We start from the raw sequence: 57671 nt of genomic DNA on the forward strand, positions 1-57671 counted from the left end.
TGAAGTTCACGTGCAAGTTACGGAGTCCCCGCCAAAGGGTTTCACGGCCGCGCTCGCCGCGTCACACCCCGGCCAAAACGGCATTCGACAGATGAAATCTTGGTAAGGCGGCAGCCGGAGGCCCGTGGCCCTGCCTGCACGAAACTCCGCTGATTTACGGGAGATTCGTCGATTCGGTGGACTTTATCGGCACCATCGCTGCTGGGGCGACGGGGGGCTGCAGGGCTGTCCGCCGCCGTGGGCTGCGGCTAGAATGATTCCCAAGACTACAGGGAAGCATCACGCCAGTGTCCATCGTGCCGATCGCCGTCGACGAGCCTTGCCGCGCGTCCGCTGACCCGCGGATCGTCGCCGGGATGCGGGAGCGCCGTGTGCCGGCTACCCTGCGGCGATTTGTCCACTGGCTGGCGGCGATCGGATTGGCGGCGAACTCGGCCGGCTGCCTGCTGACCCAGGATATTCCCGATCCGGCCCTCGACTTGCCCCAGCGCTACAAGGCGGCGTCCGGTTCCGATATGGCGGCGCCGCCGCCGCTGGATTGGTGGCGCGGCTTCGGATCACGCGAGCTGACCCAGCTGATGGAGGAGGCGCAGAGCGTCAACCTCGACATTGCCGCTGCTGTGGCAAGGTTCCGGCAGGCCGATGCGCTGGCGCGGCAGGCCGGCGCGGCGCTGCTGCCAAGCCTGTCGAGCACGGGGCAGGAGACCTATTCGCGCACGTCCGGGTCGAGCTCCAGCGGGCTCACCAATGGCGGCCGCGAGGTCGTCAATTACCAAGCCTCGCTCTCTGCGAGCTACCAGCTCGACTTCTTCGGCCAGAATCGCGACGCGCTGCAGGCGGCCGAGGAAACCGCGGTAGCCAACCGCTTCGACCGCGACGTCACGCAGTTGACGACGCTTGCCACCGTCGCCAATGCCTATTTCCAGGTGCTGGCCGCGCAGGATCGGATTCGGACGGCTGAGCGCAACATCGCCAGCGCCACGCGTGTGCTCGATGCCATCCGCGAGCGGCAGAAGGCTGGCACCGGCAACGATCTCGACGTCGCGCAGCAGGAGAGCGTGCTCGCCAATCAGAAGGCGGCGGTGCCGCCGCTGCGCCAGACGCTCGATCAGAACGTCAATGCCCTGGCCGTGCTGGTCGCGCGATCGCCCGAAGGCATTCGGGTCATTGGCGGCTCGCTCGATCAGATCAGGACTCCGCGGGTCACGCCTGGTCTGCCGTCGGAGATCCTGACGCAGCGTCCGGACATCCGCCGGCAGGAGGCCCAATTGGCATCGGCAACGGCCAATGTCGGCAGCGCGCGGGCGCAGTTCTTTCCGAGCATCCAGCTCACGGGCAACGGCGGCTACCAGAGCGCGGCACTGGTGTCGCTGTTTCAGCCGCATGCGGCGTTCTTCAGCCTCGCCGGCAGCCTGACCCAGCCGATCTTCGACGGCGGCCGGATTCTGGGCAACTTCGAGAACGCCAAGGCGCGGCAGGATGAACTGCTGCAGACCTACCGCAAGACCGTGATCCAGGCCTTCACCGACGTCGACAATGCGCTGTTCTCGATCAAGCAGACCACGATCCGACTGCAATTGCAGCGCCAGGTCGTCGCCGCCTCGCGGCGTGCGTTCGAATTGTCAGAGCAGCAGTTGCGCGCGGGAACTGCCGACATCGTGACCGTCTTGAATACGCAATTGACGCTGTTCCAGGCCGAGGACGCGCTATCGCAGGCGCAACTGGCGCGCCTGCAGGCGTTTGTGAGCCTCTACCAGGCGCTCGGCGGCGGCTGGGAGCCGCGCATGGAGAAGTCGGCCGATGCTCTTTAAACCGGACGAGAAGGGAGCAGCGGCAGTGAAGCGCGCGCGGTCCAGCGTGGCACGGCGACTGGTGTCGATCGCGATCACGCTGCTGATCCTCGGCGGCCTCGGCTATATCGGCTGGTCGGCGATGCAGCAGAAGCAGCAGGCCAATAACCGCTTCGCGCGGCCCGACCTTCCCGTTCCGGTCCTGGCTGCCTCGCCTGCCATCAAGGACGTGCCGGTCTATCTCGACGGCGTCGGCGCGGTGCGCGCGCTGAACACGGTCACGGTGCGCTCGCAGGTCGACGGCAAGCTGATCGCGGTCAATTTCGTCGAAGGGCAGGACGTCAAGAAGGGCGACGTGCTCGCGGAGATCGATCCGGCGATCTATCAGGCGCAGTACGATCAGGCCGTTGCCAAGAAGGCGCAGGACGAGGCGCAACTCGCCAACCAGAAGCTCGACCTCGCCCGCTACGAGCAGCTCGCCGCCAGCAATGCCGGCTCCAAGCAGCAGGCCGACACGCAGCGCGCGGTGGTGGCGCAGCAGCAGGCGCTGATCAAGGCGGATCAGGCCGCGATCGACAATGCGGCGACGACCTTGAGCTACACCAAGATCGTGGCGCCGCTCTCCGGCCGCGCCGGCCTGCGCCAGGTCGACCAGGGCAACATCGTTCATGCCTCTGACGCGACCGGCCTCGTCGTCATCACGCAGCTGCAGCCGATTGCGGTTCAGTTCAGCCTGCCCCAGCAGCAGATCATGCGCGTCAATGCGGCCGCCGCCAAGGGACCGCTCGCCGTCGACGTGTTCGGCAATGACGGCGTCACCGTCATTGACACCGGCACGTTGCGGGGCATCGACAACCAGGTCGATCAGACGACGGGCACGCTGAAGCTGAAAGCAGAATTCCCCAACGGCAGATTTCAGCTCTGGCCGGGACAGTTCGTCAATGTCCGCCTCAAGGTCGAGACCCTGTCGCAGGCGATCACGGTGCCGACGTCGGCCGTACAGCGCGGGCCGGCAGGTACGTTCAGCTACGTGATCGGCGAGGGCGACATCGTCTCTGCGCATCCGGTGGCGGTCGTGCAGCAGAATGAGAGCGAGGCCGTGATCGCGAGCGGCTTGAGCCCCTCGGACCGTGTGGTGACGACAGGCTTTGCCAACCTCGCCGAGGGCGTCAAAGTGGTGGTCGGGCGCGCCGAGCAGACGCCGCAGGCCGATCTGGCGCCACGCAAACGCGGCCGCAATCCGCAAGCAAAGGATCAAGGCAAGGACCAGGCCAAGGAGGGCGGAGCTCCGCCTGACGGCGCGCCGAAGGACGGCGAGCTGCGTCGCAGGCCTCAGGCCGCGGGCCAGACCGATGCCGGTGCAGCGCCCCAGGGAGGGAGTGAAGCAGGTCGCGGCGCGAAGGCGCAGCCATGACGCGACCGCAAGAGTGACGAGCAGTCGCGATGAGCGTCTCCGAACCCTTCATCCGCCGTCCTATCGCGACCTCGCTGCTCGGCGTCGCGCTGCTGATCGGCGGGCTGCTCGGCTATCTCGCGCTGCCGGTCTCGGCGCTGCCGCAGGTCGACTTCCCGACCGTCCAGGTGACGACGCAACTGCCGGGCGCCAGCCCCGATGTGATCGCCTCGCTGATCACGGCGCCGCTGGAGCGCCAGCTTGGCCAGATCCCGTCGCTCTCGGCGATGAACTCGACGAGCTCGTTCGGCGTCAGCCAGATCTCGCTGCAGTTCGATCTCGGACGCGACATCGATGGCGCCACGCAGGACGTCCAGGCGGCGATCAATGCCGCCGCCGGCGTCTTGCCGAAGTCGCTGCCCTATCCGCCGACCTACGCCAAGGTCAATCCGGCCGACGCACCGGTCATGACGCTCGCGCTGACCTCGGACACGATCTCTTTGCGCGCGATGAGCGACATGGCCGACACGATCCTGGCGCAGCGGCTGAGCCAGGTCTCCGGCGTCGGCCGCGTCTCGGTGCTCGGCGGACTCAAGCCCGCGGTGCGCGTGCAGGCCGACCTGGCGCGGCTCGCCGCCTATGGCATCTCGATGGAGGACCTGCGCGCCGCCATCGCAGGCGCCAACGTCTCCGGTCCCAAGGGGTCGCTCGACGGTGCCCAGCAGGCCTATCTGATCACGGCCAACGACCAGATCGGAGCCGCCGACGCCTACAAGCCGATCATCATCGCCTACCGCAACGGCTCGCCGGTCACGATCGGCGATGTCGCAACGATTATCGATGGTCTGGAGAACGATCGGACCGGCGGCTGGTACCAGGGTGTCCCTGCGGTCATCCTCGACATCCAGCGCCAGCCGGGTGCCAACGTCATCGAGGTCGTCAAGCAGATCCGTGCCGAGATCCCGAAGCTGCAGCGCACGCTTCCCGCCGGCGTGAAGCTCGCCATCGTCAGCGATCGCACCGTGACCATCCGCGCCTCGGTGCACGACGTGCAGTTCACGCTGGTGCTCAGCGTGGTGCTGGTGACGCTGGTTGTGCTGCTGTTTCTGCGCTCGCTGCGCGCCACGATCATCGCCGGCGTTGCGCTGCCGCTGTCGCTGATCACGAGCTTCGGCGTGATGTACTTCGCCGGTTTCAGTCTCGACAATCTCTCGTTGATGGCACTCACCATCGGCACCGGCTTCGTCGTCGACGACGCCATCGTGATGATCGAGAACATCGTGCGCCACATGGAAAATGGCGAGAGTGCGATGAACGCCTCGCTGCGCGGCGCGCGCGAGATCGGCTTCACCGTGATCTCGCTGACCGTATCGCTGATCGCGGTGTTCATTCCGCTGCTGTTCATGTCCGGGCTTGTCGGTCGCATGTTCCGCGAGTTCGCGTTGACCTTGACGATCGCAGTCGTGACGTCGGCGGTGGTCTCGCTGACCCTGACGCCGATGATGTGCTCGCGGCTGTTGAAGCATGCCAGCGAGGAATGGGTGCTGCCGGGGCTGAACGCCATCAGCCGCTTCATCGACCGCACGGTGGCGGTCTATCACCGCAGCCTGCTCTGGGTGCTCGACCGCCAGACCGAGACGCTCGTCGTGACCTTCGCGACCTTGGCGGCGACCTTGGCGCTCTACGTCGTCGCGCCCAAGGGCTTCCTGCCGCTGCAGGATACCGGCTCGATCACGGCGGTGACCGAAGCCGGCCCTGACGTGTCGTTCGCCGAAATGAAGAAGCGCCAGGCGGACGTCGCCGCCGCGATCCAGGCTGACCCCGACGTCGTCGGCGTCGTCTCGGTGATCGGCGCCGGATCGGTCAACCCGACCACCAATGTCGGCCGTCTCGTCATGACCTTGAAGCCACTCGGCGAGCGGCAGGACGGGGTCGCCGAGGTGATCGACCGGCTGAAGCAGAAAACCTCGGGCGTGCCCGGCATGACCGTGTACTTCCAGCCGGTCCAGGACGTGCAGATCTCGACCCAGGCGAGCCGCTCGCAGTACCAGTACACGCTGACCGGTGCCGATGCCGCCGAGGTGTCGAAATGGGCGAGGCAGCTTGTCGGAGAAATGCGCCGCGACCCTCTATTCCGCGACGTCTCCTCCGAAGCCCAGGAGGGCGGCCTGCGCGCGGAGCTGACCATCGACCGCCAGCGCGCCGGCCAGCTCGGCGTCAGCCTGCAGGGCGTCACCGACACGCTCAATGACGCCTTCGCGCAGCGGCAGATCTCGACGATCTACGGCCAGGCCAACCAGTACCGCGTGGTGCTGGAAGCGCTGCCGATGTATCAGCGCGACCCGTCGGTCCTGTCGAAGCTCTATCTGCCCGGCGCCGGCGGCCAGGTACCGCTCTCGGCGGTGGCAAGCCTCAAGCGCACCACGGCGCCGCTGGCGATCTCGCATCAGGCGCAGTTTCCGGCGGTGTCGCTGAGCTTCAACCTCGCGCCCGGCGCGGCGCTCAGCGAGGCGGTCGACGCGCTTCATGCGACCGAGAACCGCATCGGCATGCCCGGCAGCATCATCGGCGTCTATTCGGGCGATGCCGCCGAGTTCGCCAAGTCGCTGGCCGGCCAACCCTGGCTGCTGCTCGCGGCCGTGGTTACGATCTATATCGTGCTCGGCGTGCTCTATGAGAGCTACATCCATCCGATCACGATCCTGTCGACGTTGCCGTCGGCGGGCGTCGGCGCCATCCTGGCCCTGATGCTGTTCGGCCAGGATCTCTCGGTGATCGGCCTGATCGGCATCATCCTCCTGATGGGCATCGTCAAGAAGAACGCGATCATGATGATCGACTTCGCGCTCGAGGCGGAGCGTCACGAGAACCGCCCCCCCTACGACGCCATCGTGCAGGCGTGTCTCCTGCGCTTCCGCCCGATCATGATGACGACCCTGGCCGCTCTGTTCGGCGCGCTCCCGCTGGCGATCGAGAGCGGCACCGGCTCGGAGCTGCGCTTTCCGCTCGGCATCTCCATCATCGGCGGCCTGCTGCTCAGCCAATTGCTGACGTTGTACACGACGCCGGTCATCTATCTCGCGCTCGACCGCATCAATCGTCGCTTCAAGCGCGCGCTGCCGTCGGCGCCGGACCTGCCGTCGCCGCCGATCGCAGGTGCGACCGAAGGCATCCAGTGATGGCCTCGATCTCCGAGCCGTTCATCCGCCGGCCGGTCGGCACCACGCTGCTCTCGATCGGCCTGTTCCTGGTCGGGATCGTCGCCTATATCTTCCTTCCCGTCGCACCGGTGCCGAACGTCGACTTCCCCGCGATCTTCGTCAGCGCGTCGCGCCCGGGTGCGGACCCGTCCGTCATGGCGGGGACGGTCGCGGCGCCGCTGGAGCGGCGACTCGGCGAGATTGCTGGCGTCAACCAGATCACCTCGACGAGCTCGCTCGGCACCACCAACATCCAGATCCAATTCTCGATCGGCCGCGACATCGACAAGGCGGCGCGCGACGTGCAGGCAGCCATCAATGCCTCGCTGTCGGACCTTCCGAGCGACCTTCCGGCGCTGCCGCGGTTCCGCAAGGCGAACACGGCCGCGGCTCCCGTATTCGTTCTGGCGCTGACCTCGAAGACGATGACGACGAGCGCGATGTACGACGTCGCCGACACCGTGCTGGCGCAGCGGCTGTTCCAGGTGCCCGGCGTCGGTAACGTCACTGTCAGCGGCGCCGATCAACCCGCCGTGCGCATCGCGCTCAATCCGGTCTCGCTCGCCAATGCCGGCATTTCGACCGACGATGTCCGGACGGCGATCATCAATGCCAATCCGATCGGACCTGTCGGCATCTTCGAGGGCGGCCGCCAGAGCGAGACCATCGCCATCAACCGGCAGATGCGCAGCGCGGCCGAATTCCGCGACATCCTGATCAAGAGCAGCAATGGCAGCTTCGTGCGGCTGTCGGATGTCGCCGACGTCGAGGATTCCGTACGCAACGTGCGTTCGATCGCCTGGTTCAACAAGCAGCCAGCGGTGCTGATCCAGATCGCCAAGCAGGGCGATGCCAACGTGATCGAGACGGTCGACCGTGTGAAGGCGCTGATCCCGGAGCTCAAGCAATGGCTGCCGGCGGGCATCGAGATCTCCACTCTGGTTGACCGCACCGGGACCATTCGCGCCTCGGTCGACGACATGCAGTGGACGTTGCTCGCGACCGCCGTGCTGGTGATGGTCGTCGTGTTCCTGTTCCTTCGCCGTCTGGTGCCGACGGTCGCGGCCGGCGTCTCGGTGCCGCTGGCGCTCGCCGGCACCTGCGCGGCGATGTGGCTCGCAGGCTTCTCGATCGACAATCTGTCACTGATGGCGCTCGCGATCTCCGTCGGCTTCGTCGTCGACGACGCCATCGTCATGATCGAGAACATGTACCGCAATCTCGAGCATGGCCTGTCGCCGATGCGCGCCGCGCTCGACGGCGCCCGCCAGATCGGCTTTACCGTGTTGTCGATCAGCCTTTCCTTGATTGCGGCCTTCGTGCCGTTGATCTTCATGGACGGCGTCGTTGGCCGTCTCCTGCGTGAGTTCTCGCTGACGCTGACCTTCGCAATCGTCGTGTCGACATTGGTGTCGCTGACGGTGACGCCGATGATCTGCGCGCATTACATCAAGGAGACGCTGTCCGATCGTGCCACCTGGTTCGACCGTATCGTCGAAGGCGCGCTGTCCGGCATGGTCCGCTTCTATGCCTGGACGCTGCGCGGCGTGCTGGTTTATCCGTTTCTCACCCTGATCGTGTTCTTCGCCACCATCGCGCTCACGGTGACGCTCTACATCAAGGTGCCCAAGGGCTATTTCCCGACCGACGATTCCGGCTTCGTCATCGGTGCGACGCGCGCCTCGGCCGACATCTCGTTCCAGTCCATGCTTGGTCTGCAGCAGCGGCTCGCCGACATCGTGATGGCCGATCCCGCCGTGGCCGGTATCGGCTCGACGATCGGGGGCGGCGGCGGGCCGGGTGGCGCGACGTCCAACCGCGGCACCATGTTCATCAATCTCAAGCCCCCGGCGGAGCGCGAGGGCGTCTCCACTGAGCTCGTGATCAACCGCCTCAGGCGGAGCCTCGCGACGGTCCCCGGCATTCGGCTCTTCATGTTCGCCGCGCAGGACGTGCGCACCGGCGGCCGTCAGAGCGATTCCGACTATCAGTACACGTTGAGCAGCCCCGATCTCGACCTTCTGCAGAAATGGGCGCCGATTGTCGCCAAGCGCCTGGAGACGGTTGACGGCATCACCGACATTTCCAGCGACCGCGATCCCGGTGGCCTGCAGCTCGCGCTGCGGATCGACCGACAAAAGGCGGCGAGCCTCGGCGTCCGCGTCCAGGATATCGACAACGCGCTCAACAACGCCTTCGCGCAACGCCAGATCTCGATCGTCTACAGCCAGCGCAACCAGTACATGGTCGTGCTGGAGATCGACCCGAAATTCCAGACCGATCCCTCCAATCTCGACCGCATCTATGTGGCCGGGGCAGGGGACGCGCAGGTGCCGTTGTCGGCGCTGGTCAAGGCCGAGCGTGGCCTGTCACCGCTGGCGGTGTATCACTCGCAATCGTTCCCTTCGACCACCGTGTCGTTCAACCTGCTGCCGGACGTGCCCTTGCAGACCGCGACCGCCAACATCCAGCGCGCCGTCGACGAGCTGCACATGCCGGAGGGCATCCGCGGCAGCTTCGACGGCAATGCCGGGGACTTCAACAAGAGCAGCGGCCGCCAGCCGCTCTTGATCCTGTTCGCCCTGGCCGCGATGTATATCGTGCTCGGCGTGCTCTATGAGAGCCTGGCGCATCCGCTGACCATCATCTCGACCCTGCCGTCGGCCGGGCTCGGCGCGCTGCTCGCTTTGCAGGTCACCAACACACCGCTGACAGTGATCGCCTTCGTCGGCATCATCCTGTTGATCGGCATCGTCAAGAAGAACGGCATCATGCTCGTCGATTTCGCGCTCGAGGCCGAGCGCCAGCGCGGCATGTCCTCGGCCGATGCGATCTTCGAGGCCTGCCGGGTGCGCTTTCGCCCAATCCTGATGACGACCCTCGCCGCGCTGTTCGCCGGCCTGCCGCTGGTGATCGCGACCGGTCCGGGCACCGAGCTGCGCCGCCCGCTCGGCATCACCATCATCGGCGGGCTGCTGGTGTCGCAGATCCTCACCCTCTACACCACGCCGGTGATCTACCTGCTGATCGACCGGCTGCGCCGCCGCTCGACCCCGGAGCCGCTCGCCGCGCCCGCTGAATGAGCCGTTGTGGCCCTGTCCGCGGGCGCGTATAGCCGCCGCATGCCAGAACCACACGACCATCCGCCGCTCGCCACCGAGGCGCCGCCCGATTGCCCGCGTTGCCAGAAACCGCTGCCGCTGTGCATCTGCGACAGCGTCACACCGCTGGAGAGCCGGCTGAGGCTCCTGATCCTGCAGCATCCGCAGGAGCAGGATCGCGCGCTCGGCACCGCGCGGCTCGCCGCCCTGCATTTCAAGAACGCGGTGGTCAAGGTCGGGCTATCCTGGCCAAGCCTCGCCAAGGCACTGGGACGGCCGGTCGCCGATCCCGCGCGCTGGGCCATTCTCTATCTCGGCTCGGCGAAGGCGGCCGAGCTCGATCCCGAGAGCGAGGTGGTCGCGGTGACCCGCAAGGGTGAGGTCGCCGACAACCAGCGCGCCATCCTCAAGTCGATCGAGGGCGTGATCCTGCTCGACGGCACCTGGAGCCAGGCCAAAGCGCTGTGGTGGCGCAATCCGTGGATGCTGAAATGCCAGCGCGTGATCCTCGGGCCGCGGCAGCCGTCGCGCTACGGCCGGCTGCGGCGCGAACCGCGCCGCGACGGGCTGTCGACCATCGAGGCTGCGGGGATGCTGATGGCCGCGCTGGAACGGCGGCCGGAGATCGCCACGGCCCTCGACGCGAGCTTCGAGCGCATGCTGGCGCGGTATCGGGAGGTGGAAAAAGCGCAGCCGGAGCTCACGCCCCGCCCAAAGGCCCGCAAGCCGGATTGGCGCAACCGTAAACGGCGGGTTTAGGAACCGGAGGTACGCTTCTTGCATTGCCGCATGGAACGAGGATGAGAGCCATGCCGGAAGCAGAAAAGTCCAATGTGGTGCAGTTTCGGGATTACGCGCCCCGGCTGGCCGGCAGATCCGGCTCGGATCGGACGGGCGTCTCGGCCGGTGAACGAGGGGCAATTCTGACTTGGCCGCGCGCGCAGGTCAGCTATCCCGGCGGCATCGACGATCTGCCCATCTAGCGCCGGTTCGCGGCCCCAGTGGGTAGTCCAACCGCTTGATTTTGATTGAGTGGAGGCCACGACCAGAATTGAACTGGTGTAAACGGTTTTGCAGACCGCTGCGTAACCACTCCGCCACGTGGCCCCAACGCGGTGGATCGATACAGGAGATCAACGGGTTGGGCAACCGCCCTGTTTCGTTCTGTGCACCTGTTCTGAAACTCTTGGCCCGCGTCAGTTCTGAAACTACTGATGCCGTTCTGTTCCTCCCGACCCTTTCTCAAAGTTCCGGATAAGTCTGCTCCCGTAGCCTCTCCAGGTTGCTTTTCGTGCGGACCGCACCTAGCTTCGCGGGGTTGGTAGCCGTTTCTTGTTCGACGACCTCCTAAGACGCTGATTTGTTGCCGAGCGCGACGCGCGGGAGCGCGCCAGACGCAAAGCTCCAGATGCCAGAAGATCGGTCTGTGACCATCGGAAGGCGCCGCAAATCAACGGAGGGGCCAATGCCTGCGGTGCATAAGAGACAGAGCCAGGCTAAGGACCTTAATGAGGGAGGCCGGCGAGGCCGGGGACGGGGCGCCAACGCTCTGTGTTCGTGGTTTGTTCTCGCTTCGGGGCTTGCCGCGAACGTCGCCTTCGGACTAGGAGTTGATGTCCGGGTGGCGATTCATACGTTGCCGAGCGCGACGCGCGGGAGCGCGCCAGACGCAAAGCTCCAGATGCCAGAAGATCGGTCTGTGACCATCGGAAGGCGCCAGTTCGAACAGGCTTAGGTGCACCCCGTTGCTCGACCCTACGCCTGGGAGAACTGTTCAGACGATCTTCCCGAAGCCGGCGAAGATCCTTTCGAGATCGAACCTGTTGTTCGCCTGGAAGGCTTCGCGTGATGCTACTTCCAACCCCGGTCGGCCCGGCGTGGATGGTGTTACCGCCGAGCGGTTTGGAGCTCGAATACAGGAACAGCTCTCAGAGTTGTCGTCTGAGCTTCGGAGCGGATCTTACCGCCCTCGTCGCCTGCGTCCCGTATTTATTCCAAAACCGAACTCCACGACGGAACGACTGATATGCATTCCGGCCGTGCGCGATCGGGTCGTCCAAAAAGCCATCGTTTCTTACTTGGTCAACACCGAGAAGTTCCCTATCGAGAACGAATTCTCGTTTGGGTTTATCAGAGGACGGGGCACGGTACACGCTGTACAAAGAGCTCTAGAACTGAGGCACAGATATTCCTGGTGTTTAAAGACCGATATAGAAGCGTTTTTTGATCGCATTCCGCGATCAGACGCGAAACTGCGAGTGAGTAAATCACTTAGAAGCAGCAGCCTAGTTCCGTTGATTCATCAATTCATAGATTGCGAAATCGCGTCCAACAGAAATACAGACTCAAAGCTCCTCAGGCAGGGCATAATTAGGGGCCGAGGATTACGTCAGGGCATGCCTCTGTCGCCGATCCTTGCGAACTTAGTTCTTTCAGAGTTCGATGCGGCATTCCGGAGGGAGCGTATCGAGATGGTTCGATATGCTGATGATTTGTTAGTCTTCTTCAATTCGAAAAGGGATGCTCGGTCCGGTTTCGAATTTGTTAGGACGCAGCTCGGTCGTCAGGGACTAACAATTCCCGAGTTAGGCGACGATAACTCAAAGACCCAAATCGTCGCTGCTGAACAGCCTGTGTACTTTTTGGGACTTGAGCTGGCTTACTCTGGCTCGAATGGCGGTTATGTACGGAAGGTAGGGCGGAAGGTTATCGCAAAGCTGCAGCAACGATTAGAGAGTGACTTCAATTTCGATGCTCTTCGCAAGAAGAAGGTCAATTTTCAAAAAGCAACGGTCGAACTATCCCAAAGGATCACATCATATCTAGTTGCGTACCGTGGTACGGCCGATTTTCCAGTTCTTGACACCGAGCTTCGCTGCACTGCCAGGAAAGTTTTAGAGGGCATCTACGAAGACGTTTTTGGAGTTGGCGCTCTAGACAACGTGAGCCCCGAGGGCAGAGAGTTCTTGGGGTTGGGCAGTCTACTCTTGCCGACAACCCCTATTGATTCTTCAGCAAGCTGACTAGAAATCCTCCTCGAGACCGAGCTGTCCCTCAGGCTCTGGCGTTATCCGAAGAGCGGTGCGCATGCCGCTTTCGCGTCGCCGCCAGCGCGCGCTTTTCTGTCCGCTTCGCATACCCCTCGTACGCCTTCGACTTGTGAGCCGAGAGCGCGCGGCCTTGGCCGTCCGTGAGCTCGGCCTCCTCGAGCTCGGTCATGCCGCCGTGCCGGCAGGCATCGAGCGTAAAGGTCGGGGGCAGGCCCAGCCGCTCGCGCAGCGCCCGCACCAGGCGGGCCATGCTCATGTTGTCCCATTTGCGCGGGCCGCTCGGCGCCGGGCGGTCGCGCATGACGATGCCGAGGCCGAGGCGCGGCACCTTTGCGAGCACTGCCTCGGCCTCCTCGTAGAACAGCGTGCGGCCGTCGGCCGTGGTCTCCTCGAGCGGATGCAGGACCATCTCGCCGGTCTTGTGGTGCTCGATGCGGATCTGCGTCGGCGCGCGCGGGCCTCGGTAGTCGTTCCAGGTCACGTAGCCCGCCAGAACGTTCTCCGGCCGCTGCAGCCACTCGAAGCAGATCACCGCGGCGGCCGCCGCATCGGGATGTCCGGCGTCCAGCGCACCCCAGGCGAAGGTGTAGACCTCCTCGCGGGTCGCGGCCGGCTTCGTCGCCTTGCGGCGACGGGTCATCGCGACGCCTTCCCAGGGATTCCAGACGCCGTCGCGGAATAGGCCGGGGTGCAGCCGGTGCACGACCTTCCAGGCGTGGCGCGCGACCGCGACCGCCTTCTCGGCCGTGCGCGGGCGTGCGGCCTTGCCGGCGCGGACCGGCGTGTCGCGGATCCGGGCATAGAGCTTGTCGGCGCCATCGGGCGTGATCGTCGTGATCAGGCGGTCGCCGATGCGGGTGCCGCTCCTGCCGCGGATATCGCACAGCAGATGGATGGTGCGCTCATGGTCCGGCGCGGTGCGCGGGGATACGCGCTCACGCCAGTCGTTCGACGCCTTGTAGGTCTCGAACAGCCAATCGACGGTGCCGGTCGCGGCTTTCGGTCCGCTGACGACGGGGGATCCGGCGACAGGCAAGAAGGTGTGGTCGCACAATTTCCCGAAATCCCAGCTGTTCGGGTCGGTGACCGCGACGGCGGGCGATCTCGTTCTGGTCGGCGGCACCAACGACCGGATGTTCCGGGCGTTCCATGCCAAGACCGGCGAGCTGCTGTGGGAGCAGAAGACGAACTCGGGCATCATGGGCATGCCCGTCGCCTATGAGGTGGATGGCACGCAGTACATCGCCGTGCAGTCCGGCTGGGGCGTCGATGCGCAGCGCATCCAGGATGCGCTCTCGAAAGGCAACATCGGTCTGGAGGACAACGTCCCGCAAGGCGGCGTCGTCTGGGTATTCGCAGTCAAGAAGTAGCGCCGGTGATCTGAAGGGCGGCGGCCTCGGCCGTCGCCATCGCAGAAAATGAAGACCGCGGCGGCGTTCCGGCAACGGCGTGCCGATCCCTTGGCTTGCATGACGACAGAAGATCGCGCGTCAGCAGGCCGCGAACCAGCCGTCCGGAAACGGGATCAGCGGCCAGGCGCCCTGGTTGTCGTTGGCCGCCGTGGGGAAATGCAGAATTGAGAACAAGCGGGCCATGGAATCGGTCTCGGTCTCGGGCGCAATAGCGGTTCTCACAACGTCCATCAACAACTCGTATTCGGCTTCGCTCATCTCGCCCTCGCACAAACTGCGAGCCACGATGGCAAAATTCCACTTTGTTCAAATTGAGCGGATCGTTCAAATTCTAACGATCGGGCACGACGGCCCAATCGGTTAGCGGTGCCTTCGTTCCAAAAGATACCGCGGTCCGCGTTGTTCCAATGTGAACGGGCTCACATCCCAAGGCTTCGCGTCGTCCGTGACCCGTCTGCCCGCGCGGCAGGTGATGCCGTGCAGCGATCACGATCCGGCCCGTAGCCGACCGGGAGCAAGAGATCCACAACGCCTGCCCCGAGTCGCAGGCTGCCTCGCTGGCAAAGGCCGAAGAGACGACCCGCTCCAAACGTCCGGCTCGACGCAAGCGGCAGAATCGCTGGCGGTCAAACCGCGACGGCGAGAGGTTCGGTGTCCTGCGCCAGAATGTCGCGCATCAGCTGCGACAGGTCTTTCGGCTTGAACGGCTTCGCCAAACGATGAAGGCCGACCACTCTGGGCGAGGGGCCGAGCAAATCAGGCGTCCCGCGTCCTGATTCCAGCACCATGCCCGACATCATCACGATGGGCATCATGGGCCGGGCCGCCCGTGCAGCCCGGATGACGTCGTTGCCGTCCATGTCGGCCAAGTTGAGATCGATCAGAGCCGCGGCGAAATCATCGCGGGACAGGGCATCCATGGCCAGCCGACCGTCGGTGACGGCAGTGACCGTGTAGCCCTCGCGAACCAGAAGGTGCTGGATGACACAGCAAACGCCGACTTCGTCATCAACGACCAGGATGTTCATTATGAGCCCTTCCTGACAGACGTGGATGAGGAGCGACGTGCCGCGCCTCGCTCAGAAGTCGTTGGCGCACCTCGATCGCACGATCGACCGCTTCGAGCAGATCGAGGATGTCGAACGGCTTCTGCAATGCTGCCGTCGCTCCGAGCTTGATTGCCATACCGAGGAAGTCTGGAGCACCCAGTTTCTTGTCGGTGAACGCGTAACCGGAGATCGCGATGAACGGGACCGTGGGATCGAGCTTGATGAGCTCGCGAATGGTTGCGATGCCGTCCATGCCCGGCATGAACATGTCGATCACGACGGCATCGAAGGACACGCTGCCGATCAATCGAATGCCGGTCGGACCGTCCGGCGCGAGAAACACGCAGAACCGCTTCTTCTTCAATAATGTTTCCAGCGCAGCGCGCGTGGCACAATCATCGTCAATAATGAGGACAGTAGGCATGGGCCACCTCAGTATCAGCAGGACTGAAGGACGCTCACGCTACAAGGACAATAGGCTGAGGCTCGAAAATGGCAAAGTAGTTAACACTGAATTCGTTATCGCGATTCTGCAACCAGCGGTTTTACGGAACTTCCCTGTCCGGGCCGCAGGCCGGCCTTCTGTTGTGCATCATGCGATGAAGATGGAACTATGATTTCCGGGGGTGATGGCTCCGGTTGTTTGAAGAATCTCAGTCCGGCTTGAGCAGGGCGACCGTGACCAGCCCCACTGCGATCAGCGCTGCGCAGCAGAGCCGTCGCGGCGTTGCACGCTCCTTCAGGAACAGCACGCCGATCAGCGTCGCAAACAGGACGCTGCATTCGCGAAACGCGACCACATTCGCGATCGGATTGCGGCTCAAGGCCCAAAGAAATACCACGAATGACGTCAGCCCCAGGGTGCCTGCGATCAGCACCGGAAGCCAGGCGTCTCGGATCTCCACCACCAGAGCAGGTCCTCGCAGCATCATCGCGACGAGAAAGAACACGACACTGTCGAGCACGATCATCCAGACCGTGAACGAAGCCCAGCCGTCGGTCTGCCGGGTGCCTGCCGCATCGACGACCGAATAGCCGGCGACCAGTGCGGCGGCGCAGACGGCGGCCCAGAACGCGCGGCGGTCGATCGGACCGTGGATTCGGTCGCGCGCCAGGCCGGTGATGCCGAGGACGATGACGGCAATTCCGATCAACTGCCCGCTCCGTGGCAGTTGCTGCAGACCCAGCGAGGCAAATAGCGTTGCGAACAGCGGAACGATGCCACGCGCGATCGGGTAGGCGCGTCCAAGCTCGGCCGAACGGTAGGCCATTGCGAGGCTCGCCTTGTAGCCCGCGTGCAAGACCAGCGAGGCCACGATGAGCGGCCAGGTCGCGAGTGCCGGAACGGGAACGAGAAACAGGAAGGGCAGGATCAAGGCGCTGCTTACCAGACCCATGCCAGCCAGGAGGGAGAGGCCGCTGCCGGTCTTGACGATGGCATGCCAGCTCGCGTGAAGCAGACCGGCCATCAGCATGAGAATTGCGGCGACAGGATCCAACGACTCGAGTCCGGTTCAGCTTTCGGGCCGCCAGCTCGCGGCAGCGAAGTAGGGGTGGGGTCGTGCTGGAGCGCCTGCCGCGAGATGATCCGGCTCGATGGCGACACCGGGAGCTGGTCCCATTCCCCACGATCGACGAATCGAAGGCTCGCGATCTCCTCGCCATCGGGCGCAAGCGCGCCGCCTTCGATGACGGCCTCGAAGGCGATCACCGTGTAGTAGGTCAGATCACCGTTGGGATAGCGGATGAGGAACTCCGGGCCCCCGAACACCCCGAGCAGGCGAATCGGCCGGACCACGAGCCCGGTCTCCTCGAAGCATTCGCGGGTGGCCGCGTCGGCCGGGTGCTCATTCGGATCGATGGCGCCGCCGGGCAACGTCCAGAGGCCCGTCTCCGCGTCGCGCCCGAGCAGAATGCGGCCCTGGTTGTCGAACACGGAGATGGAAACCGCTGTGGTCGCCAAAAGATCATGGCCGATCTTGCTGCGGACGGCTCTCAGATGATCGGAAATCGGCATCGCTGGTCGTCACTTGCAAGAGGTGCGCCCCGCTTGCCCGACGCTCCATGCGCGGTCAAGGCAAGACAGCGAAGATCGGCGCACGTTCGCGGCCAATCGGCGGATGTCCCGCGTCACAAGAAAGAGGGATTGGGAGGATATATAGAACCATTCGGCATGGCCAGAATGGCTCCCCGGGCTGGATTCGAACCAGCGACCATTCGATTAACAGTCGAATGCTCTACCGCTGAGCTACCGAGGAACAGGCGAAGCAATGTTCGCGAATGCGGCTGCGTATAACAAAGCCGTTTCGCCTTGCATAGAACGAAATCGCATCTTTGCGACGATTGCGGGCTCAGGAATAAAATACCGAAATTTCAGATGGTTAGATTGATTTTGAACACTTGCTGGGCAGCGGTCGCCCACAGTTCGATGACAGGAAATTCACTTGGAGGGGAGCAAACCGGCCCCGATAGTTTGCTGGAACCGGCCAGTGCCCGCGGTCATGGAGTGTCGTAGATGCCAAACACCGTCGTCCCATTCGCTGAAGCAGTCTCCGCGCCCTCGTTGATTCCCGACCAGGTCGAGCGTCTCAGCGATGACGAATGTCTCACGCGGTTGGCCGACATGATGACGCGCGGTGATTCCGAACATATTGACGAGATCGTGCAGTTGCTCGGGCGACTGGCCGTGGTGATCGAGTAGCCGGCGGTCGGCGCACTCACAGGCGGCGTCCCAGCGGCTCCGTTGAAACCCGCATGTTGCCTTTTCCAGGGCCTTGTACCAAAAGATTGCGCAGATCGTCCGCGGTCCATCCGCTTTGCTTGCAGGTCTGCTCATGTCTTCATTCGCGACGGCGCGCCAGAAAATGGTCGATGGTCAGGTCCGGACCAACGACGTCACCGATCACCGCGTGCTGGATGCGTTGTTGACCGTGCCGCGGGAAGCCTACGTTCCCGCAGATCGGCAGGCGTTGGCCTATCTCGACTTGGATCTCGACGTCTCCGAAACCGCTTCGACCAAGCGGTATCTGATCAAGCCGATGCTGACGGGAAAACTGCTGCAGGCTGCCGAGATCAAGCCGACCGACAGCGTGCTGGTGGTTGGATGTGCGACGGGCTATCTCGCCGCGCTGGCGGCCCGACTGGCGGGCAGCGTGACGGCGACCGAAGTCGATTCTGCCATCGAAGGTCGCGCCAAGCAGCTGCTTGCCGCCGTCGATGGCTGCCCGGTTACGATTCGAGTCGCGCCGGCCGCGGAGGGGGATCCGGCGGACGGCCGCTTCGACGTGATTCTCCTCAATGGAGCGACCGAGGTCGCCGTGGACGGTCTGTGCCGTCAATTGAAGGAGGGCGGCCGCCTGGTCGGCGTCTTCGCCACCGCGCGTCCCGCCCGCGCCATGATCTTTACGCGATCGCATGGTGATATCGGCAGCAGGGTTCTGTTCGATGCTGCGGCGCCGGTCATTTCCGGTCTCGAACGGGTCCCCGAGTTCGTTTTTTAAGTCGTCCGACGAGGTCCTTAGCGACTCCCCTGAACTCCCGGGCCGCCCGTCGCGCAGCACGGTTTGGTGCGTCGTCTTCGCGGCCGCGGGCGGGCAAAATTCTGTTTTAAATCAGAAGTGTGGCCTGGATGCTGCACGTTGACAGTTTTCGATACGGGTTCCAGGCTTGGGTGGTTCCGTTGCGCTTGCATGGGGAATAAGGTGCGAGGTGCGCGGGAGTCTCTTCAACAGGTTACGGCCCGGCTCTGGCGTTCGAGCCGGTAACAAATGAATGGAACAGGGATGTTTGGGGTGAAGCTCGTCACCGCAGCGGCGGCTGCGGTCCTCGTGATGGCTTGTGCAGGCCCGACGCCTGCGCTGGCCGACACGATCGAGGCTGCGCTGGTGCGTGCCTATCAGAACAACCCGCAACTGAACGCGTCGCGGGCCCAGGCTCGTGCGGTCGACGAAGGCGTTCCGCAGGCACTCTCGGGGTATCGGCCGAAGGTCAGTCTGAATGCGACGGCGGGCATTCAGTATACGGATTTGCAAGCGGCACCCGCGACGCCGGCCGTGAACGGCGTGCAGAGGCCGCGAAGCGTCGGCCTGACGGTCAACCAGAATCTGTATAACGGTCAGCAGACGGCAAACGGCGTGCGCAAGGCCGAGGCGAACGTCTCGGCGCAACGCGAGGCTCTCCGCATTCTTGAGCAGCAGGTGCTGCTAGCGGCGGCCACGATCTATATGGACTATCTGCGCGATGCGGCGATCGTCGAGGTCCAGCGCAGCAACACGCGGGTGCTGGAGCAGACGCTCAAGCAGACCCGCGATCGGTTCAACGTCGGCGAGGTCACCCGCACCGACGTCGCGCAATCCGAGGCTCAGCTCGCCGCCGGCCGCACGCAGCAGCTCACAGCAGAGGCCCAACTAACGGCGACCCGCTCGAACTTCCGCCGAATCATCGGCAACGATCCCCAGAACTTGGCGCCGGGCTCTCCTGTCGACCGTTATTTGCCGGCGACCCTCCAGCAGTCGGTCGAAACGGCTCTGACGGAAAACCCGAACGTAACCTCGGCGATGTACGGCATCGACGTCCAGTATCTGCAGGTCAGGATCAACGAGGGTGCTCTGCTGCCGACCGTAAACGTCCAGGCTCAGGCGCAGCAGGGCTATGAGTCGAGCCTGCAATCCTATCGTGGGTTCAGCGCGTCGGCTGTCGCCTCGGTGAACGTCCCGATCTACAATGGAGGGGCGGAATACGCGCTGATCCGGCAGTCCAAGGAGTCGCTGGCGCAGCAGCGTCTGGTCCTGGAGCAGACCCGCGATCAGGCTCGCTCCGACGTGGTATCTGCCTGGGGCAAGCTGCTCGCGGGCAAGGCACAGGTGCAGTCGGCACAGGCCCAGGTGGCGGCCTCCGAGATCGCCTTGAACGGCGTGCGCGAGGAAGCCAAGGCGGGCCAGCGGACCACGCTGGATGTCCTCAACGCTCAGCAGGCGCTGGTCAACGCGCGGAATTCGCTGGTGAACGCCCAGCATGACCGCGTGGTGGCATCCTATACGGTGCTTCAGACCGTGGGGCGGCTGTCACCGCAGGTGCTGAACCTGCCGACGACCACCTACGATCCCAGCGTGCACTACCAGCAGGTCCGGGATAACTGGGCGGGTGTACGGACGCCGGATGGTCATTAGTACATTCTTAATACCGACCCTGATCCCTCGGTCCTTGGCCGGGGGATTTTTTTGTGGCACATGCTGTGGTTGTGACGAATGGGCGACGCTTGACAGGCGACCTCCGTGCTCCACCGGGTTCGCGGCGGGCGTTGCTTGCATTCATTTGTTGCCATGACATAGCCTCAAAATGGCCGCCGAACGATTCGGACTGCGTCGGAAGTTCTTCCAAGAATAGACTCCGACATGGGCAGTATCGTTCTGTTGTTTTGCATCGATCAGGCCTTGTCCGGAGACAAGTTGGCATGCCCGTTGAGAACTCCAAGCCACTTGGATCCGGCGCCCGGGACTTTTGCGCTGAGCCGGTTCGTGCGGCAGCGTTGCTGATTTGGAGTCGGAAATGACGCAGCCTGCGAAGGTCCAAGAACCCTCCATGGAGGAGATTCTGGCGTCGATCCGGCGTATCATTGCCGACGACGAGGGTAAGCCGCCGGCGGCAGACAAGGCCGCCGCGCCGGAGCCGGTCAAGGCCGAGAAGCCGGCGGCCCCGGCTGCGAAGCCGGTAATGAACGACATCCCACCTTCAAAGATCGCTGCTGCGGCTCCCGCCAAGCCCGCACCTCCGCCTCCCGCGCCGCCGGCGGCGTCCGCAAGCAACAACCAGGATGACATTGACGCATTGCTGGCGGGTTTGGATGAAACGACTCCGGTCGCAGAGGTTCGGCCGGCAGAACCCGAGCCCGAACCTGAAGTACTCGAGTTGACCGACGACATGGCAGTGGCCCCACCGACTCCAGCGCCAGCCCCCGCCGCGGCATCCTTCCGAAAGGTGGATCCGCGGGACGATATCGAGTTCATCGAGGCCGGGCGGCTCAATCAGAAGGCTGCCAGCTTCGAGTCCGCGTTCGAGCAAGTCACACCGAAGCAGCCGATCCTGGCCCCATCGACGGTGAACGCCGTCGAATCGGCGTTCAACGCGCTGGCCAATACGGTGCTGAGCAACAACGCCCGGACGCTCGAGGACCTCGTCAAGGAGATGCTGCGTCCGATGCTGAAATCGTGGCTGGATGACAATCTTCCGGCCCTGGTGGAGCGCATCGTCAAGGCCGAGATCGAGCGCGTCTCGCGCGGCCGCTGACGCCAGGACGGCACGATCTCGTGTTCCGTTCTGGAGTGAGCCGCGGCGGGCGGTAGACGCTATCCGTCAATGTTCGCCGCTGCTGTTGACTTGGCGCGCCGCGGCGGCTTTCTAGCCCTGTCAAGCTGATCCCTGCCGGACGGATCGAGAGGGCTCTTCCGGGAGCGCGGTCCGCGGTCGGACATCAGTCCGAAAACAGCCCAAGCACCAACAGCTTGCGCGAGCTTTTTCAGGTCGTGTCACAAAAGGCCCGGACGAGTTCCGCGACATCCCGAATTGGACAGCCGGCCCCGCGCCGCTGGAAATGCCATGATCGATAAGAATTATCAGCCCACCGATCTCGAAGGTCGCATGTCCCTGGTCTGGGAGGATGCCCGCGCGTTCTCCGCCGGTCGCCCCGATCGGCGCAATGCGGATCCCTTCACCATCGTGATCCCGCCGCCGAACGTGACCGGCTCGCTGCACATGGGGCACGCGCTCAACAACACGCTGCAGGACATCCTGTGCCGTTTCGAGCGCATGCGCGGCCGCGACGTGCTGTGGCAGCCGGGCACTGACCATGCGGGCATCGCGACCCAGATGGTGGTCGAGCGTCAGCTGATGGAGCGCCAGCAGCCCGGCCGCCGCGAGATGGGCCGCGAAAAGTTCCTTGCGCGCGTCTGGCAGTGGAAGGACGAGAGCGGCGGCACCATCATCAACCAGCTCAAGCGCCTCGGCGCCTCCTGCGACTGGGGCCGCGAGCGCTTCACCATGGACGAGGGCCTGTCCAAGGCCGTCGTGAAGGTGTTCGTCGAGCTGCACCGCGCCGGCCTGATCTACAAGGACAAACGGCTGGTCAACTGGGACCCGAAGCTCCTGACCGCGATCTCCGACCTCGAGGTGCAGCAGATCGAGGTCAAGGGCAATCTCTGGTACCTGCGCTATCCGATCGAGGGCACGACGTTCAGCCCCGAGGATCCCACGAGCTTCATCGTGGTCGCCACCACGCGTCCCGAGACCATGCTCGGCGACAGCGCGGTCGCGGTGCATCCGGACGACGAACGCTATCAGCATCTCGTCGGCAAGCGCGTGATCCTGCCGCTGGTCGGCCGTGAGATCCCGATCGTCGCCGATACCTATTCCGATCCTGAGAAGGGCACCGGCGCAGTCAAGATCACGCCGGCGCACGACTTCAACGATTTCGAGGTCGGCCGCCGCCACGGCCTGCCGCAGATCAGCATTCTCGATCGCGAAGGCTGCATCGCGCTGGTCGACAACGAGGACTATCTGCGCGGCTTGCCTGAGGGCTCCGAGGAGTTTGCCAGGGAGTTCCACGGCATCGAGCGTTTTGCTGCGCGCAAGAAGATCCTGGAGCGGCTGGAGTCCTTCGGCTTCCTCGAGCGCGTCGAGCCGAACACGCACATGGTGCCGCATGGCGACCGCTCCGGTGTCGTCATCGAGCCGTACCTCACGGACCAGTGGTACGTCGACGCAAAGACCCTGGCGCAGCCGGCGATCGCAGCCGTCAGGTCGGGCGCGACGACGTTCGTGCCGCGCAACTGGGAGAAGACCTATTTCGACTGGATGGAGAACATCCAGCCCTGGTGCATTTCGCGCCAGCTGTGGTGGGGCCACCAGATCCCGGCCTGGTACGGGCCCGACGGCAAGGTGTTTGTCGCCGAGACCGAGGAAGAGGCGGTGTCCAACGCACTCGGCTACTACGTCGAGCAGGAGGTCATCACGGCCGAGCAGGGGCGGGAGATGGCGCTCGACCGCAACAAGCGCGACGGCTTCATCACACGTGACGAGGACGTGCTCGACACCTGGTTCTCCTCGGCGCTGTGGCCGTTCTCGACGCTCGGCTGGCCCGACGCCACGCCGGAGGTGAAGCGCTACTACCCGACCAACGTGCTGGTCACCGGCTTCGACATCATCTTCTTCTGGGTCGCCCGCATGATGATGATGGGCATCCACTTCATGAAGGAGGTGCCGTTCTCGACCGTCTACATCCATGCGCTCGTCCGCGACGAGAAGGGCGCCAAGATGTCGAAGTCGAAAGGCAACGTCATCGATCCGCTCGCGCTGATCGACGAGCACGGCGCCGACGCGCTGCGCTTCACGCTGGCCGCGATGGCGGCGCAGGGCCGCGACATCAAGCTGTCGACCCAGCGCGTCGACGGCTACCGCAAGTTCGCCAACAAGCTCTGGAACGCCAGCCGCTTCGCCGAGATGAACGGCTGCACCGTGCCGGACGGCTTCGATCCGGCCGCTGCGAAGGAGACGCTGAACCGCTGGATCGCCCACGAGGCCGCCGCCGCGACGCGCGAGGTCACCGAGGCGCTGGAGGCGTATCGCTTCAACGACGCGGCCAATGCGATCTACCGCTTCGTCTGGGATGTCTATTGCGACTGGTATGTCGAGCTCTCCAAGCCGACGTTGCTCGGCGAGGACGGCCCGGCCAAAGCCGAGACCCGTGCCATGGTCGCCTGGGCGCGCGACGAGATCCTCAAGCTCCTGCATCCCTTCATGCCCTTCATCACCGAGGCGCTGTGGGAGTCGACCGCCAAGCGCGACAGTCTGCTGACCCTGTCGCCCTGGCCGCACCGCACCGACAGGCCGACGGTCGCCGAGATCGCCGCGCTGTCGGCCGCCAGCTTCGGCGATCCCCTGGTGCCGCCGATGCTGGTGTCGTTCGACGCCGCCAGCTTCAAGGACGAGGCCGCCGAGGCCGAGATCGGCTGGGTGGTCGATCTCGTTACCGCGATCCGCTCGGTCCGCGCCGAGATGAACATCCCGCCGGCGACTCTGATGCCGCTCGCGCTCGTCGCTGCCTCCGCCGAGACGAGGGAGCGCGCACCGCGCTGGAGCGAGGTCATCAAGCGCCTTGCGCGTCTCTCCGACATCTCCTTCGCCGATACGGCGCCCGAAGGCTCCGCCCAGCTCGTCGTGCGCGGCGAGGTCGCCGCGCTGCCGCTCAAGGGCGTCGTCGATCTCGCCGCCGAGCGCACCCGCCTTGGAAAGGAAATCGCCAAGGCCGAGGCCGATATCGAGCGCGTCGACAAGAAGCTCGGCAACGAGAAGTTCGTCGCCAACGCGCCCGAGGAACTGGTCGAGGAGGAGAAGGAAAAGCGCGAGGCGGCATTGGCGCGCAAGGCCAAGTTCCAGGAGGCGTTGTCGCGGCTTCAGGGCGCGTGACGTAGTCCTCTCTCCTTCGTCATTCCGGGGCGATGCGAAGCATCGAACCTGGAATCTCGAGATTCCGGGTCTGGTCCTTCGGACCATCCCGGAACGACGGCCGGCGGCTTAGCGCGGAAACCGCTTGCTCACGAACCTAGAGCCCTTGAGCCCGAACCGCCACGGCAGCTCGACCGCCTTGGTGATGCCGATGCGGACGCCGGTGACGATCTCTACATCCTCAGGTCGGGCGAACAGCTCGATCGGTAGAGCATCCAGCGCCAGGCCATTATGGGCGATCGTGATCCCCATCGCCTCGGTCAGCTTGCCCGGCCCCGAGCATAGTGCCTTGACATCCTCCAGCCCGCGCCGCCGCCGCATCTCGTCGATCCCGAAGGTCGGCTCGATCGCCCGGATCAGGACCGCGCTCGCCGAGCCCTCCACCTCGCAGACGAAGTTCATGCACCAGTGAATGCCGTAGGAGCGGTAGACGTAGGCGAAACCGGGCGGGCCGAACATCACCTGGTTGCGCGGTGTCGGGCCCCGGAACGAATGCGCCGCGGGGTCGGTGTGGTGATAGGCCTCGACCTCGACGATGGTCCCGCCGACGCCGTCGACCAGAAAGGTCGCCCCGATCAGCTCCGGCGCCACCGCGAGCACCTCGCGGGCGAAGAACGCCCGCGTCAGCCGCTTGGCCGCAGCATTGCGCCGGGGCCGTGAAACCCCGGGGGCTTTTGCCGGTTTTTGCGCCATTCTCAAGGAAATCCGCCGTGCTGAGCGCTGTTCCGCGCTGCCCATATCTGCCATGCCCTGGTATCCTCGGCCAGCCGGTTGCGGCGCGCCGCGGCACGGAATAGCTAGGGCGCAACAGAGGTTTGTGCGAATCCCATGGTCACCATCGTCGACATCAACGCGAACACGCCGCTGCGCCCCCGCCACCCCGAGAAGGCGAACCGGCCGGACTCGATCTCGCCGGCGAAGCCTGCCTGGATCCGCGTCAAGGCGCCGACCACCCGCGGCTACGCCGACACCCGCAACATCGTGCGCGAGAACGGCCTCGTCACCGTATGCGAGGAGGCCGGCTGCCCGAATATCGGCGAGTGCTGGGACAAGAAGCACGCCACCTTCATGATCATGGGCGACACCTGCACGCGGGCCTGCGCCTTCTGCAACGTCAAGACCGGCCTGCCCGAGGCGCTCGACGCCGGCGAGCCGGAGCACGTCGCGGAGGCGACCTTCAAGCTCGGCCTCGCCCATGTCGTCGTCACCTCGGTCGACCGCGACGATCTCGCCGACGGCGGAGCCGGCCATATCGCCGCGACCATCCGCGCCATCCGCGCGAAATGTCCGACCACCACGATCGAGGTGCTGACGCCCGACTTCCTGCGCAAGGACGGCGCGCTGGAGCAGGTCGTCGCCGCCAAGCCCGACGTCTTCAACCACAATCTCGAGACCGTGCCATCGCGCTACCTCTCGGTTCGGCCCGGCGCGCGCTACTTCCACTCGATCCGGCTGCTGCAGCGGGTCAAGGAGATCGACCCCACCATCTTCACCAAGTCCGGCATCATGGTTGGCCTCGGCGAGGAGCGCCACGAGGTGCTGCAGGTGATGGACGACCTCCGCTCGGCCGAGGTCGATTTCCTCACCATCGGGCAGTATCTGCAGCCGACGAGGAAGCACCACGCCGTGATGCGCTTCGTCACGCCGGAGGAGTTCTCCGGCTATGAGACCGTCGCCTACACCAAGGGTTTCCTGATGGTGTCGGCGAGCCCGCTCACGCGCTCCTCGCACCACGCCGGCGAGGATTTCGCCAAGCTGAAGGCCGCGCGCGAAGCCATGGCGCGCTGATCGAGACGAGATGCCGAGATTTTCCAACAAGCGGCGCGTGCCGCACACGGCCGAGCAGATGTTCGACCTCGTCGCCGATGTCGAGCGCTATCCGGAGTTCGTGCCGCTGTGCGAGAAGCTGGTGGTGCGCCAGCGCAGCCAGAAGCCTGACGGCATCGAGGTCGTCGTCGCCGACATGACGGTGTCGTTCAAGCTCGTGAAGGAGACCTTCACCAGCCGGGTTACGCTGGATCGGGCCAAGCGCAACATCCTGGTCGAGTATGTCAGCGGGCCGTTCTCCAGCCTGGAAAACCGCTGGAGCTTCGAGCCGCGCGAGCAGGGCGCCTGCGAGGTGACGTTCTTCATCGCCTATGAGTTCAAGAGCCGTATGATGGCGATGCTGATGGGCTCGATGTTCGACACCATCTTCGCGCGCATGTCGGCGGCGTTCGAAAAGCGCGCCGATGCGATCTACGGCCGCAAGCCAGCGGTGTCGTCGACGTAAGTCTTTCTCCATGTCTTCCAGTGGTAGACGATAGAGGGCGCCTCACCCTCCGTCGTCATCCCCGCGAAAGCGGGGATCCATAACCACAGGACTGCTTGTGGCGGCAGGCAGGTAACTCCGAGCTCGTCTCACCACATCTGCTGCGGCGTATGGATCCCGGGTCGGCGCCTCCGCGGCGCGTTGCGCCGCTGCGGCTTGCCCGGGATGACAGCGGAGGGTGAGGCTGGCGGCCTGCCAACTCACAGCAAGTTGCACCCACGAAGCCGTGGCCAGCGCAACTTGGCTTCAAAATCCTATCCACGCTTCAAACAGCTGCTCCGCGACATCGCCGCGGAGCCGTTCTGATCGCGGACACGTCGAGCCGCGACCGAAACCTACGCCGCCTGCACGGCGGTCAAAAAGTCCTTCACCTTGCCGCGCAGCTCGTCGGCGTGCTTGGCGAGCTGGCCAGCTGCACCCAGCATCTGCCGCGCTGCGCCGCCGGCCGATTCCACCGTCTGGCTGACCGAGCCGATGTTGGTGGCGACCTCGCGGGTGCCGCTGGCGGCCTGGCTGACCGAGCGGGCGATCTCCTGCGTCGCGTGGCCCTGCTGGTCGACCGCGGTCGCAATGGTCTTGGCGATCTCGCTGATCTGGCCGATGGTGCCGCCGATGCCCTGGATCGCAGCCACCGTATCGCTGGTGGCGCGCTGCATCGCGCTGATGTGCGCGCTGATCTCGTCGGTCGCCTTGGCGGTCTGGCTCGACAGGCTCTTCACCTCCGAGGCGACGACGGCGAAGCCGCGGCCGGCATCGCCGGCGCGGGCGGCCTCGATGGTGGCGTTCAGCGCCAGCAGGTTGGTCTGGCTCGCGATCGCGTTGATCATGTCGGTGACGGCGCCGATCTTGGCCGCAGCGTCCGCCAGGCTGTTGACGAGGTCGTTGGTGCGCGAGGACGCCTCGACCGCCTCGGCGGCGATGGTCGAGGACGTCGCGACCTGGCGGTTGATCTCGCTGACCGAGGTCGAGAGCTCCTCGGTGGCGCCGGCCACCGACTGCACGTTGGAGGAGGCGGAGTTCGACGCCGACGCCACCAGCGCCACGCGCTGCGCGGCCTGATCCGCGGTCGTGGTCAGCGAGGCCGCCGTGGTCTCGACCTCGCGCGAGGCGCCGGAGATGGCGTTGGCAATGGCACCGACGCTGGTCTCGAAATCCTTGGCGATCCGGTCGAGCGCGCGCTTCTTCTCCTCGCGCGCGGCGATGAGGTCGGAGAGGTCGCGGCGGAAGCTGATGACATAGGTCTGGCCCTCGACCTGGGTCGGCACCAGCGTGATCTGCACCAGCGCCGGGCTGCCGTCGGCGCGCTTGGTGGTCCACTCGAACGTCGCGTGGCCCTCGCGCCTCGCCTTCGCGTCCATCTCCTTCACGACATCGGCGGAACGCTTGCCGCTGGGCTGGAACTCCGGCGCCATGGTCGCCGGCGAACGCGACAGCAGGTCCTGCTTGCTGCGGAAGCCGCCGAAGCGGACCGCGGTCTCGTTGCAGGCGATGATCTTGCCGTCGGACATCACCAGGATGGCGTCGCGATGGCGTTCGAACAGCTCCGTCATCAGGAGGTTATGCGTGCGATCAGCCGACTTGCCGGAAAAGAAAGCCATGGGGTCCCGAATCCACTGTCAGAGAAGAATGCGCGAGACGTAGCAGGACAAAATTAACCAAAACCTTTAGGCCAGGGCGGCGCGTACGATAATCGTGGGCGATCTGGATGATGGGGGACGCATCGAGCGGACAGGCAGCCGCATCCTCCGCGGCGCCATCACGCCCGGGCTGTGCATCTCGATCGGCCCTCTCAGATCACGAGGGCGCAGGGAATGCCGGGAGCTCGCCGCCCCCATGGCCCGCCTGCGAAAAAAAATGCAGGCGGCAGGTACCACAGGTGCAGCCGAGACATCCCGGCATTCCCCGCGCGACGGTCTTCACGCTTATACGCAGTCTCCCCGGGGACCGGCTGTCTTGCCCCCGTGACCGGCGGATCATCATCTCCACCGGCGTGACACCAGCTTCGGGGTGTCAGGACGCTGCGACTTCACGTCCGCCAAGAGCCGTTCGTCCGCACGTCCAAGACGCGCTGCGGCCCTCGGCGGCCATCGCCTTCCCACCTCGCGTGTCGTGACGATCGCGATACGCCCCTCGTGTCGAGGCGGGATGAGGGGAGAGAAACATGAATTCTGAAAAATAGAAACGACAATATTTTCGTCGGTAGGACTGGACAGTGAGTCGGACATTGAACGGATTGAGGAAATCAGTGTCTTGGCGCACGCCCTCGCGATGCGCTTCGATCGCAGCAAGGCACCGGAAACGGGCTCTCCGCTATTCCGCACGCCAGCTGATTTGCCCGACGGGTCGGCTAGGATGATGCTCGACGTGGTGCCCAATGATTGAAACGATGCCGATAATGACCAACGACGAACCATCGGTCTGACCCTGCGTCAGCCAGAGAAGAAAGCATGCAATGTCACTCTCTCATCTCTACGACGAAGCGCTCGTCTATGCGACAAGGCTGCACCGGACCCAATTGAGAAAGGGCAGCAACGTACCCTACATCGCGCATCTGCTGAGCGTCTCCAGCCGCGTGCTGTCGGCGGGCGGCAGCGAGGTGCAGGCCATCGCGGGCCTGTTGCATGACGCCGCCGAGGACCAGGGCGGGCAGGCCACGCTGGATGAGATCCGCCGGCGTTTTGGCGATGGCGTCGCCGGGATCGTCGCGGACTGCACGGATTCCTGGGTCGATCCGAAGCCCGAATGGCGCCCGCGGAAGGAAGCCTATCTCGCCCGGCTGCCGCTCAAGCCGGTGTCATCGCTGCTGGTCTCGCTCGCCGACAAGGTTGACAACGCGGAAGCGATCGCGAGCGACCTTGATGAGGTCGGCGACGTCGTGTGGCAACGCTTCACCGGTGGAAGGGATGGCACGATCTGGTATTACCGCACGCTGAGCCGGATTTTCGATGAGGCTCTGCCTGGACCGTTGGCGCGGCAACTTGCGCGGACCGTCGGTGCTTTTCCGTCCTGAGCAAATTTGGGGGAGGCCGCTCGGCCTCGCATCCATTCGATGGATGACAACCTCAGATGGATCGGCTATAGAGCCGGCCATGATCACCGCCGCCACCCATCGTTTTGGTCGCATCACGCACCGTAGCTCGCTGGCGGCGGGAGGATCGCGCTCAATCTGACGATTTGCAGCATTTGATCCGAACAGCCGCCAGGGACCTGGCGGCTTTTTTGTTGCCGGCAGGTTCTTCATTTGAAGGGGAGCCCGCCATGCCGAGCACGACCGACGATCCGAGGGTCATCGCCATCGAGGAGCGTATGCTCCGCGGCGCCTCGCGATCGCCGGGGCTCTGCGCGCTCGGTCGTGATCCCTTGTCGCGCCATCCCATCTCGCCCAGGCCGGGCGCCAAGATCTACTACTTGGCGCCACCGGCTCCCCATCAAAGCTTCGCCGACCTCAAGCCCGCGTCATTGTTGCGGCTCTGGTGGGAGCGCTGGCGCGAGCGCCGCCGCTTTGCCCGGGAGTTGCCGCGGATCGCCGACGAGGTGCTGCAGGACTACGGCCTGACACGCGACGAGGCGCGGCGGCTGTGCCGGCGCCCGTTCTGGCGCGCTTGAGAGCGACGCGGCGGAACGCAGGTTCTGCCACGGATCCTACTTGCCCAGCTTCTCGGAGAAGAACCTGACGACCTGGGCGTCAAACTCTCGGTGAAACGCCGCGCGGTCGAAATCCGCAGGCGTATCAGCACAGATGCGCGGGACGGCGGCCGCGAGCTCCGCGGAGCACGGCGCGAGGAAAGCAAAATGCGCGGCGGACACGGTGTGGACCTCGGGCGTGCCGGGAAGGCTCGCGGTTACGCGGGCGGTCCCTTCCGGATCGACCCCGTTGCCGCCGAGCTCCGAGCGCCAGACCTGGAGGGGAATCTTGATGCTCGCGAGATTTGCTCGCGTGAATCCGACCGTGTGGGCGGCGTCGGCCAGCACGGCCGCCTTGATCCTCTCGTCGTGCGGCCAACTTCTGGGAAACTCGCCATTGCGGACCTGCTCGCAGAACGGGTTCTGTTGCGTGCAGTAGTGCGCCACCCTTTGAAAGTCCGGGTCGACGCCGGCGAGAACGGTTCCGGTGTAGCCACCGCGCGAAAAGCCGAAGAAGCCGATCCGGTCCGGATCAATCGCGGCTCTGCTTGTCCAATCGTTCAACATGAAATCGATCAGATGCATGATGTCCTGCGGCCGTGAGAGCCAGACCGACAGGCTGTCGCGCTGCGCCAGGTCACCGACACTGTCGCCGGGATGGTTGATCGCCGCGACGATGAATCCCGCGTCCGCCAGCGCTTCCGCAACATCGTGGTTTCCACCGATCCAGCCGCCGCGACCGTGGGACATGACGACCAATGGCAGCTTCGTGCCGTTGATTGGACAATTCTTTACCCCGGGCAGTGTCTCCAGCCCTGGGATCGCGAGGCTTCCAACCGGCACGCTACCGGCGTCTGCGGCGCAAGGCGTCCAGATGATGCCGTGGAATCCGTGATCGACCTCCAAGAGCTGCAAGCCAGCGGCTTGGGCGGAGGAGGTCAGGAGCAGGAGGACGAACGAGAGGGCAGCGAATGTGCGGTCTAGCAATATGATCTCCTCCTGACATGTAGCTCGGCGCGCTCTCGCGAGGGGTGCGTCGATCAAGTTCGCGGTGCGCGATGGTCTAGCGAGCTTGTCATGCTGTCAGGAGCGCTTCGCGTCCGTCGTCGCGATGTCCTTGACGGTTCAACGCCAGCCCAAGCTTGATTCATGACAACATTGTTAAATCACGCTTTCGAGATCGTGCGGCAACTCTCCGTTTATCATCATTGCGAGGCGCACTTTCGATGCTCAATTGATCGTGCCTTCAGCGTAACCGATCAGGAGGAATTCAAAATCGGCACATTGCAGAGATAGCAACTGCGATTCGTCATCGACCACCTCGAAGCGTATTCTCTCCTGCTGCCAATGACCGATGTCCCTGACGTCCAGACGGAAACCGTCCATGCGGTCCAGGTGTCCGATCCTGACCTCGACCGCGCCGATGAAGCGCAATTCCAGCCGCGGTTCGGTTCGCGATCGATCCGTCAGGAGCACCAGCTCGACGATGCAGGTCGGTAGAACTGGATCGCGTCGCTGCGCCCGCGATGACGATGCGGCGAGAGCCGCGCGCGTCACTTCCAACTACGTCCGGGGCCGCCTCGGCCGCTTGACCGGATGCAGCCGCGGCGTGCGGGCCACGCGCGGACGTAGTCGCGTCGCCGCCGCGCGTTTCGGCTTGGCAGCGACCTGTGGCCGCGCCAGCTCCATCAGCAGGCGCAGGGCTTCCAGCACCGAGCGCGTGCGCACGGTGCTGCGGCCGATGGCGCCGAAGCGGTGTTCGCGGTGGGTGATGCGGCCGTCGCGGGCGGCGACGGCGAAATGGACCAGGCCGACCGGCTTGCCGGGGGTGGCGCCGCCGGGGCCGGCGATGCCGGTGATGGCGACGGCGAGGTCGACGTCGGCGCGCTCCAGGGCGCCGACGGCCATCTGGATCGCGGTCTCCTTGGAGACGGCGCCGAAGGTCTGCAGCGTCGAAGCCTCGACGCCGAGCATGGCGCGCTTGGCCTCGTTCGAATAGGTGACGAAGCCGCGGTCGATGACGTCGGAGGAGCCGGGGATGTCGGTCAGGGCCGCGGCGACCAGGCCGCCGGTGCAGGACTCGGCGGTCGCGATCATCAGCTTGCGCGACCGGCAGAGGTCGAGCAGCGAGCGGGCCAGCGCGCTGGTAGAGCCGATTTGACGTTCGCTGGCCATGGCTGCGTTGTCCTCATCCGACCGTCAGATCGAAAGCTCCATGAACGGTGACAGGGTGGTGCGCCTCTAGGCGCTCCACGGCAGACGGATCGTCGCGCTCGCCGTCGCTGCGATGCCTTCCTCGCGGCCGGTGAAGCCGAGCCGCTCGCTGGTGGTGGCCTTGACCGCGATGCGCGAGATGTCGACGCCGGTGATCTCGGCGATGCGGGCGCGCATCTGGTCGCGCAGCGGGCCGATCTTCGGGCGCTCGCAGATCATCGTGACCTCGAGATTGGCAACGCGGCCGCCGCGCGCGGTCACGCGCTCGATGGCGTATTTCAAGAACTGGTCGGATGCGGCGCCTTTCCACTTCATGTCGGAGGGTGGGAAGTGCGAGCCGATGTCGCCATCGGCCAGGGCGCCCAAAATTGCATCAACCAGAGCGTGCAGACCGACGTCACCGTCGGAGTGGGCAAGGAACCCCTTGCTATGCGGCACGCGCAGGCCGCACAGCCAGACATGGTCGCCTTCGCCGAAGGCGTGGACGTCGTAGCCGGTGCCGGTCCGGACGTCGCCGAGCTGCGCGGCAAGGCGCGCTTCCTCGCGCACGAAATCTTCCGGTGTGGTGAGCTTCATGTTGGCAACATCGCCCTCAAAGGTCGCGACGGTCAATCCCGCCCATTCGGCGATCGCCGCATCATCTGTGAACTCGGTGAGGCCGTCGCGCGCGGCGCGGCGGTGTGCCTCCAGGATCGTGTCGAACTTGAAGGTCTGCGGCGTCTGGGCGATGCGCAGCTTCGCGCGCTCCGGTGTCGCGGTGATGTCGCCGCCCGTGCCGACTTCCTTGATGGTGTCGGTGACCGGCACCACGGGAATCGCCGCGCCGGTCTTGCCGGCCGCTCGAATCGCGCGCGAGATTACGGCGGGCGTGACGAACGGACGCGCGGCATCGTGGATCAGCACGATGTCGGGCTTGTGCGGCGCCAGCGCTTCCAGGCCCGCGAGCACCGAGGCCTGTCGCGTCGCACCGCCATGCGCTGGGGCCTCGTGGCGCAGGCCGAAGACGGCTGCGTTGAAGATGTCGATGTCGTCGGGGTTCACCACCGGCTGGACCACCGCCACCTCGGGGTGATCGGCGAAGGCGGCGAGCGCGCGATGGATGACCGTGCGGCCGCCGATCATGCGATATTGCTTCGGACCGCCGGCGCCGGCGCGCAGGCCACGTCCGGCCGCGACGAGAATGGCTGCAGTCCGCTGAGAAGTCGTCATGGGAACAGGGTATCGATGCTGATGAGGATGATGGGGTTCGCGGCTTCTTACATCTGCAGAAGATGTTAAGCGAGCAGGATCACACGTCGCATGAACGGCACCTGCGATCGCGACACAAGCGCCGGGATCCGCTGGCGCGTTGAGGGGGGGCGATCGCACCTGCCGCCTGCGAGCACCTTGCCGAGCCATGCAAAAATCCGGCGGCTCACGGGTTTACCATGACTGCCGAACAAGCATATTTTGCTGCACTGCACTTGAAATGCCGATCGTCTTGGCTAAAGTGTAGGCATGACGCTTGACTGCACAAGATTTGTGCTTGAGAGTGCAGCGCAGACGCGATGATGCGTCCAAAGAGCTTTAAGAGTCGTTCGTGACCGGTCCGGCCAATACACAAGCCAAAGCCTTGAAGATAGGCGACGTTTCGCTCGCCAACCGGGCCATTCTCGCGCCGATGTCGGGGATCACCGACGCGCCGTTCCGCCGACTCGCGGCCGAGCTCGGCGCCGGGCTGGTGGTGTCCGAGATGACTGCGAGCGACGATCTCGTGCGCGGGCGGTGGATATCCCGGTTGCGCTGCGAGGCGAGCGGCGTGGGGCCGCATGTGGTGCAGCTCGCCGGCTGCGAGGCGCATTGGATGGCCGAGGGCGCGAAGGTCGCCGAGGATGGCGGCGCCGAGATCATCGACATCAACATGGGCTGCCCGGCGCGGCACGTGACCGGCGGCCAGTCCGGCTCGGCCCTGATGCGCGATCTCGATCATGCGCTGACCTTGATCGAGGCGACGGTCGAGGCCGTCGATGTGCCCGTGACCCTGAAGATGCGGCTCGGCTGGGACGAGCGCAGCCTGAATGCGCCGGAGCTGGCGCGCCGCGCGCAGGCCGCGGGCGTGCAGTTGATCACCGTGCACGGCCGTACGCGGCAGCAGTTCTACAAGGGCGAAGCCGACTGGAGCGCGGTGCGCGCCGTGAAGGACGCCATCGATCTGCCGGTCGTCGTCAACGGCGACATCACCAGCTATGAGGACGCGCGCGAGGCGCTCGACGCCTCCGGCGCCGATGCCGTGATGATCGGGCGCGGCGCGCAAGGCCAGCCCTGGCTGCCCGGCCAGATCGGCCGCCGACTCGAGGGCGGTGCGGAAGAGGGCGCGCCGGAGCTGGCGCAGCAGCTCAGTCTTCTCACCGCGCTCTATGACGAGATCTGCCGTCACTATGGCGCGCGTGTCGGCCTGCGCCACGCCCGCAAGCATCTCAGTTGGGGGCTCGACGTCGCCGCCCAGCACGCGCAAGCGCCGGCCGAAAAACTGAAGGCCTGGCGCGACCGTATCCTGACGTCCGAGCAGCCGTCCTTGGTGCATCGGGCGCTGCGTGAGGCCTTCGACGATTTTGCCTGGAGTGCAGCCGCATGAGCTCAGCCGCAGAACAGCGCAAGCGACTTCCATCGGATGGCGACGCCATCCTCAACGCCCTGCCGAATCCGGTCCTCGTCATCGGCCCGGACGGTATGATCATGGACGCCAACATGGCGGCGGAATCGTTCTTCGATTCCTCCACCCAGTTTCTGCAGCGGCAGTCGCTGAAGAAGCTGGTGCCGTTCGGCTCTCCGCTGCTGGCGCTGATCGATCAGGTCCGCACCACCAGCGCGCCGGTCAACGAGTACAAGGTCGATCTTGGCACCCCGCGCACCGGCGCCGATCGGCTCGTCGACCTACACGTCGCGCCGCTGCCGGAGCGGCCCGGCCATATCGTGGTGATGCTGCAGGAGCGCACCATCGCCGACAAGATGGACCGCCAGCTCACCCATCGCAGCGCCGCGCGCTCGGTGATCGCACTGGCCGCGATGCTCGCGCACGAGATCAAGAACCCGCTGTCGGGCATCCGCGGCGCCGCGCAGCTCCTCGAGCAGCAGGCTTCCTCCGAGGATCGCATGCTGACCCGGCTGATCTGCGACGAGGCCGACCGCATCGTCACCCTGGTCGACCGCATGGAGGTGTTCGGCGACGACCGCCCGGTGGCGCGCGGGCCCGTGAACATCCATTCCGTGCTCGATCACGTGAAGCGGCTGGCGCAATCGGGCTTTGCCCGCAACATCCGCTTCGTCGAGGACTACGATCCGTCGCTGCCGCCGGTGCTCGCCAACCAGGATCAACTGATCCAGGTGTTCCTGAACTTGGTCAAGAATGCCGCGGAAGCGGTCGTCGATCTCGGCTCCGATGCGGAGATCCAGCTCACCACGGCGTTCCGCCCGGGCGTGCGCCTGTCGGTGCCCGGCAAGAAGTCGCGGGTGTCGCTGCCGCTGGAGTTCTGCGTCAGGGACAACGGCCCCGGCGTGCCGGAAGACCTGATGCCCAATCTGTTCGATCCGTTCGTGACCACGAAGCCGACCGGAAGCGGCCTCGGACTTGCATTGGTCGCGAAGATCGTCGGCGACCATGGCGGGATCATCGAGTGCGAGTCGCAGCCGCGCAAGACGACCTTCCGGGTGCTGATGCCGATGTACAGCGCAACCAAACAACCAGACCAAAGCCCAAATCACAGCCATGGCGATGACGTTTCGGGGACGCCGTTGCATGCCTCACAGGGATCAAATTGAGGACCACCTATGCCTGCAGGTAGCATTCTCGTTGCCGACGACGATACGGCCATCCGCACGGTCCTGAACCAGGCGCTGTCACGCGCCGGCTATGAGGTGCGGCTGACCGGCAATGCCGCGACGCTGTGGCGCTGGGTGAGCCAGGGCGAGGGCGATCTCGTCATCACCGACGTGGTGATGCCGGACGAGAACGCGTTCGACCTGCTGCCGCGGATCAAGAAGATGCGGCCGAACCTGCCGGTCATCGTGATGAGCGCGCAGAACACCTTCATGACCGCCATCAAGGCGTCGGAGCGCGGCGCCTATGAGTATCTGCCGAAGCCGTTCGACCTGAAGGAGCTGATCGCGATCGTCGGCCGTGCCTTGGCCGAGCCGAAGGAGCGCGCGGCGAGCCAGCCCGACGACGGCGAGTTCGAATCGATTCCGCTGGTCGGCCGCTCGCCGGCGATGCAGGACATCTACCGCGTGCTGGCGCGGCTGATGCAGACCGATCTCACGGTGATGATCTCGGGCGAGAGCGGCACCGGCAAGGAGCTGGTGGCGCGCGCGCTGCACGATTACGGCAAGCGCCGCAACGGGCCGTTCGTCGCGGTCAACATGGCGGCGATCCCGCGCGACCTGATTGAATCGGAACTGTTCGGGCACGAGCGCGGCGCCTTCACCGGTGCCAACACCCGCGCCTCCGGCCGCTTCGAGCAGGCCGAGGGCGGCACCTTATTCCTGGACGAGATCGGCGACATGCCGATGGAGGCGCAGACGCGGCTTTTGCGCGTGCTGCAGCAGGGCGAGTACACCACCGTCGGCGGCCGCACCCCGATCAAGACCGACGTGCGCATCGTCGCCGCCTCCAACAAGGACCTGCGCATCCTGATCCAGCAGGGGCTTTTCCGGGAAGATCTGTTCTTCCGCCTCAACGTCGTGCCCCTGCGGCTGCCGCCGCTGCGCGAACGCATCGAGGACCTGCCGGATCTCGTCCGCCACTTCTTCGCGCTGGCCGAGAAGGACGGGCTGCCGCCGAAGAAGCTCGATGCCGCGGCGCTGGAGCGGCTCAAGCAGCACCGCTGGCCGGGCAATGTCCGCGAGCTGGAGAATCTCGCCCGGCGTTTGGCCGCGCTGTATCCGCAGGACGTCATCACGGCGTCAGTCATCGATGGCGAGCTGGCGCCGCCGGCGGTGACCACCGGCTCGAACACGCCGACCTCGATCGACAATCTGGGCGGAGCAGTGGAGGCCTATCTGTCCTCGCACTTCCAGGGATTTCCCAACGGCGTGCCGCCGCCGGGGCTGTACCACCGCATCCTCAAGGAGATCGAGATTCCGCTGCTGACGGCAGCGCTGGCGGCGACGCGCGGCAACCAGATCCGCGCCGCCGATCTGCTCGGCCTCAATCGCAACACGCTGCGCAAGAAGATCCGCGACCTCGACATTCAAGTGTACCGCAGCGGCGCTTGACGGTTATTTGATACCTCTACGGCGGGCTCGGACCCGCCTCAGGTGAGAATTAATGTAGACAAATCCGCGACGCGCTCCGGCGCCGCGGATTTGTCGCAATTTGGCAACAGCGTGGTAGGAATGCATCAGTCCGATTCCCGGACGTGCCGCGTTCAGTATCACCCACCTTGCCGGAATGACCAGCGCAGAGACATCGGCCACCCCCTTCGATTCGTCGTCCACCGAGGGCCGGCGCTGGACCTGGCGCACCTGGCTGGCGCCGGTGGCGGTGGCGCTCGCGCTGCTGTCGGCCTTCCTCACCTTCATCGTGCTGGTCGGGCTGACCCCGGTCGAGCCCACGACCGACGTGGTCAAGACCTTCTACCTGATCGACGCCGGAACGATCCTGGTCCTGGTCGGGATCATCATCCGCGAGGTCTGGCAGGTGGTGCAGGCCCGCCGGCGCGGCCGGGCGGCGGCACGGCTGCACGTCCAGATCGTCAGCCTGTTCTCGGTGATCGCGGTCCTGCCGGCGGTGCTGGTCGCCGTGGCGGCCAACGTCACCATCGATCGCGGCCTCGACCGGCTGTTCTCCGGACCAGCGAAAGTCGCGATCCAGAACTCGCTGACCATCGCGCGCGCCTACATGCAGGAGCACGCGCAGTTCATCCGCGGCGACATCATCGGCATGGCGACCGACATCGCACGCGCGCGGCCGCTGTTCGACCAGGACCGCGCCAGCTTCCGCGAGCTGCTCACCACCAGCGCCGCCTCGCGCAACCTGCCGGGCGCGATGATCATCGACAAGAACACCAATCCGATCGTCTGGGCCGAGACCGGCGGGGTGCAACTGGCCTATTCGCCGCCGGCACCCGAGTTCCTCAACAATGTCCGGGAGGAGGAGCCCGAGATCGCGGTCCTGCCGGAGTCGAACTACGTCGCCGCGGTGATCCGGCTGCGCGCATTCAACGACACCTTCCTCTACGTCGCGCGTCCGCTCGATCCGCAGGTCGTCGAGCAGCTCAAGCAGACCGAGCTGTCGGTCGCCGAATACGCCCAGGTCGAGGCGCGCCGCTTCGGCATCCAGATCGCCTTCGCGCTGATGTTCGCGGTGATCGCGCTGACCATCCTGATGGCCTCGGTGCTGATCGGGCTGAACTTCGCCAACTGGCTGGTGGCGCCGATCCGGCAATTGATGAATGCCGCCAACACCGTGTCGACCGGCGATCTCAACGTCCAGGTCCCGGTGCATCGCTCGGAGGGCGATCTCGCCCAGCTCGGCCAGACCTTCAACAAGATGACGCAGGAGCTGCGCACGCAGCGCGACGAGCTGGTCAGCGCCAGCGAATTGATCGACAGCCGGCGCCGCTTCATCGAGGCGGTACTGTCGTCGGCCTCCGCCGGCATCATCGGCGTCGATGCCTCTGGCAGCGTCGGCATCCTCAACCGCTCGGCCGAGAAGCTGATCGGACATGCCGAGCAGGAGGTGCTCGATCATCCGCTCTCCGACGTGCTGCCCGAGCTCGACGACATGATGAAGACGGCGCGCGAGGGCAAGCAGCGGCTGGTGCAGGGTCAGATCACGATCCAGCGCGACGGCCACGAGCGCAATCTGTCGGTGCGCGTCACCGCCGAGCAGACCAACCAGGCGCGCGACAGCTACATCATCACGCTCGACGACATCACCGAGCTGGTGTCGGCGCAGCGCACCTCGGCCTGGGGCGACGTCGCGCGGCGCATCGCGCATGAGATCAAGAATCCGCTGACGCCAATTCAACTGTCCGCAGAGCGAATTCGCCGCAAATTCGGCAAGGTCATCACCGAGGACAAGGCGATATTTGAGCAATGTACCGAGACGATCGTGCGGCAGGTCGACGACATCAGGCGAATGGTCGACGAGTTCTCGCGGTTCGCGCGGATGCCGAAGCCGGTGATGGAAGGCGAGGACGTCGCCGACACCGTGCGGCAGGCCGTGTTCCTGATGAAGGTCGCGCATCCCGAGATCGACATCGAGACCGAGATCAAGCAGGACCCCTTGCGCGCGCAGTTCGATCGCCGCCTGATCTCGCAGGCGCTGACCAACATCATCAAGAACGCCACCGAGGCGATCGAGGTGGTGCCAGAGGCGGAGCTCGGCAAGGGCCGTATCGACGTGGTCGCCTCGCGCGAGGGCGAGGACGTGCTGATCGACGTCATCGACAATGGCATCGGCCTGCCGAAGGTGGCGCGACAGCGGCTGCTCGAGCCCTATGTCACGACGCGCGCCAAGGGCACCGGCCTCGGGCTCGCGATCGTCGGCCGCGTGCTGGAAGACCATGGCGGCAAGCTCGAGCTGAAGGACGCGTCCGATTTCCGTCCCGGCCAGCGCGGCGCCTGGATGCGGCTGCGCTTTGCCGTCTCCGGCCAAGCCGCGAAGACGGGCGCGAAGGAGCAGGCGGCGGCGTCTGACAATGCGCAGAAGACCGAGGTTGGCGGCGAAACCGCTGACACGGTTCAAACGACCAATGATGAACCAAAAATCCAAGCCGCAACCGGCAGCTGACGAGACAGGCGTGACCCATGGCGAGTGATATTCTGATTGTCGACGATGAAGCCGATATCCGGGAGCTGGTCGCCGGCATCCTGGATGACGAAGGCTTCACGACGCGAACCGCGCGCGACAGCGATTCGGCGCTCGCGGAGATCACGAGCCGCCGTCCCAACCTGGTGTTCCTGGACATCTGGCTGCAGGGCTCCAAGCTCGACGGTCTGCAGCTCCTCGAGCAGATCAAGAAGGACCATCCCGACCTGCCGGTCGTGATGATCTCCGGCCACGGCAACATCGAAACGGCGGTCGCCGCGATCAAGCGCGGCGCCTATGACTTCATCGAGAAGCCGTTCAAGTCCGACCGGCTGATTCTGGTTGCCACGCGTGCGCTGGAGAATTCCCGGCTGAAGCGCGAGGTTCGCGAGCTCAAGCAGCTGGCGCCGACCGCGAGCAGCATGACCGGCCGCTCGCCATCGATGAACCAGTTGCGCCAGACCATCGAGCGCGCCGCCAAGGCCAACAGCCGCATCCTGATCGTCGGCCCTCCCGGCTCGGGCAAGGAGCTCGCCGCGCGTTCGCTGCACGCTCAGTCGCCGCGCTCCGAGGGCCCGTTCGTCGTCATCAACGCCGCCGCGATCACGCCGGAGCGGATGGAGGAGGAGCTGTTCGGCATCGAGCAGTCCAATGGCGAGCAGGCGCGCAAGACCGGCGCGCTCGAAGAGGCCCACGGCGGCACGCTGTTCGTCGACGAGATCGCCGACATGCCGCGCGAGACGCAGAACAAGATCCTGCGCGTGCTGGTCGACCAGACGTTCCAGCGCGCCGGCGGCACCACCAAGGTGCACGTCGACGTGCGCATCATCTCCTCGACCGCACGGAATCTCGAGGAGGAGATTGCCGCCGGGCGTTTCCGCGAGGACCTCTATCACCGTCTGTCGGTGGTGCCGATCCGGGTTCCGCCACTGTCGGAGCGCCGCGAGGACATTCCGGAGCTGATCGACTATTTCATGGAGCAGATTTCGGCCACGACCGGCCTGCCGAAGCGGCAGATCGGCCAGGACGCCATGGCCGTGCTGCAGTCGCACGTGTGGCCCGGCAACGTCCGTCAGCTTCGCAACAACGTCGAGCGCGTCATGATTCTGGCCGCCGGCGGACCGGAGGTGATCATCACCGCCGACATGCTGCCGCCGGATGTGGGATCGATGGTGCCGGCGATGCCGACCAGCAACAATGGCGAGCACATCATGGGACTGCCGTTGCGCGAGGCACGCGAGGTGTTCGAGCGCGACTATCTCATCGCCCAGATCAGCCGCTTCTCCGGCAACATCTCGCGCACGGCCGAGTTCGTGGGCATGGAGCGGTCCGCCCTGCATCGCAAGCTGAAGGCGCTCGGCGTCGGCTGAGGCTCCCGCTCGGCCAAACTTGCCGACTGGACGAATTTACATTGGAAAATTCGTCCATTTCCGGAATTTTACGGATGAATCCGGTTCTTTTGGAACCGGCCTCCTTGCAAGCGGCTTGCCTAATATGCTCGCCTGTCTTCTAATCCGGCATCCCGTGGTCCCTCGAGGGGGATCTCAATGGACCATGGGCCACCTCGATGAATCCGGGGCCTGCGATCGGGTCATCGAAGGTTCAATAAGAAAAAGCACAAGACTGCGAGATAACAACAATGGCGGCCGACCGCGCACAAAACCTACAAGACACCTTTCTCAACCATGTCCGCAAGACCAAGACGCCGCTCACGATCTTCCTGGTCAATGGCGTGAAACTGCAGGGGATTGTCACATGGTTCGACAATTTCTGCCTGCTGCTCCGGCGCGACGGTCACTCGCAGCTCGTCTACAAGCATGCGATCTCTACCATCATGCCGGGCGCGCCGATCCAGTTGTTCGAGGGCGGCGAGGACGCGTCTGCGTGAGTGTGACCTGACGTGAGAGTGACCTGATTGGAACCCCGCGATCGCGAAGGGACCATCGGCCTGTCGAGGCCGGATGACAATAAGGGGACCGGGCTCGTCATCGTGGTCGGCCCCTACTTGCGAGCGCGCCGCGGCGACGATGGCGCGCAAGCAGGCCAATCCGACATGCGTGATTTCGAGGCACGGATCGACGAGGCGGCGGGCCTCGCGCGGGCCATCGACCTGACGGTGGCCGAGGCTATTCTCGCGCCGATCGGGCAAATCCGCCCTGCGACCTATCTCGGCAAGGGCAAGGTCGAAGAGATTGCCGGCGTGATCGCCGGCCATGGCGTCGAGCTGGTGGTGATGGATTGCGCGCTCTCGCCGATCCAGCAGCGAAACCTCGAGAAGGCCTGGAACACCAAGGTGCTCGACCGCACCGGCTTGATCCTGGAGATCTTCGGCCGCCGCGCCAAGACGAAGGAGGGCGCGCTGCAGGTCGAGCTCGCGCATCTCAACTATCAGCGCAGCCGTCTGGTGCGGTCTTGGACCCATCTCGAACGCCAGCGCGGCGGCTTCGGCTTCATGGGCGGTCCCGGCGAGACCCAGATCGAGGCCGACCGCCGCCTGATCGGCGACCGCATCACGCGGCTCGAGAACGAGTTGAAGAAGGTCCAGGCGACGCGGCGGCTGCATCGCGCCGGACGCCAGCGCGTGCCGTATCGCGTCGTGGCGCTGGTCGGCTACACCAATGCCGGCAAGTCGACGCTGTTCAATCGCCTGACGCGCGCCGACGTCCAGGCCGCCGACATGCTGTTCGCGACGCTCGATCCGACCTTGCGCGCGATCACGCTGCCGCATGGCGGCAAGGCGATGCTGTCGGACACCGTGGGCTTCATCTCCAACCTGCCGACGCAGCTCGTCGCCGCCTTCCGCGCCACGCTCGAGGAGGTGCTGGAGGCCGACGTGATCCTGCACGTCCGCGACATGTCGCACGAGGATGCCGAGGCGCAGCAGCACGATGTCGAGCTGGTGCTCAGCCAGCTCGGCATCGATCCCGAGGCCACCGACACCATCATCGAGGTTTGGAACAAGATCGACCGTCTCGACCAGGCAGCGCGCGAGAACCTCGCCAACATCGCCGGGCGTCGGCCGCCGGAGCGGCCATGCCTGCTGGTCTCGGCCCAGACCGGGGACGGCGTCGACGCGCTCCTGCAGACGATCGAGGACCGTCTCGCGGCGGCGCGGACCACGCTCGATCTCACCATCGACGCGGCCGACGGCGCCGGCATCTCCTGGCTGCATCGCAACGCCGAGGTGCTGGCCAAGGAGCTGAACGAAGGCCGCTACGACATGACCGTGCGCGTCGACGCCACCAAGCGCGACATCGTGGTCGAGCGCTATCACGGCGTGCCGCGGGTGGCGTAAAACAGTAAAGGTACCCGACCACTATCGATTGCCCCGCGATCGAGCGGCAATCATCCAAATCAGCTGATTTGAGCGCTTATTCTCTATATTCTTTGAGCGTCTCCGGCGGTCGCCTAGTAAGCCACATCAGCATCATCGCGCAGCAGAATCAAATGGATGGCAGCCGATTGAACGGCTCTCACAGCCATCTCGGCTCATAGACGCAGATGACTTTACACATGGAAAACTTACAACTAAAACGTGTTAATTCTCAATATTGCCTTGTATCAAGAGCTGCCAACAGCCACGCCGTTCAGAAGCGCCTTTCGTCTAAATCAGATTATTTTGTCGAGCGACATGCGGGTTACGCGTATGGCCTCAAGAGAAAAAATCCGACAGAGTGTCCGAACCTCGATCTTTATGAGATCGATTGGCCGCTGTGAGTACGGGGCTTGTGGGGAAATCGCAGCAAGATGGTCCAATGGGCACATCGAGATGATCGGCGAACTCTGTCACATCCTGCCGGTGAATGAGGGTAGTCGATCCGAATTCAAGGCGTCGTTTCCGCACGTCGATCTCGATTCTGAAAACAACTTGATGTTGCTTTGCCGAAAGCACCATCACCTGATCGATCAAGAGAAGCCGAGCGAATACCCGCCGGCGATTCTTTTCCAGATGGTCATTAACAAGGCTCGTCACGTCGCCAGATTCGTGGACGACTTGTTTCAGAGTAGTCCATTTAGGTTCGACCACCACGAGTTGGCGCAAGATGTCAGGGTCGGTCGAATATATGACCTGATGAATGAGGCGACCCTGAGTGGACCAAAAGAGGGGCGCAGTCTTCTCCGGCAGGCAGAGCGTGTCCTGGGCGACATTGCGCTCAATCCCTTGGTTGAAACTGCCGTGCAATGGGTGGAGCTGGCGCGACTTGAGCTCAAAACTACGTCGTTGGAGAACGACTATTCCTCGTCTCGATGGGAGAAGGGGCTGCAGGCGAGCATCGCTATACTGAAAACGATAGTAGACCCGCGAAAAGTGCCCGTCGCGGTTTCGCTTATGCTGCTTTTCTTAAGGGATGAATACGGTGTATTCGATGCACAGAAAAAGCTAACGCTGGCGAAGTCGCTGAACGACAAGCTCGATTCCGTCAGTAGTTCAGCTGACGATCGTGACGCATTGGCGTATAGTTTAATTGTAAAGTCATCCGTGGTCAGGTGGCGAGGTCGCTTGCAGCGACTTCAATCACATCAAGAACGCTCGTTCAGCGAAGCTGAACGCTGCGCGAAACGCAGCCTTTCTCTCGTTAGATCCTCGTCGGCGTTGCTGCAGTCTTTGCTCGTGGAATACTCGAAAGCAAGATTGCTCCCCCTGAGGTCGGTCGCGGAGTACGATGAACGAATAGCCGCTATAGGCCAAACCTTAGAAAGCCCCGAGCTTTTAGAGTACGGCGCGGCTGCGAAATATCGTCCAATCTTCTATCGACAAACATTTCAATATACCAAGTCGATAGACGCATTTTGGACGGGCATCGATTTCGGATTTCGTCCTGCGTTGAGCCGTGTGGCACACGTCATAGGCGAGGCTTCGACTGCTGCATATTCGCAAGATCGAAGCAGAGGATTGACCATTGTGAATGATGCACTCTCGTTTCTTTCGGAGGCATTGCGTCAGGGATTCGATCATGCCCACAATTTCAAGGCTTGGATTGCTTGCAGGTCCATTGTGGATGAAAAGTGGTTCGATATTAATCTGTTGACCTGCCCCTAAGAATTTCCTCCAGAACGATTTAGAGTCCGGCCTGACGAAGGACGGACAGATGAAGCGAAAGCGGTTCACGGAAGAGCAGATCATCGCGGTTTTGAAGGAGCACGAGGCCGGTGCGAAGACGGCCGATCTGGCTCGGAAGCACGGGATTTCGGAAGCGACGTTCTACAATTGGAAGGCTAAATTCGGCGGCATGGACGTCTCCGAAGCCAAGCGGCTGAAGGCGCTCGAGGACGAGAATGCCAAGCTGAAGAAGCTGCTGGCCGAGCAGATGCTCGATGCGGCCGCGCTGCGGGAGCTGCTCTCAAAAAAATGGTAAGGCCTGCCGCCAAGCGCGCCGCGGCGGCGCACCTGCAGGCCAAGCTGGGCCTGTCGGAACGGCGGGCCTGTTCGATCGTCGGAGCGGACCGGACGATGGTCCGCTACCGGTCCCGCCGGCCCCCCGACACCGCGCTTCGGGGCCGCTTGCGCGAGCTCGCCAGCGAGCGGCGGCGCTTCGGCTATCGACGGCTGTTCATTCTGTTGCGGCGGGAGGGCGAGCCGTCCGGGATCAACCGCGTCCATCGACTTTACCGGGAGGAAGGGCTCACGGTGCGCAAGCGCCGCAGCCGCCGCAAGGCCTGCGGCGTCCGCGTGCCAATCCTGGTCGATGCGAGGCCGAATGCGCGCTGGTCGCTGGACTTCGTGTCCGATCAGTTCGTAGGCGGGCGGCGCTTCCGCATCCTCAACATCGTTGACGACGTCACCAAGGAGTGCCTGGGCGCGATTGCCGACACTTCGCTCTCGGGGCGGCGGGTGGCGCGGGAGCTGACCTCGATCATCGCCCGGCGCGGCAAGCCGGGCTCGATCGTCTCGGACAACGGCACCGAGTTTACCAGCAACGCGATGCTGGCCTGGTGCAGGGACAACGCGATCGACTGGCACTTCATCGCACCGGGCAAGCCGATCCAGAACGCCTTCGTCGAGAGCTTCAACGGCCGGATGCGCGACGAGTTCTTGAATGAAACGCTGTTCTTCGGTCTCGATGATACCAGGCGCAGGCTCGCCGCCTGGGTTGCCGACTACAACAACGCGCGGCCGCATTCCTCGCTGAGATACCAGACCCCTGCGGCCTTTGCCGCCAACCTCACCGCAACGGGCGATCGGCTGCGCAACCCCGACCAGCTCCGCCAATCGCCCGTTGCTCCACCCGCGCCACTCGGCGTACAACCCACCCGGACTCTAAACGCTGCTGGATGAAACTTCGGTGGCAGCTCACTGTTATCCAAGTTTGAGACTGATCTCGAAGCTCCGAACCAACTCGCGAACATCTTGACGGATGCGCGGCGGCGCTTTTTTGGACAAGACGCGTTCGGCCACGACGTGCTCTTCGGTGTCGATGAAGCAGAGTTCTGGACGATGCTAGGCACTTTGACTGCTCGTTGTAGATCTGATCTGGATCTCGCAATGCGGTTTTTCGAACGCGCCAGTCGCTATGGAGGGCATAGGTTTCCGATACATGCTGCCCGTGTGCGGGCCTGCTTGCATGTGAAGCGTCTGGAGGAAGCGCGGGCGCACCTGCTTAGGGCCCGGAGCGTGGCAAGCGCGCGATATGGGAGCGCAATCGCTGATCTAGAAGCGTCCCTAGCCAGATTGGAAAATCTACCTGGTCTGTCTCGAAGCTCGGCATGATGCATTCCACAGCTGTCGACACCTTCAGGCAAGACAACGTCCAGAGTGACCTCGTTTGCAGGGACGAGTTCGATGTAGGCAAGGAGGTGTTGTAGATCGTCGTTGGTACCGCTCGACTGTCAAGAAGCGTGGCCTCGATCCCTCTGGGCTTCTTGCCAATCGTCACAGGTACTGCGCAGAAGGAGCAGTACGCGCTGATAGCGTCAAACGTGATGTCGTGGCGGAGCGGATTGTTGTTTGCTGCTGTGGGTAGGCCGCACTGGTCGTCTACATCTCTGCACAACTGACCATCGCGCCGGATCAGACCGCGCCATTTGGTCGCGATCGATCGAACTAAAGCGGCGTGATGTCGACGTGCAGCACCGCGGCGCGCCCGCCGTCGAGGGCTGCGATGCAGCGTTCGATGGCTTTATCGAGCGCCTCGGGATCGTCGACCCGCTCGCCATGGGCGCCGAATGCGCAGGCGATGTCGGCGAGACGACGCTGCTCGTCCTGACGGCCGGTGCAGAGCCGGGAAAGAAATGAGTCGGTCTGCTGTGCCGCGCCGTCCGGATAGACGCGCTGAACCGAAGCCTTCACCGCCTGCCAGCCGTTGTTGTCGAGGATCACGGTCAGGATCGGAAGCTGATATTGCTGCGCTACGGCGTAGACGGAATCCGGCGCGGCGAAATGATAGGCGCCGTCGCCGACGATCTGTACCACGCGCGCTGAGGGATTGGCGAGCTTGAGTCCGAGCGCCATGCCGCCGCTGAAGCCGAGGCCGCCGCCCGCCAGGCCCACATAGGTCATCGGCCTGGTGCGGCGAAGCTGCTGCTGCAGGACCGGCGCGTTGCGGACCGCCTCGTTGACAACGATGTCGTGCTCCGACAGATGCGCCTGCAGCCGCGCGAACAAATGGGCCGGGTTGATCGCGCCGATTGAGCCTTTCTGCGCGGCCGCCGACGTATGTCTCGCATGCGCGGCCTTGCGGGTTGGCTGCCAGCTCGCGATCCGGTCGCGCACCTTCCTCAAATATGTATCGTCGGCACGTGCGACGACGAGCTCCAGGACCTGCCGAAGAATGACGGCCGAATCGCCCTGAATGCGGAGGTCGGTGGCAAATCCCCACATCGGGATGTCCGCCTTCAGGGCGTCGATGTCGATCTGGATCCAGCGCAGCCGATCGGCCGCCTTCAGCATCTGCGGAATGAAGGGGACGTCGATGTCGATGAGCAGTCCGAGATCGGCGCCAGCAATAAGCGCGGCAGGATCGGCGCCCGCAAAGCAAGGGGAGTCCTGGCAGATGTTCATCGTGATGGGATTGAACTCGGCGACCCGGATTCCGCAGACCAGCGCCAGTCGCTCCAGCACAGAAACCGCCTCGGCGCTGCGTCCGAGATATGCGGTCACCGCGATCGGATTGTCCGCCTTCATCAGCGCGTCCGCGATCGCCTGCGCGCGTTCCGGCTCGATGCCTCCCGCTTTGACGCTGCCATAGCGCGCGGCCGGGTAGGCCGGCATCGCCTGTTCGTCCCAGGTCTCGGCAAGGGTTTCTCGCGGCAGCATCATGTAGACCGGGCCGGGCGGATCGCTGTGCATGAACGCGGCAGCGCGGGCCACCGCCTCCTTGACGACGACGCCCGACGGCAGGGTGTATTCCCATTTGACATAGGGCCGCACGATGCTGCCCTGATCGAAGCTCTCCTGCACGAAGTGGACGTAGGTGTCACGTCCTCCCGGCAGCTCGCCATGCAGCGCGAACGGAGCCCGCCCAGCGAACAGCAGCACCGGCAGCCGGTAGCGAAAGGCGTTCTGAATGGCCATGCACGCGTTCGCCGTGCCGGCATCGACGTGGACGAACACGGCCTGACCGCGGCCGGTCGCGCTCGCATAGCCCATCGCCATGTGCACCGCGACCACCTCGTGGGGGCACAGGATCACCTCGGGGTGCCGTCGACCTTCGCTGTCCCAGCGTGCAAGTTCCTCGATCAGCGAGACATGATCGGTGCCGAGATTGGCAAAGATGTAGTCGATGCCGCTCTCGACGAGCGCCTCGAGGAAGTAGTGCGCGGTGGTGTGGCGTGTCATGGCGCGCTGGCGAGGATCAGGCGACGACGGCATTGTCACGGCGCACGGCCTCAGCCTGGGTTGTGAGGCCGCGCAGGCGGTCCAACAGGTCGTCGGGCTCCTGAGGTGCGGCCGCGCCGCGCCAGGCGATGTGCGAATCCGGTCGCACCACGAGCAGGCTGTCAGCGAAGTCGTAGCCGCCCTTGGCCCGGTCGACGTCGACGAGCGTCAAGGGAACGCCCTGGCGGGCTGCGGCCTCGACCAGCGCCTCGGTATTGATGGTTGGATCGAACCGGACCAGCGTATAGGCCGGGCCGAGCGCGTCGAGCAGCGAGCGGCCATCGGCGAGCCACACATGCGGGGAGCGTGCGCCCGGCACGGTCGACGCGGTGAAATGGCCCATGCCGTAGGGCGGCGGCGTCTCGCCATCGTACGAAATGGCCGGTGACCGGTCGTAGTAGTAGCCGAAGTTCAGGCCGGAGCAGCAATATTGCTGCACGTTGAGGTCGTAGGCGGCCTGTCCCACCTTGCGGCGCGCCTCATCGCCCACGGGGCCGTCCATTTCGACTTCGGCAGGCACGCTGCGTCGCTGGCTCATCACGGCGAGCGCATGGTTCATCGCGAAGTGCGACACCTGCTCGGTGATCGGCTGCCGCTCCGCCTCATAGGCGTCCAGCAGGGCAGGGGCAGCCCAGCCGTGCAGCACGCCGGCGAGCATCCAGCACAGGTCGACCGCATCGGCGATCCCGGCATTCATGCCGTAGCCCGCATAGGGAATCCACAGATGCGCCGCATCGCCACAGATGAAGGCACGGCGATCGCGAAAGCGATCCGCCACCAGGCGGCGTCCGATCCAGTCCTCCTTGCTGATGACCTCGTACTCGAAACGGTCGTCGACACCGAGAATGGTGCGCAACGCCCAATCGCGATCGACACTGTCGAATTCGACTTCCTCGGCCGCGAGGTGGTTGTGGATCAGCCAGTTGTCGCGGCCGTCGATGGAGACGGTGGTGCCGCAGCGCCGCGGGTTGAGCGACATCGTCATCCAGGCCGGCTTCTGGGTGATCAGGTCCTTCAGCGCAGGGGCATGGATGTAGGTCGACTGCACCCGCTGCACGACATCGGTGCCGCTGAGCCGCGCGCCGATCAGCTTGCGCACCGCGGAGCGGCCACCGTCGCAGCCAATCAGATAATCGGCCGAAATGGTGATGTCTCGGCCGGCGTCGAGATCGCGTGCCCGCGCGATCACGCCGTTTTCATCCTGGTCGAACCGATCGACCTCGACGCGGTTCAGGATCGTGATGCCGCGTTGCGCCTCGGCGCAAGCGAACAGGATGGGCTCGAGATAGATCTGGTTGATGCGATGGGGCGGCTCGGGCGTCGGCCAATCGGTGTCGGGTCCACCGGTCGCCGTATAGCGGTCCTTGCGGGACGGAATCGGGATGCGCGTCAGCTCGCGGCCGACGACCGTGGTGCGATAGGCGCAGTCGTTGGGAAAGTCGGCCGGCAGGCCGCCTTCGCGCACTTGTTGGACGATGCCAAGGCGGCGGAACACCTCCATCGAGCGCGCGGAGACGTGGTTGCACTTCACGTTGGGCGGCTCTCCGGCGCGCCTGATCTCCGCGACCACGACGTCGATGCCGCGCGAGGCAAGATCCATGGCGGCGGTCAGTCCGACCGGGCCGGCGCCCACGATGAGCACCTGGGTTTGAATCGTCTTCATGTCAGTTCTCTTCTGCTTTGAACCTAGGCACGCTCGGCTGTCGAAAGCGCATCCCGCTGTGTGTCGTCGGCGGTCGGAAGACTGCCGCGCATGCCGAGGACGGCAAGGCCCAGGATCACCAGTGCCGAGAACAGTTGCGGCACCGCGCTGGCCTGAAACAGCGAGGACACGTCCCATTTCGCTGCGAGCATCAACCCGCCGATCGTGACGCCGAGGATCGAGCCGAAGCGGCCGATGCCCAGTGCCCAGCCGATGCCGGTGCCGCGGATGTAGGTCGGATAGATGCGCGCCGCGTAGGCGTTGCAGCCGATCTGTCCGCCGATCACCGCGACGCCGGCAATGAAGACGGCCGGCACGAGAATCGGCAACGAGGCTCCCGCGATACCGATGGTGATGATCGAGAGGAAGCCGGCAACGTAGGTCGCGAACAGGACGCGATCGAAGCCGAACTTTTCGATCAGCAGGCCGAGCCCGACGGTGCCAAGCATGCCGCCGAGCTGGAAGGCGATGCCGACGGCGATCGCCGCCTGGACGTCAAGCCCGACACCATGTGTGAGCGTCGGCAGCCAGCTGTTGAGGAAATAGATGTCCATCATGTTCATGAAGAACATCACCCACAGCAGCAGGGTCGGGAGCAGGCGCCGCTTGGTGAACAACTGCGGCAGCAGGAAGCCCTTGCCGCTCTCCTCGATGATCGTAAAGCGCGCGTCGGCGGGGAGGCGGTCCGACGGATCGATCCGGCTCAGCAGCGCGCGCACGCGATCATTCTTGTTGTCGTCGAGAGCCAGCAGCGAGAGCGATTCCGGCAGCCAGATAATGAGGACCGGACAGAGGATGAGCGGCAGAATGCCGCCGATGAGAAAGATGATCTGCCAGCCATAGGCGGTGATGAGCTTCGCCGCGACCGCTCCGCCGATCGCCGATCCGAGCGACACCGTCATGAACATCAGCATGATCAACAGGGTCCTGCGACGCTGCGGCGAATATTCGCCGGTCAGCGCGATCGTGTTGGGCAGGACGCCGCCGAGCCCGAGGCCGGTGAGGAACCGAATGATGACGAGGTCGGATACGCTGGTGGCCTGGGTGGTCGCCAGCGATCCCAGCGCGAACACGAGAACCCCGGCGACGACGAGCCATTTGCGCCCGAGATAGTCGGCCAGCGCGCCGAACACCAGCGAGCCGATCATCACGCCGAACAGGGACGCACCGAACACGGGCCCCAACGCGCCCGGCGCCAGATGCAGATCCTTGCTGAGGGCAGGGGCGACGAAGCCGAGCGCCTGGGCATCGAAGCCGTCGAGCCCGACGACCAGCGCGCACAGGCAGATCACCCTGATCTGGAAGCCCGACAGCGGCCGATCGTCGACGTAGCGCGTGAGATTGATCGCTTGCGTCAAATGTCCCTCCCCATGTGCTTGTTGTTGCCTGGCGCGCTTCGCAGCAGCCGCCGGCTGTTTGCAAATATGTTGCATGATCAAACTCTTTCGATTAGCCACAAAATTCTCATTCATTCATGAGGAAAGCTAATGCCCCCGACCTTGCGGCAATTGGAGGCCCTGGTCCTGGTGTATCGGCTCGGCAGCATCACCAGGGCCGCCGCCGAGCTGCGCGTCACGCAGTCGGCGATCAGCCTGCTGATCCGGCAGATCGAGGAGAACTTTCAGCTCAAGCTGTTCGATCGCACGACGCGGGCGCTGCACCCGACGGCGGCCTGCCGTGAGGCGATCACCGCCGCGGAACGCATCCTGGCGGGGACGCAGGGGCTGTCGCAGCGGATGCGCGACCTTGCCGAGATCAAGGCCGGCCGAATTTCCATCGCGGTCTCAGCGGGCGTCGCGTCGGCGCTGCTTCCACGCGTGTTTGCGACGTTTCGATCGCGCCATCCCGAGGTGAGGATCGATCTGCGTGATGTCGCGCCTGACGAGCTGCTCGCGATCGTGATGGCCGGGCATGCGGAGTTCGGCCTCGGCAGCGTCGAGGACGACGGCGTGCCGGAGGTCCGGATTGACACCCTGATGCAAAGTCCGCTCTCGGCCATCGGCATCAAGGACGGCCGGTTCGAGAAGCACCGCCGTCTGACATGGGACGGCATCATGAGCTCCGATCTGATCACGATGCGTCACGGCACGCGCATCCGCCGTCAGATCGACGAAGCGCTGGCGCAGACGGGGCGGGCGCTGAAGCCGGCGTGGGAGGTGTCGCTGATCACGACCGCGCTGGCGCTCACGGCGGAGGGCGCCGGCATCAGCATCCTGCCCGCGCACATGCTGCCGAAGGCACAATTTCCGACGCTTGCCGCGATCCCGCTGTCGCAGCCGACGATCCATCGGCATGTCTCGCTGCTGAGCCGCGCCGACTTTGGATTGTCGCCGGCCGCGCAGCGCTTCGTCGAGATCGCAAAGGCCGTGCTGTCGCGGAAGGGCGGCTGATCACGGCTTCGGAGACGGGGACGCTACTTCTCCAGTCGCTTCGCCTCGTTCCACAATTCGTCCATCTCGTCGAGCGACGCTTGTTCGAGTGTACGGCCCTTGGCCGTCAGCGCCTGTTCGATGTGCGCGAAACGGCGCTCGAACTTGGCGTTGGTGCCCCGCAATGCGGTCTCCGGATCCACCTCGGCATGGCGGGCAAGATTGACCAGCGCGAACAGGAGGTCGCCGGTCTCCTCGGTCAGCTCGGTCGCATCCTTGTTGTCGAGCGCGGCCTCGATCTCGTCGGCTTCCTCGCGGATCTTCTGCAACACCGCGCGCGGATCGTTCCAGTCGAAGCCGACGGTCGCGGCCTTGCGCTGCAGCTCCATCGCGCGGACCAGGGCAGGCTGTCCGGCCTTGACGCCCGACAGCAGCGAGGACTTGCCCGTCTGCGCCTCGGGCGGCCGCCGCGCGGCGCGCTCGGCCTTCTCCTCGGCCTTGATGCGGTCCCATGTGCCTTTGGTCGGCTGGGTGACGTTGCCGTCCTTGTCCGGGAACACATGCGGATGGCGGCGGATCATCTTCGTCGTGATGCTCTCGACGACGTCGCCGAATGCAAATGCGCCTTGTTCTTCGGCGATGCGGGCGTGATAGACCACCTGCAGCAGGAGATCGCCGAGCTCCTCGCGCAGATCGTCGAGATCGTCGCGCGTAATCGCGTCGGCCACCTCATAGGCTTCCTCGATGGTGTAGGGCGCGATGGTCCGGAACGTCTGCTCGATATCCCACGGGCAGCCGGTGACCGGCGTGCGCAGCGCCGCCATGATCTCGATCAGGCGTGAGATGTCGCGGGAGGGGATCATGGGCAGGTCCTGACAGCATCGTTCGATCGTGTCCTGTATGCCCCAAGCCGCGCGCGGCTCCCAGCAAAAAGGTCGATTACGCGGGATCGCTCCGCGGGTTGGCCCGACCCGTCGATGATGCTAAGCGGGGGGCCATGAGTGAGCAGGACACGACAGCCCTGGTGCTGTTCTCGGGCGGGCAGGATTCCACGACGTGCCTGGCCTGGGCGCTCGACCGCTTCGCGCGCGTCGAGACGATCGGATTCGCCTACGGCCAGCGCCATGCGATCGAGCTCGCCTGCCGCGACCGGCTGGTCGAGGGCATCGCGCGCCTGCGTCCCGACTGGGCGGCCAAGCTCGGTGACAGCCACACGCTGGACATTCCAACGCTGGCTGCGATCTCCGAGACGGCGCTGACGCGCGACGTCGCGATCGAGATGGGCGCTGACGGCCTGCCCAACACCTTCGTGCCGGGCCGCAATCTGGTGTTCCTGACCTTTGCGGCGGCGCTCGCCTATCGCCGCGGCATCCGCCACATCGTCGGCGGCATGTGCGAGACGGACTATTCGGGCTATCCTGACTGCCGCGACGAAACCATCAAGGCGCTGCAGAGCGCGCTGAGCCTGGGCATGGCGCGCGCGTTCGAGCTGCACACGCCGCTGATGTGGCTGTCGAAGGCCGCGACCTGGCAGTTGGCGCATGATCTCGGCGGCACCGGGCTCGTGGACCTGATCCGCGACCGGTCGCACACCTGTTATCTCGGCGAGCGCGGCGCACGGCACGATTGGGGGCATGGCTGCGGACAGTGTCCCGCCTGCGAGCTGCGCGCCAAAGGATGGCGCGAATACATCGCGGCGGGCGGGCCATCCTGAATCGGAAGCGGGGCCTTCGGGCCCCGCGGAGAGTTGCGCGACAGGCGAGCGCTCAGGCGGCTTCGTTGTCCGACGGCTCACGCTGGCTGACGATGACGAGATCCGCATCGGCGAGGTCGTGGCCGTCATCGGCCTCACTGGCTGCGGCGGAGGCCGCCTGCGCGACGAGGCGCGCGGTGATGTCGTGATTGGCGTCCTTGCCGCTCTTCTCCCAGGCAGGCGCGTTCAGCACCACGATGTCGTCGTCGTGGGCGGCACCGTCGTGATCGGCGGGCACGATCGACGGCGACTTCACCGGCTTGTCGACGATACGCAGGGTCGGGGCCTCGGCTTCGACCGGCTCCGCTGCGGCCGGTTCGTCCTCGGCCATTTCTGCCTGCTCCGGCGCCGGGTCGACGGCCTCTTCGGCGGGAGCATCCGTGTCGGCGCTCGCAGCGCTGGCCACCGCCTCGGCGGCTTCGGCAGGCTGTTCGGCGGCCGCGGCAAGGCTCTCCGTGGCCGCCGCATCATCATGCGGCGCGAGGCCGAGATGCTGCGAGATCTCCTTGATCACGCGGTCGATCGCCACCAGCACGCGATATTCCGGGATCGAGGCCATGTGCTGCTCGAACCGGTTGCGCGCATATTGCAGCGAGTCGATCACGTCGGTGGCGATGGAGGAGCCCGACGCTTCGGTGCCGTGCAGGGCTCCGGCGGCCTTCTCGGTCGAGCTCTCGATCAGCAGGAAGGCCTCGTATTGCGGAATCGATTTGAGCTTCTCGTGATAGTCCTGACGCACGCCGGCGAGCGTGTCGACGATGGTGGCGAACTCTGGCGCGGGCATTTGCAACGTCCCCTCAACTTCGGCAAAGAAGATGCGGGACGCTACGGACGCACTGATGAATGTTCAATTTCGAACGAATACGGCTGTTCGCGGCATGAATAGCCGGCCGTTAAGACCGCACCATCAAAAGCAGGATCGCCCGCTCACCGGGCATTAAGCATCCTCGGGAAGCCTGCGAAACGCTCAGCCGGCAAAATCCTCGGGCCGGAGCTCGATGGGCTTGCCATGTGGGGTGCGATCGGCCGCGTGATCCCAGGCGTCGCGGTAGCGCGCGAGCGCATCGGCGGAGGTGACGCCCTTCTCGGCGACCAGACGTTCGAGCGTCGCCAGCCAGTGTCGATAATACGTATCGCCGCAATCGGCGTCGCCGGCCGCTTGCGCGCGTGAAATCTCCTGGGCGAGCGCGGCGGCCCATTCGGGCCAGGTGAACAGCCCGTGGGCGTGCAGCGTGACGGCCATCGCGAAGGCGTGCGCTTCCCACGGCTCGCGAAACACGGGCCCGCTGTCATCGACGGGAATGCCGGGCAGGGCGCGCGTCGCCGCGACCGCCGCCTCACGGTCCGGTTTCATCGGGCTGGCTCCAGATAGGGCTCGAAAGCGTCGACCGTAACCTCCAGCAGCGGATCGGGCGCATCGGCCCACAGCTCGGCACCGCTGAACGCCACCGTGTAGAGCCATTGCGGATCTTCGCCGCCGCCATGGGCGTTGCTGTCCGGAAACACGTGCATGCCTCTGACCGCCGCGACGCGGCCGAGATGGCCCCGCACGTAGCGCGGCAGCCGCGTGTGCGTCGACGGATGGATGTCCTTGGCCCGTACACTGTCGCCGACGGCGAACAGCGCCGGCTGCGTCGCCACGCGTGCGGTCGGGCCACCGCGACGCAGTGTCGGCGCGACGGCATCTGCAGTGAGGATCTTGGCGACGGGCTTGGCCGGATGCAGCACCTTGCCGGCGGCGATCTCATCGGCGTCGACCAGATGCCGCTCCTGCATCAGCCGTTCCAGGCCCGCGAGCCAGATCTGGTAGTAGCTCATGCCGAGGTAGTCGTCCGGCGGACGGTTCTCGCGCGCGAACCGCGACATGTCGATGTTCCAGCCGCCGGGGGTCGCCATCGCCAGCGTCATGGCGAACGCACGGCGCTCCCATTCGGCGTGAAACACCGGCTCGTTCGGCTCGGGGCGGACCGGACCGAAGCCGGCGACGCCGCCCATGTCATGCGCACCATCCATCAGCGGCCGACCTCGTGCGGTTGCTTCGGCAGGCCGGTGCCGATCATGCTGTCGCGCGTGACGAGCTCGGCGAGCCGCTCCGCGCTCCAGCCGTCGGTCCCCGCGGGACGCATCGGCAGCACGAAATAGCGGACCTCGGCCGTCGAATCCCACACCCGGATCTTCGTTGTCGGCGGCAAGTCGAAGCCGAAATCCTTCAAGACGCCGCGCGGATCCTTCACCGCCTTGGCGCGATAGGGCGCCGACTTGTACCAGACCGGCGGCAGGCCGAGCACGGGCCACGGATAGCAGGAGCACAGCGTGCACACGACCATGTTGTGCAGATCCGGCGTGTTCTTGACCGCCACGATGTGCTCGCCCTGGCGGCCGGCATAGCCGAGCTCGCCGATCGCCGGCGTGGCGTCGGCAAGAAGGCGTGCCCGATAAGCCGGATCGGTCCAGGCCCGCGCCACGACCTGGGCGCCGTTGCGGGGACCGACCTTGCTCTCATAGGTCTCGATGAGCACGTCGAGCGCAGCGGGATCGATATATCCCTTCTCGGTCAGGATGCTTTCGAGCGCGCGGACCCGCAGATCGGTCTCGGACAGG

47 protein-coding genes, 2 tRNA genes and 1 pseudogene (1 of these 50 running past the window's edge) are annotated in these 57671 nt (G+C 64.8%); 28 read left to right on the forward strand and 22 right to left on the reverse strand.

The genetic code is table 11. The features are described from left to right. Positions 1–356 precede the first annotated feature (356 nt). From QX094_RS26200 to QX094_RS26225, 6 genes are read left to right on the forward strand one after another with little or no spacing between them, the layout of a single operon-like run. Complete coding sequence (locus tag QX094_RS26200; protein ID WP_315712618.1) at positions 357–1811, forward strand: efflux transporter outer membrane subunit; 1455 nt, start codon at positions 357–359, stop codon at positions 1809–1811. After that, a complete protein-coding gene (locus tag QX094_RS26205; protein ID WP_316170210.1) occupies positions 1801–3204 on the forward strand; it encodes an efflux RND transporter periplasmic adaptor subunit in 1404 nt (467 codons plus the stop codon). Before QX094_RS26200 ends, QX094_RS26205 begins: the two co-directional genes overlap by 11 nt. 29 nt (positions 3205–3233) lie before the next feature. Then, a complete protein-coding gene (locus QX094_RS26210) occupies positions 3234–6362 on the forward strand; it encodes an efflux RND transporter permease subunit (RefSeq protein WP_316186150.1) in 3129 nt (1042 codons plus the stop codon). Then, positions 6362–9466, forward strand: a complete 3105-nt coding sequence (locus QX094_RS26215) for an efflux RND transporter permease subunit (protein ID WP_315711860.1) — start codon at positions 6362–6364, stop codon at positions 9464–9466. Before QX094_RS26210 ends, QX094_RS26215 begins: the two co-directional genes overlap by 1 nt. A gap of 39 nt (positions 9467–9505) precedes the next feature. After that, positions 9506–10243: a tRNA-uridine aminocarboxypropyltransferase gene (locus QX094_RS26220; protein ID WP_316186151.1), complete on the forward strand. Its 738-nt coding sequence runs from the start codon at positions 9506–9508 to the stop codon at positions 10241–10243. 50 nt (positions 10244–10293) lie between these two features. Next, the gene (locus QX094_RS26225) at positions 10294–10467 is read left to right on the forward strand and encodes a hypothetical protein (RefSeq protein WP_315711864.1); all 174 of its coding nucleotides are present in this window, start codon (positions 10294–10296) and stop codon (positions 10465–10467) included. Positions 10468–10517: 50 nt separating this feature from the next. Here the strand turns inward: QX094_RS26225 and QX094_RS26230 are convergent. Continuing rightward, a tRNA-Cys gene (locus QX094_RS26230) sits at positions 10518–10591 on the reverse strand. 770 nt (positions 10592–11361) lie between these two features. Here QX094_RS26230 and QX094_RS26235 point away from each other — a divergent pair. After that, on the forward strand, positions 11362–12507 hold the full coding sequence (locus QX094_RS26235) for a reverse transcriptase domain-containing protein (RefSeq protein WP_316188442.1): 1146 nt from the start codon (positions 11362–11364) through the stop codon (positions 12505–12507). 31 nt (positions 12508–12538) lie between these two features. On the opposite strand, the gene QX094_RS26240 is transcribed toward QX094_RS26235, so the two are convergent. Beyond that, positions 12539–13570, reverse strand: coding sequence for a hypothetical protein (locus tag QX094_RS26240; protein ID WP_316175382.1), 1032 nt, complete (start codon positions 13568–13570; stop codon positions 12539–12541). Between QX094_RS26240 and QX094_RS26245 the strand changes: the two are divergent. Next, positions 13533–13904: pseudogene (locus QX094_RS26245) on the forward strand (PQQ-binding-like beta-propeller repeat protein); the annotation flags it as partial. The gene QX094_RS26240 and the pseudogene QX094_RS26245 overlap by 38 nt on opposite strands. 120 nt (positions 13905–14024) lie before the next feature. On the opposite strand, the gene QX094_RS26250 reads toward QX094_RS26245, so the two are convergent. From QX094_RS26250 to QX094_RS26275, 6 genes are all read right to left on the reverse strand, one after another. Continuing rightward, positions 14025–14204 carry a hypothetical protein gene (locus QX094_RS26250; RefSeq protein WP_315711867.1) on the reverse strand — a complete coding sequence of 60 codons (180 nt, stop codon included), beginning with the start codon at positions 14202–14204 and terminating at the stop codon, positions 14025–14027. A gap of 368 nt (positions 14205–14572) precedes the next feature. Then, entirely contained in the window at positions 14573–14977 is a 405-nt protein-coding gene (locus tag QX094_RS26255) for a response regulator (RefSeq protein WP_316168020.1), read from the reverse strand. Beyond that, positions 14955–15419, reverse strand: coding sequence for a response regulator (locus QX094_RS26260; RefSeq protein ID WP_316168014.1), 465 nt, complete (start codon positions 15417–15419; stop codon positions 14955–14957). Before QX094_RS26260 ends, QX094_RS26255 begins: the two co-directional genes overlap by 23 nt. A gap of 229 nt (positions 15420–15648) precedes the next feature. Continuing rightward, on the reverse strand, positions 15649–16494 hold the full coding sequence (locus QX094_RS26265) for an EamA family transporter (RefSeq protein WP_316168013.1): 846 nt from the start codon (positions 16492–16494) through the stop codon (positions 15649–15651). Next, positions 16464–16931: an NUDIX domain-containing protein gene (locus QX094_RS26270; RefSeq protein WP_316188343.1), complete on the reverse strand. Its 468-nt coding sequence runs from the start codon at positions 16929–16931 to the stop codon at positions 16464–16466. The genes QX094_RS26265 and QX094_RS26270 overlap by 31 nt, the downstream gene beginning before the upstream one ends. Positions 16932–17178: 247 nt before the next feature. Beyond that, a tRNA-Asn gene (locus QX094_RS26275) sits at positions 17179–17253 on the reverse strand. 257 nt (positions 17254–17510) lie between these two features. Here QX094_RS26275 and QX094_RS26280 point away from each other — a divergent pair. The 5 genes from QX094_RS26280 to QX094_RS26300 all read left to right on the forward strand — a co-directional run bounded on the left by QX094_RS26280 (position 17511) and on the right by QX094_RS26300 (position 24454). After that, positions 17511–17696, forward strand: coding sequence for a hypothetical protein (locus QX094_RS26280; RefSeq protein ID WP_316168012.1), 186 nt, complete (start codon positions 17511–17513; stop codon positions 17694–17696). A 133-nt stretch (positions 17697–17829) separates the two neighbouring features. Then, positions 17830–18495: a protein-L-isoaspartate O-methyltransferase family protein gene (locus QX094_RS26285; protein WP_316168011.1), complete on the forward strand. Its 666-nt coding sequence runs from the start codon at positions 17830–17832 to the stop codon at positions 18493–18495. Between the two features lie 282 nt (positions 18496–18777). Beyond that, positions 18778–20163 (forward strand): TolC family outer membrane protein, encoded by a 1386-nt coding sequence (locus QX094_RS26290; protein WP_316168010.1) that lies wholly within the window; start codon positions 18778–18780, stop codon positions 20161–20163. A gap of 379 nt (positions 20164–20542) precedes the next feature. Then, the gene (locus QX094_RS26295; protein WP_316185078.1) at positions 20543–21280 is read left to right on the forward strand and encodes a DUF2497 domain-containing protein; all 738 of its coding nucleotides are present in this window, start codon (positions 20543–20545) and stop codon (positions 21278–21280) included. Positions 21281–21589: 309 nt separating this feature from the next. Continuing rightward, the gene (locus QX094_RS26300) at positions 21590–24454 is read left to right on the forward strand and encodes a valine--tRNA ligase (protein WP_316185077.1); all 2865 of its coding nucleotides are present in this window, start codon (positions 21590–21592) and stop codon (positions 24452–24454) included. Positions 24455–24562: 108 nt separating this feature from the next. Here QX094_RS26300 and QX094_RS26305 read toward each other — a convergent pair whose 3' ends face one another. Continuing rightward, positions 24563–25186, reverse strand: a complete 624-nt coding sequence (locus QX094_RS26305; protein ID WP_316185076.1) for a DNA-3-methyladenine glycosylase — start codon at positions 25184–25186, stop codon at positions 24563–24565. A 135-nt stretch (positions 25187–25321) separates the two neighbouring features. On the opposite strand from QX094_RS26305, the gene lipA reads away from it, so the two are divergent. Together lipA and QX094_RS26315 are read left to right on the forward strand one after the other, a co-directional pair. Continuing rightward, the gene (gene lipA, locus QX094_RS26310; protein WP_315751113.1) at positions 25322–26281 is read left to right on the forward strand and encodes a lipoyl synthase; all 960 of its coding nucleotides are present in this window, start codon (positions 25322–25324) and stop codon (positions 26279–26281) included. 10 nt (positions 26282–26291) lie between these two features. Next, positions 26292–26765, forward strand: a complete 474-nt coding sequence (locus QX094_RS26315) for a type II toxin-antitoxin system RatA family toxin (RefSeq protein WP_316185074.1) — start codon at positions 26292–26294, stop codon at positions 26763–26765. 374 nt (positions 26766–27139) lie between these two features. Here the strand turns inward: QX094_RS26315 and QX094_RS26320 are convergent, their stop codons facing one another. Continuing rightward, positions 27140–28402: a methyl-accepting chemotaxis protein gene (locus QX094_RS26320; RefSeq protein ID WP_315799938.1), complete on the reverse strand. Its 1263-nt coding sequence runs from the start codon at positions 28400–28402 to the stop codon at positions 27140–27142. An 854-nt stretch (positions 28403–29256) separates the two neighbouring features. On the opposite strand from QX094_RS26320, the gene QX094_RS26325 reads away from it, so the two are divergent. Next, positions 29257–29814 (forward strand): HD domain-containing protein, encoded by a 558-nt coding sequence (locus QX094_RS26325; protein ID WP_315751115.1) that lies wholly within the window; start codon positions 29257–29259, stop codon positions 29812–29814. Between the two features lie 248 nt (positions 29815–30062). Next, entirely contained in the window at positions 30063–30410 is a 348-nt protein-coding gene (locus QX094_RS26330) for a DUF1127 domain-containing protein (protein ID WP_315827591.1), read from the forward strand. Positions 30411–30446: 36 nt separating this feature from the next. Here QX094_RS26330 and QX094_RS26335 read toward each other — a convergent pair whose 3' ends face one another. The 4 genes from QX094_RS26335 to QX094_RS26350 all read right to left on the reverse strand — a co-directional run bounded on the left by QX094_RS26335 (position 30447) and on the right by QX094_RS26350 (position 33851). Further along, a complete protein-coding gene (locus QX094_RS26335) occupies positions 30447–31415 on the reverse strand; it encodes an alpha/beta hydrolase family protein (protein WP_316185072.1) in 969 nt (322 codons plus the stop codon). 243 nt (positions 31416–31658) lie between these two features. Then, positions 31659–31991, reverse strand: coding sequence for a hypothetical protein (locus tag QX094_RS26340; RefSeq protein ID WP_315827593.1), 333 nt, complete (start codon positions 31989–31991; stop codon positions 31659–31661). Continuing rightward, positions 31992–32603 carry a CinA family protein gene (locus QX094_RS26345; RefSeq protein ID WP_315711887.1) on the reverse strand — a complete coding sequence of 204 codons (612 nt, stop codon included), beginning with the start codon at positions 32601–32603 and terminating at the stop codon, positions 31992–31994. Between the two features lie 66 nt (positions 32604–32669). Next, the gene (locus QX094_RS26350; protein ID WP_316185070.1) at positions 32670–33851 is read right to left on the reverse strand and encodes a bifunctional 2-C-methyl-D-erythritol 4-phosphate cytidylyltransferase/2-C-methyl-D-erythritol 2,4-cyclodiphosphate synthase; all 1182 of its coding nucleotides are present in this window, start codon (positions 33849–33851) and stop codon (positions 32670–32672) included. Positions 33852–34302: 451 nt separating this feature from the next. On the opposite strand from QX094_RS26350, the gene dusB reads away from it, so the two are divergent. The 9 genes from dusB (at position 34303) to QX094_RS26395 (ending at position 46708) form a co-directional block, all read left to right on the forward strand. Further along, positions 34303–35256, forward strand: coding sequence for a tRNA dihydrouridine synthase DusB (gene dusB, locus QX094_RS26355; RefSeq protein ID WP_316185098.1), 954 nt, complete (start codon positions 34303–34305; stop codon positions 35254–35256). Next, positions 35253–36440: a nitrogen regulation protein NR(II) gene (locus QX094_RS26360; protein WP_315751120.1), complete on the forward strand. Its 1188-nt coding sequence runs from the start codon at positions 35253–35255 to the stop codon at positions 36438–36440. The genes dusB and QX094_RS26360 overlap by 4 nt, the downstream gene beginning before the upstream one ends. Positions 36441–36449: 9 nt before the next feature. Further along, entirely contained in the window at positions 36450–37892 is a 1443-nt protein-coding gene (gene ntrC, locus QX094_RS26365; protein WP_315711890.1) for a nitrogen regulation protein NR(I), read from the forward strand. A 175-nt stretch (positions 37893–38067) separates the two neighbouring features. Beyond that, entirely contained in the window at positions 38068–40413 is a 2346-nt protein-coding gene (locus tag QX094_RS26370) for a PAS domain-containing sensor histidine kinase (RefSeq protein ID WP_315751121.1), read from the forward strand. A gap of 17 nt (positions 40414–40430) precedes the next feature. Continuing rightward, positions 40431–41801, forward strand: coding sequence for a sigma-54 dependent transcriptional regulator (locus tag QX094_RS26375; protein WP_315711893.1), 1371 nt, complete (start codon positions 40431–40433; stop codon positions 41799–41801). Between the two features lie 269 nt (positions 41802–42070). Then, on the forward strand, positions 42071–42319 hold the full coding sequence (gene hfq / locus QX094_RS26380) for an RNA chaperone Hfq (protein ID WP_006613906.1): 249 nt from the start codon (positions 42071–42073) through the stop codon (positions 42317–42319). A gap of 27 nt (positions 42320–42346) precedes the next feature. Then, positions 42347–43726 (forward strand): GTPase HflX, encoded by a 1380-nt coding sequence (gene hflX / locus QX094_RS26385; protein WP_315711897.1) that lies wholly within the window; start codon positions 42347–42349, stop codon positions 43724–43726. A 474-nt stretch (positions 43727–44200) separates the two neighbouring features. Further along, entirely contained in the window at positions 44201–45472 is a 1272-nt protein-coding gene (locus QX094_RS26390) for an HNH endonuclease signature motif containing protein (RefSeq protein ID WP_316188344.1), read from the forward strand. A gap of 49 nt (positions 45473–45521) precedes the next feature. Then, positions 45522–46708 (forward strand): IS3 family transposase gene (locus tag QX094_RS26395; RefSeq protein WP_316187580.1). Its coding sequence is split into 2 segments (ribosomal slippage): positions 45522–45783 and positions 45783–46708, totalling 1188 coding nucleotides; the frame shifts between segments, so codons are not numbered across the junction. Between the two features lie 765 nt (positions 46709–47473). On the opposite strand, the gene QX094_RS26400 is transcribed toward QX094_RS26395, so the two are convergent. The 3 genes from QX094_RS26400 to QX094_RS26410 are packed head-to-tail and all read right to left on the reverse strand — an operon-like array spanning position 47474 to position 52306. Then, the gene (locus tag QX094_RS26400) at positions 47474–49207 is read right to left on the reverse strand and encodes a thiamine pyrophosphate-requiring protein (RefSeq protein WP_315711901.1); all 1734 of its coding nucleotides are present in this window, start codon (positions 49205–49207) and stop codon (positions 47474–47476) included. A 16-nt stretch (positions 49208–49223) separates the two neighbouring features. Continuing rightward, positions 49224–50909, reverse strand: a complete 1686-nt coding sequence (locus QX094_RS26405; RefSeq protein ID WP_315711902.1) for an FAD-dependent oxidoreductase — start codon at positions 50907–50909, stop codon at positions 49224–49226. Between the two features lie 23 nt (positions 50910–50932). After that, positions 50933–52306, reverse strand: a complete 1374-nt coding sequence (locus QX094_RS26410) for an MFS transporter (protein WP_315711903.1) — start codon at positions 52304–52306, stop codon at positions 50933–50935. Between the two features lie 129 nt (positions 52307–52435). On the opposite strand from QX094_RS26410, the gene QX094_RS26415 reads away from it, so the two are divergent. Further along, a complete protein-coding gene (locus QX094_RS26415) occupies positions 52436–53338 on the forward strand; it encodes a LysR family transcriptional regulator (protein WP_315711905.1) in 903 nt (300 codons plus the stop codon). A gap of 23 nt (positions 53339–53361) precedes the next feature. Here the strand turns inward: QX094_RS26415 and mazG are convergent, their stop codons facing one another. After that, positions 53362–54180 (reverse strand): nucleoside triphosphate pyrophosphohydrolase, encoded by an 819-nt coding sequence (gene mazG / locus QX094_RS26420; protein WP_315711907.1) that lies wholly within the window; start codon positions 54178–54180, stop codon positions 53362–53364. 134 nt (positions 54181–54314) lie between these two features. On the opposite strand from mazG, the gene queC reads away from it, so the two are divergent. Continuing rightward, entirely contained in the window at positions 54315–55031 is a 717-nt protein-coding gene (gene queC, locus QX094_RS26425) for a 7-cyano-7-deazaguanine synthase QueC (RefSeq protein ID WP_316167993.1), read from the forward strand. Between the two features lie 52 nt (positions 55032–55083). Here the strand turns inward: queC and QX094_RS26430 are convergent, their stop codons facing one another. The 4 genes from QX094_RS26430 to nthA form a co-directional block, all read right to left on the reverse strand. Then, positions 55084–55854 carry a hypothetical protein gene (locus tag QX094_RS26430; RefSeq protein WP_316167991.1) on the reverse strand — a complete coding sequence of 257 codons (771 nt, stop codon included), beginning with the start codon at positions 55852–55854 and terminating at the stop codon, positions 55084–55086. Positions 55855–56037: 183 nt separating this feature from the next. Then, positions 56038–56424 carry a nitrile hydratase accessory protein gene (locus QX094_RS26435; protein WP_315827601.1) on the reverse strand — a complete coding sequence of 129 codons (387 nt, stop codon included), beginning with the start codon at positions 56422–56424 and terminating at the stop codon, positions 56038–56040. Next, positions 56421–57083 (reverse strand): nitrile hydratase subunit beta, encoded by a 663-nt coding sequence (nthB, locus tag QX094_RS26440; protein ID WP_316175397.1) that lies wholly within the window; start codon positions 57081–57083, stop codon positions 56421–56423. The genes QX094_RS26435 and nthB overlap by 4 nt, the downstream gene beginning before the upstream one ends. After that, positions 57083–57671, reverse strand: the 3' portion of a protein-coding gene (gene nthA / locus QX094_RS26445; RefSeq protein WP_316167989.1) for a nitrile hydratase subunit alpha. It continues 59 nt past the right edge of the window; the window shows 589 of its 648 coding nt (coding positions 60–648); the start codon falls outside the window, past its right edge — the gene reads right to left on this strand; the stop codon is at positions 57083–57085. Before nthA ends, nthB begins: the two co-directional genes overlap by 1 nt.

Source organism: Bradyrhizobium sp. SZCCHNS1050, assembly GCF_032484785.1.
In the GTDB taxonomy this organism is placed as follows: domain Bacteria; phylum Pseudomonadota; class Alphaproteobacteria; order Rhizobiales; family Xanthobacteraceae; genus Bradyrhizobium.

Bases quoted from the DNA above. Each gene is read 5' to 3' on its own strand.
- QX094_RS26345 (WP_315711887.1), bottom strand. From the start codon at position 32,603: ATGGCCAGCGAACGTCAAATCGGCTCTACCAGCGCGCTGGCCCGCTCG.
- QX094_RS26370 (WP_315751121.1), top strand. From the start codon at position 38,068: ATGACCAGCGCAGAGACATCGGCCACCCCCTTCGATTCGTCGTCCACC.
- QX094_RS26435 (WP_315827601.1), bottom strand. From the start codon at position 56,424: ATGAAACCGGACCGTGAGGCGGCGGTCGCGGCGACGCGCGCCCTGCCC.
- lipA (WP_315751113.1), top strand. From the start codon at position 25,322: ATGGTCACCATCGTCGACATCAACGCGAACACGCCGCTGCGCCCCCGC.
- QX094_RS26200 (WP_315712618.1), top strand. From the start codon at position 357: ATGCGGGAGCGCCGTGTGCCGGCTACCCTGCGGCGATTTGTCCACTGG.
- QX094_RS26375 (WP_315711893.1), top strand. From the start codon at position 40,431: ATGGCGAGTGATATTCTGATTGTCGACGATGAAGCCGATATCCGGGAG.
- QX094_RS26290 (WP_316168010.1), top strand. From the start codon at position 18,778: ATGTTTGGGGTGAAGCTCGTCACCGCAGCGGCGGCTGCGGTCCTCGTG.
- nthB (WP_316175397.1), bottom strand. From the start codon at position 57,083: ATGGATGGTGCGCATGACATGGGCGGCGTCGCCGGCTTCGGTCCGGTC.
- QX094_RS26430 (WP_316167991.1), bottom strand. From the start codon at position 55,854: ATGCCCGCGCCAGAGTTCGCCACCATCGTCGACACGCTCGCCGGCGTG.
- QX094_RS26300 (WP_316185077.1), top strand. From the start codon at position 21,590: ATGATCGATAAGAATTATCAGCCCACCGATCTCGAAGGTCGCATGTCC.
- QX094_RS26225 (WP_315711864.1), top strand. From the start codon at position 10,294: ATGCCGGAAGCAGAAAAGTCCAATGTGGTGCAGTTTCGGGATTACGCG.
- QX094_RS26325 (WP_315751115.1), top strand. From the start codon at position 29,257: ATGTCACTCTCTCATCTCTACGACGAAGCGCTCGTCTATGCGACAAGG.
- mazG (WP_315711907.1), bottom strand. From the start codon at position 54,180: ATGATCCCCTCCCGCGACATCTCACGCCTGATCGAGATCATGGCGGCG.
- QX094_RS26210 (WP_316186150.1), top strand. From the start codon at position 3,234: ATGAGCGTCTCCGAACCCTTCATCCGCCGTCCTATCGCGACCTCGCTG.
- QX094_RS26350 (WP_316185070.1), bottom strand. From the start codon at position 33,851: ATGACGACTTCTCAGCGGACTGCAGCCATTCTCGTCGCGGCCGGACGT.
- QX094_RS26260 (WP_316168014.1), bottom strand. From the start codon at position 15,419: ATGCCTACTGTCCTCATTATTGACGATGATTGTGCCACGCGCGCTGCG.
- QX094_RS26250 (WP_315711867.1), bottom strand. From the start codon at position 14,204: ATGAGCGAAGCCGAATACGAGTTGTTGATGGACGTTGTGAGAACCGCT.
- QX094_RS26280 (WP_316168012.1), top strand. From the start codon at position 17,511: ATGCCAAACACCGTCGTCCCATTCGCTGAAGCAGTCTCCGCGCCCTCG.
- QX094_RS26330 (WP_315827591.1), top strand. From the start codon at position 30,063: ATGCCGAGCACGACCGACGATCCGAGGGTCATCGCCATCGAGGAGCGT.
- QX094_RS26400 (WP_315711901.1), bottom strand. From the start codon at position 49,207: ATGACACGCCACACCACCGCGCACTACTTCCTCGAGGCGCTCGTCGAG.
- QX094_RS26405 (WP_315711902.1), bottom strand. From the start codon at position 50,909: ATGAAGACGATTCAAACCCAGGTGCTCATCGTGGGCGCCGGCCCGGTC.
- hfq (WP_006613906.1), top strand. From the start codon at position 42,071: ATGGCGGCCGACCGCGCACAAAACCTACAAGACACCTTTCTCAACCAT.
- QX094_RS26220 (WP_316186151.1), top strand. From the start codon at position 9,506: ATGCCAGAACCACACGACCATCCGCCGCTCGCCACCGAGGCGCCGCCC.
- QX094_RS26295 (WP_316185078.1), top strand. From the start codon at position 20,543: ATGACGCAGCCTGCGAAGGTCCAAGAACCCTCCATGGAGGAGATTCTG.
- QX094_RS26360 (WP_315751120.1), top strand. From the start codon at position 35,253: ATGAGCTCAGCCGCAGAACAGCGCAAGCGACTTCCATCGGATGGCGAC.
- QX094_RS26305 (WP_316185076.1), bottom strand. From the start codon at position 25,186: ATGGCGCAAAAACCGGCAAAAGCCCCCGGGGTTTCACGGCCCCGGCGC.
- QX094_RS26285 (WP_316168011.1), top strand. From the start codon at position 17,830: ATGTCTTCATTCGCGACGGCGCGCCAGAAAATGGTCGATGGTCAGGTC.
- QX094_RS26415 (WP_315711905.1), top strand. From the start codon at position 52,436: ATGCCCCCGACCTTGCGGCAATTGGAGGCCCTGGTCCTGGTGTATCGG.
- dusB (WP_316185098.1), top strand. From the start codon at position 34,303: ATGTCGGGGATCACCGACGCGCCGTTCCGCCGACTCGCGGCCGAGCTC.
- QX094_RS26390 (WP_316188344.1), top strand. From the start codon at position 44,201: ATGATCGGCGAACTCTGTCACATCCTGCCGGTGAATGAGGGTAGTCGA.
- QX094_RS26320 (WP_315799938.1), bottom strand. From the start codon at position 28,402: ATGGCTTTCTTTTCCGGCAAGTCGGCTGATCGCACGCATAACCTCCTG.
- queC (WP_316167993.1), top strand. From the start codon at position 54,315: ATGAGTGAGCAGGACACGACAGCCCTGGTGCTGTTCTCGGGCGGGCAG.
- ntrC (WP_315711890.1), top strand. From the start codon at position 36,450: ATGCCTGCAGGTAGCATTCTCGTTGCCGACGACGATACGGCCATCCGC.
- QX094_RS26315 (WP_316185074.1), top strand. From the start codon at position 26,292: ATGCCGAGATTTTCCAACAAGCGGCGCGTGCCGCACACGGCCGAGCAG.
- QX094_RS26205 (WP_316170210.1), top strand. From the start codon at position 1,801: ATGCTCTTTAAACCGGACGAGAAGGGAGCAGCGGCAGTGAAGCGCGCG.
- QX094_RS26215 (WP_315711860.1), top strand. From the start codon at position 6,362: ATGGCCTCGATCTCCGAGCCGTTCATCCGCCGGCCGGTCGGCACCACG.